51 protein-coding genes and 7 pseudogenes (1 of these 58 only partly in view) are annotated in these 56,144 nt (G+C 60.9%); 22 read left to right on the forward strand and 36 right to left on the reverse strand.

Annotated features, from left to right (window positions below; all coding sequences use genetic code 11):
- A protein-coding gene (locus tag BB934_RS33490) for a recombinase family protein (protein WP_099514117.1) crosses the window boundary here: on the reverse strand, positions 1-1,340 show its 5' portion. It extends 400 nt beyond the left edge of the window; 1,340 of the gene's 1,740 nt are visible here — the first part of the coding sequence; its start codon is at positions 1,338-1,340; its stop codon lies off the left edge, out of view.
- Positions 1,341-1,651: 311 nt separating this feature from the next.
- On the opposite strand from BB934_RS33490, the pseudogene BB934_RS33495 reads away from it, so the two are divergent.
- Together BB934_RS33495 and BB934_RS33500 are read left to right on the forward strand one after the other, a co-directional pair.
- Positions 1,652-2,038: pseudogene (locus BB934_RS33495) on the forward strand (citrate synthase family protein); the annotation flags it as partial.
- A gap of 35 nt (positions 2,039-2,073) precedes the next feature.
- The gene (locus BB934_RS33500) at positions 2,074-2,871 is read left to right on the forward strand and encodes a TerC family protein (RefSeq protein WP_099514118.1); all 798 of its coding nucleotides are present in this window, start codon (positions 2,074-2,076) and stop codon (positions 2,869-2,871) included.
- On the opposite strand, the gene BB934_RS33505 is transcribed toward BB934_RS33500, so the two are convergent.
- The 4 genes from BB934_RS33505 to BB934_RS47700 form a co-directional block, all read right to left on the reverse strand.
- A complete protein-coding gene (locus BB934_RS33505; RefSeq protein ID WP_099514119.1) occupies positions 2,849-3,823 on the reverse strand; it encodes a magnesium transporter CorA family protein in 975 nt (324 codons plus the stop codon). The genes BB934_RS33500 and BB934_RS33505 overlap by 23 nt on opposite strands.
- 83 nt (positions 3,824-3,906) lie before the next feature.
- Positions 3,907-4,479, reverse strand: coding sequence for a PRC-barrel domain-containing protein (locus tag BB934_RS33510; RefSeq protein WP_099514120.1), 573 nt, complete (start codon positions 4,477-4,479; stop codon positions 3,907-3,909).
- Positions 4,480-4,810: 331 nt separating this feature from the next.
- The gene (gene corA, locus BB934_RS33515) at positions 4,811-5,824 is read right to left on the reverse strand and encodes a magnesium/cobalt transporter CorA (RefSeq protein WP_099514121.1); all 1,014 of its coding nucleotides are present in this window, start codon (positions 5,822-5,824) and stop codon (positions 4,811-4,813) included.
- 231 nt (positions 5,825-6,055) lie between these two features.
- The gene (locus BB934_RS47700; protein ID WP_157934473.1) at positions 6,056-7,171 is read right to left on the reverse strand and encodes a thermonuclease family protein; all 1,116 of its coding nucleotides are present in this window, start codon (positions 7,169-7,171) and stop codon (positions 6,056-6,058) included.
- A gap of 1,936 nt (positions 7,172-9,107) precedes the next feature.
- Between BB934_RS47700 and BB934_RS33520 the strand changes: the two genes are divergently transcribed.
- On the forward strand, positions 9,108-9,410 hold the full coding sequence (locus tag BB934_RS33520; protein ID WP_157934474.1) for a hypothetical protein: 303 nt from the start codon (positions 9,108-9,110) through the stop codon (positions 9,408-9,410).
- 3 nt (positions 9,411-9,413) lie between these two features.
- Here the strand turns inward: BB934_RS33520 and BB934_RS33525 are convergent, their stop codons facing one another.
- Positions 9,414-10,097: a PRC-barrel domain-containing protein gene (locus tag BB934_RS33525; RefSeq protein ID WP_099514123.1), complete on the reverse strand. Its 684-nt coding sequence runs from the start codon at positions 10,095-10,097 to the stop codon at positions 9,414-9,416.
- A 158-nt stretch (positions 10,098-10,255) separates the two neighbouring features.
- Here BB934_RS33525 and BB934_RS33530 point away from each other — a divergent pair, with 158 nt between their 5' ends.
- The 5 genes from BB934_RS33530 to BB934_RS33550 all read left to right on the forward strand — a co-directional run bounded on the left by BB934_RS33530 (position 10,256) and on the right by BB934_RS33550 (position 13,216).
- Positions 10,256-10,531 carry a plasmid stabilization protein gene (locus BB934_RS33530; RefSeq protein WP_099514324.1) on the forward strand — a complete coding sequence of 92 codons (276 nt, stop codon included), beginning with the start codon at positions 10,256-10,258 and terminating at the stop codon, positions 10,529-10,531.
- 205 nt (positions 10,532-10,736) lie between these two features.
- On the forward strand, positions 10,737-11,159 hold the full coding sequence (locus BB934_RS33535; RefSeq protein ID WP_099510510.1) for a helix-turn-helix domain-containing protein: 423 nt from the start codon (positions 10,737-10,739) through the stop codon (positions 11,157-11,159).
- On the forward strand, positions 11,123-11,698 hold the full coding sequence (locus BB934_RS33540) for an IS630 family transposase (RefSeq protein ID WP_237050334.1): 576 nt from the start codon (positions 11,123-11,125) through the stop codon (positions 11,696-11,698). Before BB934_RS33535 ends, BB934_RS33540 begins: the two co-directional genes overlap by 37 nt.
- Positions 11,699-11,975: 277 nt before the next feature.
- On the forward strand, positions 11,976-12,467 hold the full coding sequence (locus tag BB934_RS33545) for a sigma-70 family RNA polymerase sigma factor (protein WP_157934475.1): 492 nt from the start codon (positions 11,976-11,978) through the stop codon (positions 12,465-12,467).
- A 383-nt stretch (positions 12,468-12,850) separates the two neighbouring features.
- Entirely contained in the window at positions 12,851-13,216 is a 366-nt protein-coding gene (locus BB934_RS33550; protein ID WP_099514125.1) for a hypothetical protein, read from the forward strand.
- Here BB934_RS33550 and BB934_RS33555 read toward each other — a convergent pair.
- Both BB934_RS33555 and BB934_RS33560 read right to left on the reverse strand, forming a co-directional pair.
- Complete coding sequence (locus tag BB934_RS33555; RefSeq protein WP_099514126.1) at positions 13,185-13,715, reverse strand: hypothetical protein; 531 nt, start codon at positions 13,713-13,715, stop codon at positions 13,185-13,187. The genes BB934_RS33550 and BB934_RS33555 overlap by 32 nt on opposite strands.
- Before the next feature lie 273 nt (positions 13,716-13,988).
- Positions 13,989-14,351: a hypothetical protein gene (locus BB934_RS33560; protein ID WP_099514127.1), complete on the reverse strand. Its 363-nt coding sequence runs from the start codon at positions 14,349-14,351 to the stop codon at positions 13,989-13,991.
- On the opposite strand from BB934_RS33560, the gene BB934_RS47705 reads away from it, so the two are divergent.
- Positions 14,350-14,511, forward strand: a complete 162-nt coding sequence (locus tag BB934_RS47705; protein WP_157934477.1) for a hypothetical protein — start codon at positions 14,350-14,352, stop codon at positions 14,509-14,511. The two genes, BB934_RS33560 and BB934_RS47705, sit on opposite strands and share 2 nt — an antisense overlap.
- 242 nt (positions 14,512-14,753) lie before the next feature.
- Here BB934_RS47705 and BB934_RS33570 read toward each other — a convergent pair whose 3' ends face one another.
- Together BB934_RS33570 and BB934_RS33575 are read right to left on the reverse strand one after the other, a co-directional pair.
- Positions 14,754-15,122, reverse strand: coding sequence for a hypothetical protein (locus BB934_RS33570; RefSeq protein ID WP_099514129.1), 369 nt, complete (start codon positions 15,120-15,122; stop codon positions 14,754-14,756).
- A 132-nt stretch (positions 15,123-15,254) separates the two neighbouring features.
- Positions 15,255-16,283 (reverse strand): methyltransferase, encoded by a 1,029-nt coding sequence (locus BB934_RS33575; RefSeq protein ID WP_335645644.1) that lies wholly within the window; start codon positions 16,281-16,283, stop codon positions 15,255-15,257.
- Between the two features lie 1,190 nt (positions 16,284-17,473).
- On the opposite strand from BB934_RS33575, the gene BB934_RS33585 reads away from it, so the two are divergent.
- From BB934_RS33585 to BB934_RS33600, 3 genes are all read left to right on the forward strand, one after another.
- Positions 17,474-17,842 (forward strand): hypothetical protein, encoded by a 369-nt coding sequence (locus tag BB934_RS33585; RefSeq protein WP_237050433.1) that lies wholly within the window; start codon positions 17,474-17,476, stop codon positions 17,840-17,842.
- A 536-nt stretch (positions 17,843-18,378) separates the two neighbouring features.
- A complete protein-coding gene (locus BB934_RS33595; protein ID WP_237050434.1) occupies positions 18,379-18,615 on the forward strand; it encodes a hypothetical protein in 237 nt (78 codons plus the stop codon).
- A gap of 46 nt (positions 18,616-18,661) precedes the next feature.
- Entirely contained in the window at positions 18,662-19,480 is an 819-nt protein-coding gene (locus BB934_RS33600; protein ID WP_099514133.1) for a transglutaminase-like domain-containing protein, read from the forward strand.
- A 184-nt stretch (positions 19,481-19,664) separates the two neighbouring features.
- Here the strand turns inward: BB934_RS33600 and BB934_RS33605 are convergent, their stop codons facing one another.
- Together BB934_RS33605 and recA are read right to left on the reverse strand one after the other, a co-directional pair.
- A complete protein-coding gene (locus BB934_RS33605; RefSeq protein WP_099514134.1) occupies positions 19,665-19,859 on the reverse strand; it encodes a hypothetical protein in 195 nt (64 codons plus the stop codon).
- Positions 19,860-20,260: 401 nt separating this feature from the next.
- Positions 20,261-21,298 carry a recombinase RecA gene (recA, locus tag BB934_RS33610; protein ID WP_173909551.1) on the reverse strand — a complete coding sequence of 346 codons (1,038 nt, stop codon included), beginning with the start codon at positions 21,296-21,298 and terminating at the stop codon, positions 20,261-20,263.
- 478 nt (positions 21,299-21,776) lie between these two features.
- Here recA and BB934_RS33615 point away from each other — a divergent pair, with 478 nt between their 5' ends.
- On the forward strand, positions 21,777-22,007 hold the full coding sequence (locus tag BB934_RS33615; RefSeq protein ID WP_099514136.1) for a helix-turn-helix domain-containing protein: 231 nt from the start codon (positions 21,777-21,779) through the stop codon (positions 22,005-22,007).
- 128 nt (positions 22,008-22,135) lie between these two features.
- Here BB934_RS33615 and BB934_RS33620 read toward each other — a convergent pair.
- The 3 genes and pseudogenes from BB934_RS33620 to BB934_RS33635 all read right to left on the reverse strand — a co-directional run bounded on the left by BB934_RS33620 (position 22,136) and on the right by BB934_RS33635 (position 25,962).
- Positions 22,136-23,093: pseudogene (locus BB934_RS33620) on the reverse strand (IS630 family transposase).
- A 215-nt stretch (positions 23,094-23,308) separates the two neighbouring features.
- A complete protein-coding gene (locus tag BB934_RS33625) occupies positions 23,309-24,091 on the reverse strand; it encodes an Ig-like domain-containing protein (RefSeq protein WP_099514137.1) in 783 nt (260 codons plus the stop codon).
- Positions 24,092-24,609: 518 nt separating this feature from the next.
- Complete coding sequence (locus BB934_RS33635; RefSeq protein ID WP_099514139.1) at positions 24,610-25,962, reverse strand: IS1380 family transposase; 1,353 nt, start codon at positions 25,960-25,962, stop codon at positions 24,610-24,612.
- Positions 25,963-26,278: 316 nt separating this feature from the next.
- Between BB934_RS33635 and BB934_RS33640 the strand changes: the two genes are divergently transcribed.
- On the forward strand, positions 26,279-26,518 hold the full coding sequence (locus BB934_RS33640) for a hypothetical protein (protein WP_099514140.1): 240 nt from the start codon (positions 26,279-26,281) through the stop codon (positions 26,516-26,518).
- 209 nt (positions 26,519-26,727) lie between these two features.
- Here the strand turns inward: BB934_RS33640 and BB934_RS33645 are convergent.
- Positions 26,728-27,690 (reverse strand): annotated as a pseudogene (locus BB934_RS33645) (IS5 family transposase).
- A 150-nt stretch (positions 27,691-27,840) separates the two neighbouring features.
- Between BB934_RS33645 and BB934_RS47710 the strand changes: the two are divergent.
- Positions 27,841-28,167, forward strand: coding sequence for a hypothetical protein (locus tag BB934_RS47710; protein WP_157934478.1), 327 nt, complete (start codon positions 27,841-27,843; stop codon positions 28,165-28,167).
- A gap of 34 nt (positions 28,168-28,201) precedes the next feature.
- On the forward strand, positions 28,202-28,444 hold the full coding sequence (locus tag BB934_RS47715) for a hypothetical protein (protein ID WP_157934479.1): 243 nt from the start codon (positions 28,202-28,204) through the stop codon (positions 28,442-28,444).
- A gap of 51 nt (positions 28,445-28,495) precedes the next feature.
- Here the strand turns inward: BB934_RS47715 and BB934_RS33655 are convergent, their stop codons facing one another.
- The 5 genes from BB934_RS33655 to BB934_RS33675 all read right to left on the reverse strand — a co-directional run bounded on the left by BB934_RS33655 (position 28,496) and on the right by BB934_RS33675 (position 33,513).
- Positions 28,496-29,242, reverse strand: coding sequence for a sigma-70 family RNA polymerase sigma factor (locus BB934_RS33655; protein ID WP_099514141.1), 747 nt, complete (start codon positions 29,240-29,242; stop codon positions 28,496-28,498).
- Positions 29,243-29,458: 216 nt separating this feature from the next.
- Positions 29,459-29,644 (reverse strand): CsbD family protein, encoded by a 186-nt coding sequence (locus BB934_RS33660; protein ID WP_099514142.1) that lies wholly within the window; start codon positions 29,642-29,644, stop codon positions 29,459-29,461.
- A gap of 101 nt (positions 29,645-29,745) precedes the next feature.
- Entirely contained in the window at positions 29,746-31,368 is a 1,623-nt protein-coding gene (locus BB934_RS33665; protein ID WP_099514143.1) for a PAS domain S-box protein, read from the reverse strand.
- A gap of 186 nt (positions 31,369-31,554) precedes the next feature.
- Positions 31,555-32,100, reverse strand: a complete 546-nt coding sequence (locus BB934_RS33670; RefSeq protein WP_099514144.1) for a PRC-barrel domain-containing protein — start codon at positions 32,098-32,100, stop codon at positions 31,555-31,557.
- A gap of 270 nt (positions 32,101-32,370) precedes the next feature.
- Positions 32,371-33,513: a sensor histidine kinase gene (locus BB934_RS33675; RefSeq protein WP_099514145.1), complete on the reverse strand. Its 1,143-nt coding sequence runs from the start codon at positions 33,511-33,513 to the stop codon at positions 32,371-32,373.
- A 101-nt stretch (positions 33,514-33,614) separates the two neighbouring features.
- Between BB934_RS33675 and BB934_RS51175 the strand changes: the two genes are divergently transcribed.
- Positions 33,615-34,121, forward strand: coding sequence for a GNAT family N-acetyltransferase (locus BB934_RS51175; RefSeq protein ID WP_162299251.1), 507 nt, complete (start codon positions 33,615-33,617; stop codon positions 34,119-34,121).
- Between the two features lie 1,111 nt (positions 34,122-35,232).
- Here BB934_RS51175 and BB934_RS33685 read toward each other — a convergent pair.
- Entirely contained in the window at positions 35,233-35,418 is a 186-nt protein-coding gene (locus BB934_RS33685) for a hypothetical protein (protein ID WP_099514146.1), read from the reverse strand.
- A gap of 279 nt (positions 35,419-35,697) precedes the next feature.
- Between BB934_RS33685 and BB934_RS33695 the strand changes: the two are divergent.
- Positions 35,698-35,913 (forward strand): annotated as a pseudogene (locus BB934_RS33695) (RNase H family protein); the annotation flags it as partial.
- Between the two features lie 144 nt (positions 35,914-36,057).
- Here BB934_RS33695 and BB934_RS48460 read toward each other — a convergent pair.
- Positions 36,058-36,573, reverse strand: coding sequence for a hypothetical protein (locus BB934_RS48460; protein ID WP_162299235.1), 516 nt, complete (start codon positions 36,571-36,573; stop codon positions 36,058-36,060).
- Positions 36,574-37,294: 721 nt separating this feature from the next.
- Here BB934_RS48460 and BB934_RS33700 point away from each other — a divergent pair.
- Together BB934_RS33700 and BB934_RS33705 are read left to right on the forward strand one after the other, a co-directional pair.
- Positions 37,295-37,970: pseudogene (locus tag BB934_RS33700) on the forward strand (IS6 family transposase).
- Positions 37,971-38,098: 128 nt separating this feature from the next.
- Positions 38,099-39,148, forward strand: coding sequence for an IS110 family RNA-guided transposase (locus BB934_RS33705; RefSeq protein WP_099514147.1), 1,050 nt, complete (start codon positions 38,099-38,101; stop codon positions 39,146-39,148).
- 294 nt (positions 39,149-39,442) lie between these two features.
- Here the strand turns inward: BB934_RS33705 and BB934_RS33710 are convergent.
- The 4 genes and pseudogenes from BB934_RS33710 to BB934_RS33730 all read right to left on the reverse strand — a co-directional run.
- Positions 39,443-40,123: pseudogene (locus tag BB934_RS33710) on the reverse strand (chromate transporter); the annotation flags it as partial.
- Position 40,124: 1 nt separating this feature from the next.
- Positions 40,125-40,949: pseudogene (locus tag BB934_RS33715) on the reverse strand (chromate resistance protein ChrB domain-containing protein).
- Positions 40,950-41,293: 344 nt separating this feature from the next.
- A complete protein-coding gene (locus BB934_RS33720; RefSeq protein WP_099508213.1) occupies positions 41,294-42,631 on the reverse strand; it encodes an ISNCY family transposase in 1,338 nt (445 codons plus the stop codon).
- A 1,405-nt stretch (positions 42,632-44,036) separates the two neighbouring features.
- Positions 44,037-44,297, reverse strand: a complete 261-nt coding sequence (locus BB934_RS33730; RefSeq protein WP_099514150.1) for a hypothetical protein — start codon at positions 44,295-44,297, stop codon at positions 44,037-44,039.
- A 426-nt stretch (positions 44,298-44,723) separates the two neighbouring features.
- On the opposite strand from BB934_RS33730, the gene BB934_RS33735 reads away from it, so the two are divergent.
- Positions 44,724-47,123, forward strand: a complete 2,400-nt coding sequence (locus BB934_RS33735; RefSeq protein ID WP_237050435.1) for a type IA DNA topoisomerase — start codon at positions 44,724-44,726, stop codon at positions 47,121-47,123.
- 86 nt (positions 47,124-47,209) lie between these two features.
- Here BB934_RS33735 and BB934_RS33740 read toward each other — a convergent pair whose 3' ends face one another.
- From BB934_RS33740 to BB934_RS33770, 7 genes are all read right to left on the reverse strand, one after another.
- A complete protein-coding gene (locus BB934_RS33740) occupies positions 47,210-47,557 on the reverse strand; it encodes a cupin domain-containing protein (RefSeq protein WP_099514152.1) in 348 nt (115 codons plus the stop codon).
- Between the two features lie 190 nt (positions 47,558-47,747).
- Positions 47,748-48,134 carry a hypothetical protein gene (locus BB934_RS33745; RefSeq protein ID WP_157934480.1) on the reverse strand — a complete coding sequence of 129 codons (387 nt, stop codon included), beginning with the start codon at positions 48,132-48,134 and terminating at the stop codon, positions 47,748-47,750.
- An 84-nt stretch (positions 48,135-48,218) separates the two neighbouring features.
- Positions 48,219-49,586, reverse strand: coding sequence for a cytochrome P450 (locus tag BB934_RS33750; RefSeq protein ID WP_237050436.1), 1,368 nt, complete (start codon positions 49,584-49,586; stop codon positions 48,219-48,221).
- A 1,037-nt stretch (positions 49,587-50,623) separates the two neighbouring features.
- Positions 50,624-51,049, reverse strand: coding sequence for a cupin domain-containing protein (locus BB934_RS33760; protein ID WP_099514155.1), 426 nt, complete (start codon positions 51,047-51,049; stop codon positions 50,624-50,626).
- Between the two features lie 299 nt (positions 51,050-51,348).
- Entirely contained in the window at positions 51,349-52,107 is a 759-nt protein-coding gene (locus tag BB934_RS33765) for a sensor histidine kinase (RefSeq protein WP_418294773.1), read from the reverse strand.
- Positions 52,085-52,504, reverse strand: a complete 420-nt coding sequence (locus tag BB934_RS51180) for a hypothetical protein (protein ID WP_418294774.1) — start codon at positions 52,502-52,504, stop codon at positions 52,085-52,087. Before BB934_RS51180 ends, BB934_RS33765 begins: the two co-directional genes overlap by 23 nt.
- Before the next feature lie 81 nt (positions 52,505-52,585).
- On the reverse strand, positions 52,586-52,963 hold the full coding sequence (locus tag BB934_RS33770) for a response regulator (RefSeq protein ID WP_099509086.1): 378 nt from the start codon (positions 52,961-52,963) through the stop codon (positions 52,586-52,588).
- Between the two features lie 363 nt (positions 52,964-53,326).
- Between BB934_RS33770 and BB934_RS33775 the strand changes: the two genes are divergently transcribed.
- Positions 53,327-53,617: a hypothetical protein gene (locus tag BB934_RS33775; RefSeq protein WP_237050214.1), complete on the forward strand. Its 291-nt coding sequence runs from the start codon at positions 53,327-53,329 to the stop codon at positions 53,615-53,617.
- A 707-nt stretch (positions 53,618-54,324) separates the two neighbouring features.
- On the opposite strand, the gene BB934_RS33780 is transcribed toward BB934_RS33775, so the two are convergent.
- Both BB934_RS33780 and BB934_RS33785 read right to left on the reverse strand, forming a co-directional pair.
- Entirely contained in the window at positions 54,325-54,798 is a 474-nt protein-coding gene (locus tag BB934_RS33780; RefSeq protein ID WP_472436439.1) for a GFA family protein, read from the reverse strand.
- 235 nt (positions 54,799-55,033) lie between these two features.
- Complete coding sequence (locus BB934_RS33785; protein ID WP_335645645.1) at positions 55,034-55,975, reverse strand: NAD(P)H-dependent flavin oxidoreductase; 942 nt, start codon at positions 55,973-55,975, stop codon at positions 55,034-55,036.
- Positions 55,976-56,144 lie beyond the last annotated feature (169 nt).

Below are 56,144 nucleotides of genomic sequence, written 5' to 3' on the forward strand. Positions count from 1 at the left end.
GGCTTCTCGATCAGCCCCTCGGTGTAGCTGTCGATCAGTCGCTCGATCGCGCGGCGGGCCTTGGCCCGTTGACGGCCAAGGGCATCAAGTTCGAGCCGATGCGGCGTGGCCTGCACCGCGTCCAGGCGCCGCTGATACTCCGCGATGACCCGGGCCGGATCGTCGAGCAGCCGGCAGACCTCGGTCCACACCGCCTCATCGAGCAACTCCGTGGCGACCAGCCGGGCATCGCACCGGAACGCACCGTGGAAACGGCTGCGGTCGGTGCCGCAACAGCGATAGTAGCGCCACTGCCCGCGATGGTGATGGCCGGTGAACCCATAGCCACACTTCTGGCAGACCAGCAGGCCGCGCAGCAGATACTGGACGCCCGCAAGCCGCTCGCGACTGCGTCTGCGGTTCTCCTCCAACTGCTCGGCGACACTCGCAAAGAGTTCTTCGCCGACAATCGCTGGCACCGCGATGCTGATATGTCGTTCGGGCGTGGCGAGCACTTGCCGCCAGGGCCGTCGCGGCAGGCCATCGTGGCCGCGCGGCGGATGAAGCGGCGGCCGCCACGGCACGCTCTGGCGGCGACCATAAAGCGCCTGTCCCGCATAGGCGGGGTTGAGCAGCATGCTATGGATCATCGCCCGGCTCCAGTGTCGCCGCCCAGTCGGACTCGGAAGTCCGCTGTCGTGCAGGCGTCGGCAGACCCCCGCCAGCGTCAAGCGTTCGTGCCCGACCCAGGTGAAGATCTGGCGCACGATCCGGGCGGCCTCCTCATCAATCTCGTAGCGTGCGTCTCCCCCACCAGCCTCACGCGTGATGTAGCGGTAGCCGAAGGGCGCACGGGACAGGACGCTGACGGCACCGGTCTGGGCGCGATGGCGCTTGCCACGCCGGCTGCGCTCCAGCACCTTGGCTCTCTCATACTCGGCGAACATACCCTGCAGTTGCAGCAGCAGGCTGTCTTCGGGCGTGGTCCCGATCGGGTGATTGAGGAAAACGACTTGGGTGCCGGCATGGGCGAACTCCTCGATCAGCAGAACCTGATGCGCATAGCTGCGAGCCAGGCGATCCGGGGCATGGACGTAGATCAGGTCGATCGCCGACAGTGCCACGAGGTCGCGTAGATGCTCCAGCGCGGGACGGATCAGGCTGGCGCCGCTGTGGCCGTTGTCGATGAACCGCAGATCATCCCGCAAGTCGTGGCCATCCTGCTCTGCTCGCGCGGTCAGTTCCGCCAATTGGCTGTCGATGGTGTGATGCTCAGCCTGCTGGTCGGTAGAGACCCGGGCGTAAAGGGCGACCTGCAGGGTCTGCGGTGCCGAAACGGCTCTCAGGTGCGGAGTTCTCATCGTACGCTCCCTTGGACATGGCGGCCTGCGCCCGTGATGGCAGGGAACAGGTGCGCAGGGGCAGGAGGCGCTCGTAGGCGCGTCCCAGGACTTCTTGACTGCCCCGTCTGACCTCGAAGCCGACCTCAAGGCGCAGAGGATGGCGCCTTTTGCAAAGCTTGGCCATTGCGGTCCTCGTCCTTCATCGGCCTGGTTCGTTCAGAGCCGGTTGAAGGCTTTAACTTAGGACCTGTCGTGTGACGCCGAAGCGCCTCGCGAGCGACTGTATGAACAAAGCTGATCGCAAACTTTGCACCATTGTCTAGCACGTCGGCGTGAACCACCCGGTGTTCAAGGACAAGCCCGTGAACCATGACCCGCGCGAGGTCTTCGTGCGCGAGTTGTTCGGGCGCCGCGAGGAATACAACGTCTTCCATGAGTACTACCAGGAACTCGTGAGGGCGCTGTACGAGACCGGCGTCTCGCGCACCGTGTACTGCGTCAACATCGATGCCGTGATCGCAGCCCTGCTCCTCAAGATGCTGTGGCAACCCTATCGGGACGGTGCCTTGACCCAGGAGGCTCTCGAGACGAGCGCGTTCACGATCTTCCTCTACGCCCGCATGCTCGGATGCGCTGCCGAGGTCGACGACCACCTCAACCGCGGCCGAAACATGGACACGCGGACGGCGGCATCTAAATGCCAGTTTGTGTCTTAAGACTGCGGGCCTTCTAGATTGAGGAGATCACGACAATGAACACGCTGTTCGACCCTCAGGTGTGGCTCAGCCTTCTCACCCTGACCGCCCTGGAGGTGGTGCTCAGCGTCGACAACTTGGTCGTCATCGCGCTCCTGGTCGGCAAGCTGCCTGCCCCGCAGCAGCCATTCGCACGCAAGCTCGGAATGACCCTGGCCCTGGTGCCTCGGTTGGTTCTGCTCTTTGCCATTGGTTGGGTTCTCAGCCTCACCGAACCGCTGTTTTCGGCCTTTGGCCAGAGCTTCACGGGCAAGGATCTGATCCTGATCGCCGGTGGGCTCTTCCTGGTCTACAAGGCCGTGCAGGAGATCCATGCCAATCTCGAGGGCGTCGAAGGGGAAGCTACGGCCAAGATGTATGGCAAGGTAGCCACTGTGGTTATTCAAATCGCAGTGATCAATCTCGTGTTCTCGATCGACTCGATTGTCACCGCGGTGGGCCTTGCGACCGAGATCTGGGTGATGGCCGTTGCTGTTGTTCTGTCCATGATTGTGCTCATGGCGGCGGCGCGGCCGGTTGGCGAGTTCGTTGAACGCCATCCGACCACCAAGATGCTGGCGCTCTCATTCCTGGTGATGATCGGCACCACGCTCGTTGCCGACGGCTTCGGCGTCCACTTCAATCATGCCTTCATCTATGTCTCGATGGTCTTCTCGGTTGCGGTCGAGGCGCTCAACACGGTTGCGCGGCGCCGGGCCGCCAAGGTGGTTCATCTTCATAACCCGTACGGCAACCCTGAGGCTGCGGTCGAGAACGGTGATGAACCGCAGGCTAGAACCAGCCCCGCCACTTGAACCAGATCAGGGGAATGAGAGCGCTGGCCAGGATCAGGGCCAACCCGAACGGATAGCCCCATGTCCAGTCGAGTTCGGGCATGAACTTGAAGTTCATGCCGTAAAGACCGGCTATCAGCGTCGGTGGGATCCCCACCACCGAGGCGATGGTCAGCACCTTGAACAGGTCGTTTTGCTCGATCGTGATGTAGCCCAGCACCGCATCGAGCAGGAATTGCACCTTGCCCGAGAGATGCGCCTCGTATTCGTTCAGCGAAGCCACATCCTTCAACACGGCCCTGAGCCGCACCCGGAATTCCGGGGTGATCCACTCCTCGCCGATATCGCCGGCAAACGACGCAATCCGGCCGACCCCGAGCAGCACATCCCGTGCCTGCGAGACACGCTCGCCGATCGCTCCTACGGCGCCCAAGGTCATCCGCAGGGCATCGGTGGAACGGACCGTATGGCTCCGGTGAGTGGGGTTGCCGCGGAATACTTTGTGGGAGATCTGGTCGAGTTCGCCGCGCAGACCTTCCAGCACGTCCGCTCCACGGTCGACGATCGCCTCGAGTAAGGCGGTATACACCCCGACGTGTGTGGCCAGGGATGGGTCATGGTGGATCTGCTCCGCCACCTGGTCGAACGTGGAGAGCTTGGCGAACCGGACCGTCACCAGCACAGTCGGCGACAGAATGAACCCGACCGGCGACAGGAAAGCCTCGGGGGTGTCGCTGCGGGCGAGAATGGGCATGCTGAGATAGATCACGCCACGGTCCACCTGCAAACGGCTTGAGGCCTCGATCTCGCTCAGGGCGTCTATCGAGGGCACTTGGATATGGGTCCGGCTCTCGACGAAGGTCTTCTCCTCGTCTGACGGATCGAGGAGGTCGATCCAGATCACCTCGCTGGGTAGCTCCAGGGAGGCGCTCTCGCGCACCGATCCGGCCTCATCACGGTAGATCGTCAGCATGTCACCAGCCCAAGCGGCCTCTCAGCTCGCTGGGCCATCGTGTGCCGAGCGACGCCAGCCTGGGAAAGGGTCGTGACCAAGGCTCAGCGTCTGGGCAAGTCGCGCCAATAGTCCCACATCTCCTGCTCACGTTTCCTGTCGGGCCAGACCTGATCATCGCCGTAGAAGGCGGGGGCGCCTCGGACCTGCTCCTCGGTGATGTCGGTGCGATAGCCCTCAAGCGGCTTGTCATAGGCGAGCTTCTCCCACGGGATGGTGTGATGGTGGATGCCGACGCCCAGGAAGCCCCCAAAGGTCACATCGACGTAGACCACCCGGCCGCTCACCTTCTCGATCAACAGCCGCTTGATCGTGCCGATCCGATGCCCTTGAGAGTCGAACACCGCCGTGCCTTCGACACGATCGCTTTCGATGACGGGTTTGGGAGAGGTGTGCTGGAGGATCGGACCCGACAGGTAAAAACCATTTTCCTCGATCCCGAATTCGACGACGGTTTGATTGATATCCAAGGCCCAGGGCTCATCCGGGGCGATCTGCCGTTTGAGGATCCAAGCTCCATCCGTCGCAGGTAGCGTCGCACCGTCCGGATCGCTGGTGATGCCGCGCAGGTTAGGGACACTTTCCGATTGGAACACGTAATATGCTGTCCGTCTCATCAGCACCTCCCTTTCAGCAGGATCGCTGGTCCAGGGGCATTGGGCCATGATCAGTAAGAAAACGCAGGCTAGCACCCGTCAGGTCCGATCTGGCGGCCACGACGGCAAATCTAGCAAGACACAATCCAACCTTTGCGAAGCATCCCCAGGCCCCTCGCCGACAAGGATTTTGTTCTAGGCTCAGTGCCCTGTCACCGCGTGGGGAGCCGCGACCGGCTTCGACTCGGGTGAGCCGCGTTCCATGGTCTCCAAAGTCGTGGGATCCCTCCGTGTGGCCAACCCTTCGCTGCTGCCCTGTGCAAGCGGCTCAGGGTAGCCTTGACATCGCTGCCTAGAGCCACTGCTTCTGGCGGAAGCGCCAGTACTGCCATCCACAAACCACGGCGATGACCACGAGCACAAAGGGATAGCCGTATTTCCAGTGCAGCTCGGGCAGCACGTCGAAGTTCATGCCGTAGAGCCCGGCCACTGCCGTCGGCACCGCCAGGATGGCGGCCCAGGCGGCCAGCTTGCGGGTGATCTCGTTCTGCTGCGCCTGACCCGTCATCAGACTGGTCTCGAACGTGAACGACAGCACCTCGCGCAGGGACTCGATCTCCTCTTGCACCTGGCGGATGTGGTCCGAAACGTCGCGGAAGAGCGGAGACATCGCGGCATCGATCCCTGGCAGCCCGGGCTTTTCGAGGCGCCGGCACACCTCCACCAGCGGGATCGCGGCATTGCGCAGGCGCAACAGATCCCGCCGGAGCTGATAGATCCGGCTGATCTGGTCTTTGGACGGGTTTGCTCCCAGAACGCTGTCCTCGATCTCCTCGACCTCCGCCTGGATCGTCTCGATGACCGGCATGTAGTTGTCGACGATGAAGTCGAGAATGGCATAGAGGATGAAGTCCTCGCCCTCGGAGAACGCAGTTGGGGCCGCCTCGCAGCGTTCGCGCACCGGCGTGTAAGAGGTCGAAGCGCCGTGTCGGACGGAGACCAGGTAGCCGCGCCCCACGAACAGGTGGGTCTCGCCGAAGGCGATGCGCCCGTCCACCATCTGAGCGGTGCGGGCGACGATGAACAGCGCCTCGCCATACTGTTCGAGCTTGGGCCGCTGATGGGCCTTGAGGGCGTCCTCGATGGCAAGCTCATGCAAACCAAACTGCCCCTGGACTTTCCTCAGAAGTTCCAGGCTGGGCTCGTGCAGGCCGATCCAGACCACATGCCCGGGCTTGCGCGACCATTCCCCGGCTTCGTCGATGGGCACCTCGGCCACGCGCCGCCCACCCGCGTAAGCTGCCGAGGCGACGACACCTGGGGTATCCTTGGGCTGATTAGATACGAGTTTGAGAGGGTTCGCCATGAACAATCAACGCAGGGCAGCCCCGCCCGGTGCCAGGCCCAGGGAGCAACCTGCCCTTGGAGCCATATCTCAGCCGCTCTCCTGGGGACAATGCCCGGCGGCACTGAGCCAGCTGTGCTGGGAAGAAGCGACGACGGCACAGGCTGTCTGGCTATCGGAGGATGAGCCATGACGCCTCAACCAATCTCCACCTTACTCCAGACATGACAACACCAGCATGAGGCAACCAGGCTACTTGCTCCACACTCCGACGCGAGCCGATCGTGCTCTGCCCGCGGCAAGCACAAGTTCCGGTGTTGCATCCGGGGCAGCCCACCCGCCACCATTGAACAACACGACTGTGGATAGATCCTTTTGCTCGACTTGGCATCGGTAAACGTCTGCTGGACCAGCAGGCTCACAAACCACTTCACGACCATCTAAATACTGGGCCAATTCATCTGTGCTGCTTGCTTTACCATCGGTTTCAACTCCGAACAGGTGAATGGTGCGCCCCTGCAGTGAAAGCGTTGAGGTATCAAGGACGCTTGGAGTGCCGCGAAGCCCACCCGAGTTAGCCGGAACAGCCACCGCCACTTGGACTGGTATTGACGTCGGCGCGTCAGGGCTAGAAGCTGGAGTGCGGCCTGTGAGGGCTAGCGGCTCACGCGGCAGCGGAGCACTCATCTTGCTGCTCGATGATTGTTCTCCCTTCTGACCCAAGGTGGCTGTGGCATGGTTCCTTTGGCGTTCTCGCTCAAGCTCCTGTTTCGCTTCTTGTAGTTCTCGGCGGTTCGATGCCATTAGGATCGCATCCTTCCCCCGCAGCTTCTGGAGCGCCTGACGTTCCTCCGCCATGACTGCAAGGTCGCGCGTCACAGCATCTGCGCGCTCCCGCTCCTTCTCAAAGGACGCTTTCAGCTCTGCCCATTGTTCAGCGTTTGATGCCGCAGAAGCGGCATCTTGCGCACGAAGGGCTCGGAGCGTCCGCAGTTCCTCCGTAGTAGTTGCAAGGTCACGAGAAATCGCATCAGCTCGTTGCTGCTCTCGCTCTGTCGCACCTTTCAGTTCCGCGAGCTCATCACGGGGTGGCACATGAACAGATTTGTCTGAGTCGGCTACGGGTAGTGACACTGATCCTGGTGCGACAGCTAAAGACGCCGTGGACTGATTGTCATCTTCGCCGTCAATTGTTTGCAGCTCAGCTAAAATGTCTGGTGCTCGAATCTGATCGAGAAGCAGAAGGGCAAGCGTGCCGACCTCGATTGCCGTATTGAGGCGGCTTTCGGCTTCTCCCAGTTTACCCTGGCGCAGGAGCCTCTCAAGGTCCCTTGCGAGTTGCCGCCGCTCCGGTGACGTAACAATCAAAGGCAGGATCCCAGAGAGAGTGTTGGTAGGACTATTCTCTGTCTGACTTACCGGCTTAGCGGCTAAGTCCGTTGTCTGTAAATCTTGGGTGTCCGAGCGCCTTTCCTGTGTGAAAGTGCGAACGAACTCCGGCCTAGGGTCGCCCTCTCCTGTTAGGGGCCGTTGCTCGGCCATCACTGGGCCACTCAGCAGCCCCCCTAGCAGGGCCACTGCACACGTCTTTGCAACGTTCCTATGAGCTTCGCCGAGCGGCACGTCGAACGGCAAGATTGGCCGCCTTGCAGATCTTCGTCTGAGTCCTGCAAAGTTTCGTCCGCCCATGTCAGACCTCCCGCGGTAGCGCTCTTATAAGCAGTAGGCGAGAACTTCTGCTGCTGTTTGATTGGTATCACAAAACTTTCTTTGGCTGCCGCTGCAGCGCCCATTCTCGAACTTCTTACAATGCGATGCTCAGTTATTCATTTCGGCAAAGGACGCTTTAGCAACAAGCCGCCCTGAAGCAAGGCGATGCGAATTTTATGCCAACTATTGTTGTGGTCAATATAGCCACTTTTGGTAGAGACCTCGCAAGAATTTCGCCTCATCATTAGGTATTTGGTCGGGTTGACCCGCAGTCCCACTTGGAATACGTGATACCGCACGTGCGGTACCGTTCTCGCAAGCTTTTGTACACGTTCCTGATCACTGCCGCCCTCTCCGGCTCAGCACACGGCTATTTTCGGAGATGATTATCGGCCGCTCCCCTGCGAAGCTAACAAGCAGCTCGTGTGTCGCAACACCGCGTGAGCGTCGATTTAGCTTGGGGTTGGCAGCTTCAAAATCAAACGCTGATCGCACGGTGCACGTGTCGCCATCGGGACTGCATCGCACGTTCATTGTGTTTGGGCGATAGCGGTAGTTTCGGTCAGGCCACCGCTGAGCGAAGCGACGCTTCTTCGCAAGTAACGCACCAAAGCTGTTGCTCTGCCCATGGAACAGCACTCTGGAACCGTAAAACTCTGGTGTCGCCTGAAGAGCCTGACGATTTGAGGAGGACCAGGCGTTAAGGTAATCGACGGCGAAGCTCTGCGCCTCTTGCTGCCGAGGGATTGGCCGGGCTCGAACGAAGCCTGGCCGAACTGCCACGCTGGAGCCGCTTGCTGGCGCCACCACGGGTTCTGCGGCAAGCTCAGGATTCTGCTCTCGGGGCCCAGGCTGAAATGGAACAGCTGGACCCTGCTGCCCCCAATGTCCAGAAGAGGCGCGCTCTGTTCGACTGACAGGTTTCGACCGAACCTCACTGAGTGATGATGCTGGCGGGGCCCCCGATGCAGGAGCTGCAGTCACAAGAGCAGATGGGGATTCTGTCTGCGCGGGCTTGGCCTGAACTGCTGAGCTCGACTCAAAGGCTTGGGCTGGACGCGCAAGCAGATCGGCTGGCGGATCGACCCACCCTCCCTTCGTCTGTCCGAAAGCTGCCGAGCCTAAGAGCACCGCCGGAATGACAGTCCCTATCCAGCCTCGATTCCATTGAGTTCGCATGATGCTCTCCAACAGGCCAGCGTGACTGATAAGCCCGACTAACGACGTGACTACGCCGCTTCTATTCTGGCATAAAGAAATAATTGAACGGGTAATTTGGTTCAAAGAAGGCCCACCAGCCAACATCTAGGCGGCCGGATCTCTGCAGCCCTTAATAGACCGCTTGGTGTGCGATGCGCCCGCACGCCTGTCATCCCGCCCGTAGCCATATCGGGCTAGGCTATGAAGATTTGCGGTTCTTAAGGAGCGTCCGACGTTGCATTCTCCAGCCTGACATTCAGACAACTCCCGGGGAGTGCCAGGAGTGGACCATTCCCATTTCAAATCCAAAGTTACTTCCTTAAGGCTGTGCTGGAGAGGATAGTATCTGCTCATACACCTTCAAAGGCCAAGTTTGTCCTCGGACCCGCATCAGATGCCATTCGACAGCCCGCCTGCGGTCCATCAATTGATTCATCTCGGCCAGGAGCGTCTGCGCGTCGTGAGTGGCCAAGGCGATCGCCTGGGCGTCAATGCTGAAGCGCTGCCTTTGGGCGGCGCGCGCGAACTCTCGATTGAGCCTTTCGCACGCGTCTGCAAGACGGTGGAGCTCCGCAATCAGCTCGTGCTCGCTCATCTGATTCAAGGCCGGCATCGCTTAACGGACCTCACGAACACTGGAAGCCTTACGGCCTTTGCGAGCAGCAGGGCTTCCAACGATCTGACGCTTCACGGTTAAGGATCACGTTGGGACCGAAGACCAGAAGTCCTGCACCTGCTGCCCGTACTCGGGCTCGGAGAACGGCTCTTCACCGGCAGCATAGCTTGGCGCGCCCATCAGCCGCTTCCGATCGGCATCGATCACATAGCCCTTCTTACTGGTGTCATAGGTCAGGGCATTCCAAGGCATCGGATGATACTTCTGGCCGATCCCGGGAAAGCCCCCAAAGCTCATGATGGCATAGGCCACTTCGCCCGATCGCTTGCCCACCATGAAGTTGTAGACTTCGCCGAGCTTTTCTCCCTGACGGTTGTATACCGTCGTGCCCTCGACCTTGTTGGAGGCGATCAGGTCCGTTGTCTCATCCTTTTCGACCGAGCTGGACCTGGGAGCCCGGGCCGGCTGGCCGAAGGAGCGATCGGGAGCCGCTCTCTGAGACGATCTATGGGTCGGGGCGCTGCTCCGGGTTGTACGACGCACCGTCGTTGCAGTGGCGTACCCGACAGCCCCTCCAAGGAGGATTCCGAGCAGGACAATGCTGTCTTCGAAAAACAGATCCGCCCGCCGGCGTCTGCGGTACTCGTCAGTGCGGGCTTCCAAATCACGGGTTGGGTAGGCTGGCTGGCTCGAAGCTCCTGAGCGATAAGACCGAGGTCCGGCTCCCAAGCCTTCCTGAGACCTGCCGGCCTGATAGGTGTCGACCATGAACGTTTCCTCCTGAGAATCGATCAGCCGTTGCCCAACCCTGCTGATTAACCCACCTCGTAGGCGATAGTTCGCAAGGCTTTTGCTCTGCATGGTCTTATTCGCGGATACGGAGGCAATCGTCCGGAACATCCGGCCCGGTCGCTGATTTAACGTGGATCAAAAAGCAAAAACGCAAAGCCGAGCACATCGAGGAAGGCTACGAGAAACAGGGCGTCCCGGAGAAGGAAGCTGAGCGGCGTGCTTGGGCAACCGTCAACAAGGAAAGCGGGGGCGGCAACAAGAGCGGCTCTGGCCGTGGCAAGAAGGATACGAATACGTCGGCCAAAAAGGGCGGCGCCGTCGGTGGAGCGGCCTCGGCCAAGCGCCCCGCCGCAGCGCGCTCGGCATCGGCAAAGAAGGCCGCCGCCACCCGAAAGCGGAATGCAAGCTGACCCGCGTCAGCCCCCAACGGTCGAACGGAAGCTCCTCCGTGAAGGGGGCTTCCTGTTGGACCTTCACGGGATGCAACAATCGCCCTTGCATCCGTCTCGCCTCCTGATCTCGGCGTTTCGCTGACTGCTAAAGCGCTTTTGATCTGGACTTGAATCGCTTCGGGTGGTCTGTGCGTTGACTGGGATATGGCCCGGGAGGCAAACCATGCCCCAGCCCTATTCTCCTGATCTGCGTGAGCGTGTTCTTGTCGCCTGTGCGCGTGGCGACCTTCCTCAGGTTGAGATTGCCCGCCGCTTCCAGGTCTGCCCCGCCACCGTCTCGAACTGGCGCCGCCAAGAGCGCGAGGAGGGCCGACGCTGTCCCAAGCCGCACAGCGGCGGCGTGCCCTCGCGCCTGGATGCAGCAGCTCTGGAGGTGCTGCGTCAGCTCGTGGCCGAAGACAATGACGCGCTGCTGCGCGAGTACCGCGAGCGCCTGGCCGAGCGAACGGGCGTGACGGTGTGTCTGGCGGTGATCTGCGAGGCGCTCAAGCGGCTCAAGCTGCGTCCGAAAAAAAGACCCTTCGGGCGGCCGAGCAGGAGCGGCCCGAGATTGCCGCCGAGCGCGAGGCCTATCGCCAGCAGATGAGCGAGCTTCCCGTGGAACGCCTGGTGTTCCTCGATGAGAGCGGAGTGACGACCAAGATGGCCCGCACTCATGCGCGAGCGCCACGTGGGCAACGCGCCTATGGCTCCATCCCGCTCGGCTCGTGGCAGCGGCTGACGGTCTTGGGCGCACTCGCCTGTGAGGGCCTGGTCGCTACGATGAGCATCGAGGCCTCGACCTCGACCTCCGTGCTTTTGGCCTATCTCGAGCAAATCCTGGTACCGGCCCTCAAACGCACCAAGCCGGATGCCATTCTGGTGTTGGACAACCTGCGCCCGCATCGGGCCACAGAAGTGCGAGACCTGCTCGCGCAGGCCGGGATCGGGCTTTTGTACCTGCCGCGCTATTCCCCGGAGTTCAACCCGATCGAGCCCGCCTGGGCCAAGATGAAAGAGCGGCTCAAGGCGAAAGCGCCTCGCACTCTTGAAGCTTTGGAAGCGGAACTCAAACCCGCCCTCGACACCATCACCGCAAAGGATGCCCGAGGCTGGATCAGGCATGCCGGCTATGCCCTACACTGATCCCAAAAGCGCTTTAGGATCTGCCAGCGTCACTTTGTCGGGAATACCACGCGATACAGGTTCCCAGTATGCCAGACAGCCAGTCGAAGGCTCCTCGTGGCAGTCTTGACGCTTCCGTCCAAGAACACCTCGGCGTGCAGCTGCGTGCTCTCTACGGCGATCCCTCTGAGAGCAAGCTTCCCTATGAGTTGCGCCTGCTCGCCCGACGGTGGCACAGACCATCCGTGCGCACACTGCGCACACCGAGCCGGTCGACCAAGCCTTCCTCGATGGGGTCATGGGCAATCTTGTCCCGCTCCGCGCCTATGCCATCTCGCTGACCAAGGCCTTCGATCGCGCTGAGGATCTGGTTCAGGACACAGTTCTGCGCGCGCTCCGCCGGCGAGAGAGCTTCGAGAAGGGTACGAACCAGAAGGCCTGGCTCTTCACGATCCTGCGCAACACCTGCTTCTCGGAACGTCGTAGGGCCAGGCGCGAGATTGAGGATGCTGACGGTCGCCTTGCCAGTGAGATGGCAACGGGTGCAGACCAGGAGAGCAGACTTGTTCTCCAGGAACTGGAAGCCGCGCTAGCCAGGTTGCCCCAGGAGCAACGAGAGGCTCTTCTGCTCGTCGGAATGGAGGGTCTCTCATATGAAGAAACGGCAGCAGCGTTGGGCTGTGCTGTCGGCACGGTGAAGTGCCGGGTCAACCGTGCCAGGAACAGGCTGGCCGAAATACTCCGACTGGATGCAGACGACCTTGGCGGCAAGCGGACAGGACAGCGCTAGGGTACTTGTGGCGGTCGCGTCTGGCGTGATCAGAACGCGTGACAGATTGGACTGCCTCGTTCTTCTGATCCCATCCTGGGAGAGCCACAGAGCTGATCCCGAAAAGAAGCAGGGACCCGCGAGTGACCTCAAACGTCGGGAATGTGGAAGGCCTGAAAACGCTTGACCTCAACCCGCCGAATAGAAAAGAGCCGCTGTTTCTATTGCTTCGTGCTTGCCCGGTCGGCTCGGCAATCCCCCGTGAGAGGCACCCCACCCGTGCAGCGATGGTGTCGCTCTGAGCCTCAAGGATGACAGAACCAGCAGCCAAGATCAGGCCTTGTGAATACAGTCGTTATGAACGCCTGATCTTTCTGCTGATCGGGTCGTCTTGGTGGACAGATATGCTGTGGGTTATTCTTCTCCTTGGCGCCGCTGGGATGGCCGGAGGCTACGCGGCCGAACGGGCCATCATCCCGAAACTCCAGTATCGTCCCGGGACACCCAATGAGGTCGTCGAAACCTGTCGGCAGGCCGCCATTGCGGCAGCCAGCACCCACGCAAGCGAGATGGGCGCGCAGGTGACGCGCGTGGATGCGACCAGCGCCGGCGAAATACGCCGCACCCGAAGCGGTCTGCGGGCACCGGTGGAGGTTGGGATTGTCTACTCACGCCTGGGCGGGCGCGAAGCCCGCCAGGGCATCATCGAATGCCGGGTCGACCGGCGCGGGCAGGCGACTATCGCGGATCTTGCAGCCGCAGCACGCTAGGCAGCTCTTGCACACGTGCGACCGGGGCAGCTGACTGGCGCGAAGCCTGATTGGTCGGCACGACGCGTCGCTGTGCAGCCGCTGTCGCTGTTCTCCGCACTGAGCCGGTCGCCGCTGGTGCCGCAGGGCGCACGCTCTCGCGACGAGCCGCGGGTGATGCTGTGGTCGCGGGGTGTTGCTGCGGCGGGGCTTTCGTCGCGGCGCTTGGCACAGGGTTCGCGGGGTTGGCGCTGGCTGCCTCCTGCTTCAGGCGCATGACTTCGGCCTCGGCCGCATCGCGCGCCTTGCGGGCGGCGTCCAGCTCGGAACGGGCCGTAGCCGCCTCCGCACGCGTCCTCACGAGTTCCTCGAACAGGTTGCCGCGCACGCGGTTGAGCCGGGCGATCTCGTCTTCGGGAGACCCAACAGCGCCGGTGATCGAGACGATGCTAAGGCCGACGGCCGTCACAACGGCATAGCCGGCAGAGAGCAGGATCTGTTTGGGTTGGGAACGTGACATCGGAGGCCCTCCCGCTGGTATCCTCACGGCCCGATGCTGACCGGGCGGCGATCCTGCTCTTCTGGCCCACGGTCAGGTAGACCCGCAGAAGGACTAACCCTTGTGGACAGGTTCTCCTTGGCGGTGCGGCATACGGCAAACTAAGCCGAGCTTACCTTGCTTGTGGGCGTGCAGGACATCCGCGTGAAGCCAATCAGCTTGGACATGAGACGACGCCGGCCGGACGGGCTAGGCTTGGAGGACCGGCTTGCCGTCCGACCGATATCTGGCCGGCTAGTCGCTGCCCGCCGCTGATTTCTTCCGCGAGGAGGTCCGCCTGCTACCCTTCCGGCGGTCGCCGTTGCCGCGATCCTCGCCCCGCGAACCGCCGAGTGCGCTCGTCACGACCTCTCCTGCGGCTCCGATCGCAGCCGCCGCGACCTCCAGCGGAGCAGCGATGATCTCGGCGCCAAGACTTCCTGCAGCCGACACGGCATCCCGCCCTTCCTGCGTTCGGCTGCCCTGTCCCTGCTCGCCGCCCTGCGGCTTCTCCAGCACGGTGGCGACGGCCCTGAGGGCCTCCGCCATCACCGCGCGCGCCTGTGGGGAGGTGAGCGTTGTCTCGAGGCTCGAGAGCCACGCCATCGGGTTCAGCATGCTGCCTTGGGACCGTGAGCGGGCCTGCGTCGTGGAACGCGATCGCGATGGGCCGGAGGACGAGCGTGCTGCCGCACGCGATCCTGCGGAGGACCGAGACTTCGCGGGAACAGCCTGGGACTTCGTTGCAGACCGGGAGCCCGCCAACGCTTTGGACTGAGCACGCTTGGAAGCGCCAGTCTGCTTCTTCGTGGCAGCCCGGGAGGCGGATTTCAACGCCGACTTCGCTGGCGCCTTTCGGCTCCTGCTGGGTTGGGAAGTGTCGTCCTTCTTGGTTCTAGCCATTGTCATTCTTTCATCTGCTGGGGCCGCAAGCCGGCCATGCCGAGGAACAGCGTTCCTCCGCGGTGACAATGACGGCGTCGCCGTTCGGTTCGATCGCACAAATGAGCCGAAGACAAATTAGCTCCGCCGCAAGAACGCCAGGCCAGCCGGAAGATCGTGCTCCTGCCGTGCCGGTCGCATGGCCTTGATGGACGATCTAGCTCTTGGTGGCGCCTCGTCAGCGATCCAGGCGGCTTTTCCATCGCGTGTCTCCAGCGGACATGCCGCTTCGACGTGGAGCATCGCTTCCTGCAGCCATTCGGCCAGTTGCGTCGCAGAAAACTGCGAAAGAAAGCGTCGGTCTCTCTCATCAAAAGCGATCTCGAGGTTCCCGTCGCCCTTGTCCATAACCTGGATCATGATGTGATCGAGGAGCCGCTCCTCGATGAGATACCCGTCCATCTGGGCGGCGGCTACAGGACCGGTGACTGTGACCAACCTCTTCATGCCATATCCCCTCTGAAAGGCTCAGGCGAGTGTAGGCAGCGCCTTTGACGAAACTGTACGCAATTCTGTGAACGTCCTTAATTGCACTGCTAGCTGAACCTGTGTATGCCAAGCGGTGCAGCACACCGTTGATCAAGCGGGCACCGCTTCCACAATGCTAACTGGCGATGCCGTCGGGATGACCCTCCCGAGCGCGAACCCGGCCGACGCGAGCAGGTCGCGATACTCCGCCTGCGTCCGCTCCCGTCCCCCAGGCGAGACCAGCATATGAAGGTCAAGCAGCTTGCCGAACGAGGGTTCGTTGCCTGGCGGGATCACAAGTTCAATCAGCAAGAGGAGGCCCCCATCGGGAAGCGCTGCCCGGCACCTCGAGAGAATCGAACGGGCCTCCTCATCGTCCCAGTCGTGAATGACCTTCTTGAGAAGGTAAACATCCGCGCCCGCTGGCACAGAGGCGAAGAAATCGCCTGCTACCAACTCACAGCGCTCGTTCAACCCGGCTCCTTCAAAGATGGGCTGAGCCATGGCGATCACGTGGGGCTTCTCGAAGAGGATGCCCCTTGTCTTTGGATTCGCTGTGAGGATCGAAGCCAGGAGCGTGCCCTGCCCCCCGCCGACATCCACCACCGTTCCGACACGGGAGAAGTCGTAGGCAGAGACGACATGGGCATTCTCAGGCTCGCTGCGACTGGTCAATCCTTCCGCCCCGACGCGGCCAGCCTCCGGGTTGGCCGCATAGTAGTCGAACAACGGCATCCCAAAGACGTGCTCGAAGGCGGGCTTCTCCGTGCGCACGCTATGCATGATCTCGCCCCAGGAACGCCACGCCCATTCCGAGCCTTGCATGATGGAAAAGGCGCGAACCGATCCCGGCACGTCACTGCGGAGCGGCTCGGCCAAAGGTGTGAGGCTGAACCGCCCCTGCTCGTCCTCCGAGAAGATGCCGACGCTCGCGAGCGCGCGCAGCACCCGGTAGAGTGCCCGCGGATGGGCGCCTGTCGTCGCAGCGAGCGCTGTCGGCGCTTGAGGGCCATCTCGGAGAAGATCAGCAATCTGAAGCTTCGCAGCAACATAGATGGCCTGGGCCACCCAGGAGCCGGTGATCATGCGCAGCAGCGCCTGATGCGGGGAGACCTCTGCGGCACTTCCGTGGTCCGGCATATCCATCGTCTCACCCAGAGGGCGTTGGGTTATCGCGAATTGCTCAAGCTTACGCCTCATCCCCCTCGGCACCAATCACTTTGCGCTAGATGTTTGATCCCAGATCCGGTTGCGCCGTCTCGTCCAGTGTAGCCTGTGACCTTTCTCAACGGTCCCTCTAGTAAGACTTCGCTTCTTGTCGGTCGTGAGGAACAGTCGCTCCTGAGAGGCACCTGGCTGATATCCTGAGGGTCGCCTCGGGTCACCTCCCGAAGATCCAGCGTCATTCAGGAACGTCAGGTCTCCCCTGCTTGAGCAGACGCTTGGCCTTCTTGCCGTTGAGAGCACGCGCCGAATTGCCGAGGTCGCCACGCGGGTGGCCAACGAGGCAAACCAAGCCCTCACGGCTCAGACGATAAAGGCCCAGCGCGTCGCCTAGGGCTTTTGAGGTCCAGAGGCAGATTAAGCGGAATGAGGGCTGAGGTACCGCCTCGGCTCTCTTCTGTTGGCGACCGTGTCGGGGCGGCGGAAGGAGCAGAAAAGGTCCTTTCCGGAATTGCACTGGTAATGCGCTCGATCGAGGCCCATGTGTGATTGATCGCTGACTTGTGCTTCACGGGCGTCAGCGGCTGAGGGCTCTGTGCTCCCGCCTGTCGTGCGGAGCGCATAGATGCCTGATAGCCCTCTCCCCAATCCTCCGATCGACATCGCAATCTTGATCAAGGACGCGCAAGCCGCACGGATTGCCGTGCATATCCGGGTCGTCCTCTCCCGATTCAAATCTCACATGAACCCATCGTCAAACCGGAACGCAAAACAGATGCTTAAGGGGCTGATTGACGACTGCGAGGGACCTATTCGAGGCCTCCGTCTGCGACGCTCCCCCATCTAGGCGCCATCGCGCACTGGCACGAGCGGCTCCCAGGCATTGGTAAAGACAGCCCTGGCGATCACAGTCGAACTTGGCCGCATTGCCAGCCTTGACGGCCAGTCACCCTGATCCTTGTCAGCCTCAAGGGCTGCTCACTCGCAGCCGGAGGATGCCGGAAATCATGGAGTTGAGCATTGTTCACTGAAATCGGCGCTAAAAGCTGATTCTTTGCCCTCTCAGAGCCGAATGAAGAAGCTTCCTGCGATTAATAGCTAAAATAAAACCAACACTTAGAGTAATATTACGTGCTACCGTTTGTTTCTGGTGAGAAGATAATTTCTTGCCTGATCCGAAAGACAATCTCATGAAAACCCCGGAATGGTTGAAGCCAGGCCTCTACGGCGCGGCCTGCGGTGCAATTGCTGTGACGGTGATCGGCTTCAACTGGGGCGGTTGGGTGACCGGCGGCACAGCGCGGCAGATGGCCACTGAGCAATCGCGAACCGACGTGGTCGCGGCGCTGACCACGATCTGCCTCGATCAGTCTAAGCGAGATCCGCAGCTCACAGAGCGGGTTGCGCTCCTGAAAGCGGCCTCGTCCTATCAGCGTGGCGACCTCGTGTTGCAGAATGGCTGGGCGACCATGCCGGGAACAACCGAGGGCAATCGCCTCGTCGCCGTCGCGTGCGCCGACAAGGTCGGGATCTAGGCTACTCCCACGTGCACCGCGGAGAATAGCCGTGAGTCTGCGCACCACATCCAGGACGATCACATTCGCGCGGCCCTTCTCGCTGGATGGACTGGATGAAGCCCAACCAGCCGGGAGCTACACGGTCCAGACTGACGAGGAACCTATCGAGGGTTTATCCTTCATAGCCTACCGCCGTGTTGCAACCGTGATCTTTCTCCCCCTATCCCACCGTGGGATAGGGTCCTTCCAAGCGATCCCTGTCACGCCGGAATCTCTCGACGCCGCACTGGCGCGGGATGCTTCGGGATCTCACGATGTCTGATCGGACGACCAGCCTGCTGGGGTGATTTTCGCAAAACCGAGCGCTGGATAAAGGACACTCGGCAAGCGCCGTTTCCATAGCAGAAAGCGGCTGGGGTGCGGCGGCTCCCTGCTTTACCGGCGAAGCTGGGAGTTCTCTGGAACACCCCGCGTTTGCAAGCCCTGTAGTGAGTCCGACGGCTCAGACAATTCGACCCGCGGCGCTGGGACGCGAGGTAAGCTTGGATGTCATCGTGACACCGATAGTTGATGGCAAGGCGTGGAATCTGACCGACCTGCTCGGCCGTCCCATGGGTCGGATCACCGAAGCATCGGCCAAGCAGTTCACAATCCTCCCGGATGGCCATGCTCTGGAGACCATGGCCGGCATCGACCATAGACCGTTCACTTCCCTTGACGCCGCCTTGGCGGCCATCGAGAGGCATACCCGGGGCGTCTGCCGGCATCGTCCGGGCGAGGATCACCCATGATTGGAAGTAGTCCAAATCTCGCCCTGCTCGTGGATGAGGAGACACCATGCGGATCCGTGTCGGCTGCGAGATGACGTACGAGCTCGGGCAAGTCACGCCCATGATCGCAATGCTCAATGTGCACTCGTCGCGAGTGTCCGACTTGGAGCGGCCAGACTACCTTGTCACCATGCCATCAGTGCCCGTGGAGGGATACCGGGACAGCTTCGGGAACTGGTGCAACCGTCTCGTTGCCCCGGCCGGTGCGATCACCCTCAAAACCGAAACCGTGGTCCGCGACAGCGGTCGTTGGGATTCAACAGATCCAGGTGCTGAGCAGACCCAAATCCAGAACCTTCCCGCAGAGACTCTGCTCTACCTGTTGGGCAGCCGCTACTGCGAGACCGACCGTCTCTCCAACGTCGCCTGGAGCCTCTTTGGAGCAACGCTGTTGGGTTGGCCCCGCGTGCAGTCGATCTGCGACTACGTGCACGATCATATCACCTTCGGCTACGAGCACTCGCGCGCGACACGTACGGCATTCGAGGCGTTTGAGGAGAAGCAAGGTGTGTGCCGTGATTATGCTCATCTGGCGCTCACGTTCTGCCGATGCCTCAACATCCCAGCGCGCTATTGTACTGGTTACATCAGCGACATCGGCCTGCCGCCGCCGCATGCGCCGCAGGACTTTGCCGCCTGGATCGAGGTCTTTCTGGGTGGGCGCTGGCACACATTCGACCCCCGCAACAATGATCCGCGGATCGGCCGGATCCTGATCGCCCGCGGCCGCGATGCTGCCGACGTGCCGCTGACCCTCACTTTTGGTCCTAGCACCCTGATCGACTTTCGCGTGACCACCGAGGAAGTGATGGGATCGGATTTCTGATCCCCTGAGCTCATACCATGTGCTTTGCGGTCGCTGCCCTGCCAGTCCGATTGAAACTGGCAGGGAAAAGGCAAGCGCTCTTTCCGAAGGGGCATCGTTGGGTGCCTTGGCTCAGTGGGTCCGAAGCTCAAACAAGGTCCCGGATCGTTCAAGACGCTCCTGGCACGGATCGTTTCAGCAAACCTTAGCCAGCCGTCTCCTTCTCGCTTTCGTCAGGAAGGAGGTCGTCGAGCATGTCCGCGAGTTCCACGACTTGATCGGGCACCGCGCGATAAACCGCAGTGTCGCCGGTCTCATCCTCGATCCGAATGCGATATTCTCCATCAACCTGGGTGACGGCGATGTTGGCGAGGGTCTTCATGATAGGAAACTGAGCCATCTGTACCTCCATAGGACAACGAGAACGCCTGAGCGCCCGCGAGTGATCCGTTTTGATCAAGCGGATTAAACGATCGCTGCCTTCAATTCGCCAAATGGCAGTCCCGCCAGGACTGTTAGCAGCCACGCATTGCGATCTACACGGTGTTCGGCATCGCACCGTCCTTCCGCACATTGCCGAAGGCGATGATCTGCGTCTCGTTGCTCGTAGCCATCTCACAAAGCGCCTGTTGAACGCCACCGTCCGAGGGAGCGTTCGAGTCCAGGGCAATGACGGGAAGACGACAGGCATCTTCGCCTACCGCTACCTATCACGGTGCCAACTCGATCTCATCACGATGGCCTATGTGAGCTAGCAATGCAAACCGCCGGTCTATCGGCACCGGCGTTCCTGATTCAAGCTTATGCCACATCATCCACCGGAGCATCGACTGTATCGTTGGCCTGCAACGCATCCATCAGCAGACCAGCGTTCTGGCGGATCTTGCCTTCGATCTCGGCCGCAATCTCGGGATTGTCCTTCAGGAAGGTCTTGGCGTTTTCTCGGCCTTGGCCGAGGCGCTGGCTGTCATAGGAGAACCAAGCGCCAGACTTCTCCACCACGTCGGCCTTCACGCCAAGATCGATCAATTCACCCATCTTCGAGATGCCCTCGCCAAACATGATGTCGAATTCCACCTGTTTGAAGGGAGGAGCGACCTTGTTCTTGACCACCTTCACCCGCACTTGGTTGCCAATCGGCTCATCTCTGTCCTTCAGGGTCGAGATGCGGCGAATGTCGAGCCGCACGGAGGCGTAGAACTTCAGCGCGTTGCCGCCCGTCGTCGTCTCCGGCGAACCATACATGACGCCGATCTTCATGCGGATCTGGTTGATGAAGATCACCATCGTCTTGGTGCGGCTGATCGAGCCGGTGAGCTTGCGCAGGGCCTGGCTCATCAGGCGGGCCTGAAGACCGGGACGGCTCTCGCCCATCTCGCCTTCAAGCTCGGCCTTAGGCGTTAGCGCGGCCACCGAGTCGATGACCAACACATCGACAGAGCCCGAGCGGATCAAGGTATCGGCAATCTCAAGCGCCTGTTCGCCGTTGTCCGGCTGCGAGATCAGGAGATCATCGAGGTTGACGCCCAACTTTCGCGCATAGGCTGGATCGAGCGCATGCTCCGCATCGATAAAGCCGCAGACGCCACCCGCCTTCTGAGCCTCTGCAACGGTCTGGAGTGCCAGCGTCGTCTTGCCTGATGACTCCGGTCCATAAACCTCGACGACGCGGCCCCTCGGGAGGCCACCGACACCCAAAGCAATATCGAGCCCCAGAGAGCCGGTCGAAATCGTCTCCACCTCAACGACCTGACTGCCACCAAGGCGCATGATCGAGCCCTTGCCGAAGGCACGCTCGATCTGGGCCACCGCTGTTTCGATAGCCTTGTTCTTGTCCATGCTCATCACGGCTCCGCTTGTGTGATTTTCTGAGTATTGACTCTATCTGATATGAATTCCGAATGCCAGAACAAAGCAAGAACTCAGATAAGTTACGAGTCCTCTTCGCGGTTAAGCTTTCAACTACATCAGGAAATCAATGGGTCGACCTTCTGTCTCCGGCAATGCCAGAGCCTCTCGGTTCGAAATCATCTGAAATGAAGGGCTTGTGTTGTAATCCTCGTCAAGGAAGGAATGATCCCGTATCCGAGGACAAGCATCGACGCCGATCCCTTTGTGAACTGAGTGGTGCGGGATACATCAGCCGTTCTGCTTCAGCCACGTGTTGGACACATACCGCCACCCGCTTGGGCTCACGCTGCAAAGTTCCCTGAAAAGGCAGGAGCGCGCATCACTGCGAGCACCCTCAGTTACTGTGACAGCTGCACCACATGGGCAGCTCGTTCTGTGTTAAGTTGGGAGTCTGGAGGAGGCGACGATGGTTGATGTCTTCCGAGTCCCGATGGATGTTACCTATGCGCTTGCAGGCGGTGAGCCCGCCCTGATGGCTTATCGCCGATGGAGGAACATCTCGCGCGATGACCTCGCTGAAAAGAGCGGCATTTCCAAGGACGAACTCAAAGCAATTGAGGAAGGCAACAAGGATGTCGAGGAGGAGATGCTCGAAATCCTCTCAAAAGCCTTACGCCATAAGGATTTGAGCTTCTAGCCCGACTATGCGGTGCCGCTAAGGACGTGATTAAGGTTCAGCTGATGCCAGCGGCCGCCTGAGAGAGCATTCTCGACCCCGGTCCTATCATGAAGGGGACCACGACTTGGGCCTAGAGCATCGGACGGTTAAACGGACGCATATCCGGCAGCCTTAAGGTAGTTCCAGCACTCTTGTGGTTCGAACAGGTTGCAGATCTCACCGAGCGCTCGCCAGAGCGCGTCGAACGTTCGGGCCTCGGCCTTGCGCAAGTGCGCTTTGATCTTGGCAAAGGCCTGTTCAATTGGATTAAGATCAGGCGAATAAGCAGGTAAAAACAGGAACCAGGCTCCGCGTTGCTTCAGACACTGAGCGGCCTTCTCGCTCTTGTGGACAGCCAGGTTGTCGAGGATCACCACATCGCCTTTGCGCAGCGTCGGCGCGAGCTGCGTCTCAATGTAAGCCTCGAACGCCAACCGGGTGATCGGGCCATCGATGATCCACGGCGCGCACAACTCGTTGCACCGTAGCCCAGCCAGAAAGGTATGGGTTTTCCAGTGTCCAAAGGGAGCGCTCATGCGCAGCCGCTGGCCCCTGCGGCTCCGCCCGCGCAGGCGCGTCATCTTGGTGTTGACATACGTCTCGTCCAGGAACACCAGCCGGTGCGTCTCCTGGCGCATGCGCGGCTGGCGCTGGGCATGCCAGACCCGGCGCTCATCCCGCACATCGGCGCGTGCGCACTCCGCCGCCATCAGGCATTTTTTTATATGAGAAGCCGTGCCGGCACAGGAAGCGCGAGAGCATCGCGGGAGCCGCAACGATCCCATGCTCAGTCAGCAGCCTTGCGGCCAGCTCGGGCATGGTGATGGCCGGCTCGGCCTCGACCGTCTGGATCAAGAAGCTCTCATAGGGCACCAGCTTGCCGCGTCCGGGCGGACGGCCTTGCCGGGCCGGTGCCGGCGAGCCGAACCGCCGCTTCCGCTGCACCAGCTTGATGGCGAAACTCTCGCTGACGTCAAAGTGCTGGGCTGCCGCCCGGCAGGAATGACCTGCATCGACAAAGTCGGCGACGCGCACCCGCAGATCCAGGGAATAGCAATGACCCATAATCCACCTCCCAGTCCAGGCAGTGAATCACAGCTCGGCCTCGCACAGAAGCCAGGAGTCTCATTTCCGGTCCGAGGCTCTAGAGGTTCCACCTGCCCCTCTAGGCCCTTTTCGTCATAAACGCCCAGAAAAAGATCTCCGACGTTAAGGAGCGGTGTGCTGAGAAACAGGAACCCGCTCGAACTGCACGCACCGAGCGGGCCTACTGGGGAGCGTCACACGAGCAGGAAATCCTGGGTGGTGGCCACGAAGACGTCGGTGGTGTTGTTGGTGTCGTCCTCGACCAGATTGGAGGCAAGGCTCCGGTAGGCCACATAGCGCCCATCGGCCGAGAGCGAAGGCTCGACGCTACCAGGCTCCCCGGCTTCAGGGGCTTCAGGATTCCCAGCATTCGCCTGTTCGCCGGTGGAGCTGACCGAGACACGCTCGGTGGTGCCGGTCTCGCGGTCAAAGACGAAGATGTCGACGACGTTGTTGGTATCGCCCTCGACCAGATTGGAGGCAAGGCTCCAGTAGGCCACATAGCGTCCGTCGGCTGAGATCGACGGATCGAAGCTGAGGTCATTCCCCTGTTCGCCCGTGGAGCTGACCGAGACGCGCTCGACGCTGAGGCCCGTCTGATCGTCAGCGCCCTCGATCGTCACCGTCACGGTTGCGGTGCTGATCGTGCCCTTGCCGAGCCGGATCGCGTAGGTGAACGTGTCGGTTGCGGTCTCACCGGCATCAAGGAACTGGAACGCGCTGCCCGGGTCATAGAGGATTTGCCCATCGACAATCGAGGCTGTGGCACCGCTGGCGAGCGTCGTGGACGTCAGGGCGTGGCTTGGATTGTCCTGATCGACTGAGTAGAGCGACCTGGCGCGGCCACCCCGGTCATTGGCCAGCACATCGATGCTGAAGGCCGCATCCTCGCCGCCGGTGGCGGTATCGTCCTGTGCCTGCGGCCTCTTGGCGAAGTGATCCGCAGAGCAGGCTGATTGGTGTTTCCATCGAGACATCTCGGAAGCTCCATCCTGGAGTGGTTGGGCTCACCGCTCATCCCCAACGCCTTGAGCGTTCACCAGCATGTTCGGCCGTATGCTCAAGGTGAGCTTGAGCGACTTACTGCTTGATCGACGTCGCTCATCTTACGTCTTTTACAACATAGAAGATCAGCCGTCACCCGCGGCGACGCTCCAGGCGTGCCTGGACGCCCTCGCGGGCCAGCTGTCGACGGACGAGGCCCACGTCGCGGAGGTCGCCGCTGGAAGGCCGCGCCGAGGCGCTGGCGGAGATCGAGGACGGCACCTGGATCCGTTACCCGACATTCCCCAGATCGGAGGCGCGCCAGCAGGGCTCCGAGGGAAGAATAGCCCCGTGGGCCACCTCTGAACAGCATCAAAAGGCCGGTTTCCTGCCTGTACCGACCCCGACCGCCGTTCACACCTGCCCGGCAGGACCATTTCCGCTGCATGAAGCGAGGCGTTAGGCGCACCTCTCCCGTCGGGCTCCACAGTGACCGCTTCCGCTCCCAGGCTCAACATCGTGCGATCCGCCTTGGTCGGAGACCATCAATCAGGTCCAGGATGCGCCGGAACAGCTCGCGTGGGACCGCCACTTCGGCCATTTGGAACACCGTGTAGCGGGCGTGAGTAATGACCTTCGCGCCGATCTTCACCACCTTGTCGCGCAGAGAGGTCAGCGACCACCGCTCAATCTCCTCTGGAAGCACCAGAGTGCGAAAGATGTTGGCCAGGTTGTAGGCCAGAGCATGAAGCTGGAGCCGGACCGCGTTGGCCGTCATCGAACGGCATGACAGGCGCGTCCACCGGACTGCGTTCTTACCTTCTTTGATCCACTGCTCGGCCGTGCCGCGTTGATTGTAGAAGGCCACAACGCGCTCAGGCGGGCGGCTCAAGTTTGTGACCAAAAAGCCGACACGCGGATAGAGTTCGCCTGGGTGCCACTCGACCTTGGCCACGACCCGGCGTAATTGGCTCCAGGTCTGGGCTTGGTAGCGGAAGCTGGCGTAAAAGCGCCGGACTTCGTGCGGTGGACGCCCCACCGGGCGCGTGAGCAGGTGAGCAATCCTGCGCTGGAGAACAGCGTTGGCAGGCAGCCGGATGGCATAGCCATAGCCCTCCGCTTCCAGGAACTCGTAGACCTCAGGCGAGGCGAACGCTGCATCAGCTCGGAAGTAGCGCCGCTTCATCATGCTGCGGTAGCGGGCGACCACTGGCTCTAGCACTTCGCGCCAGCCCTCGGCGGAGTGGACGTTGCCGGGCCGCAGGGCACATCGCTCCAGGTCACCGAACTGGTTGAACACGAACAGCAGATGGTAGCAGGTGCAGCCGAAGTGGCCGTTGTAGGCGCTCCCTTCCTGCTCGCCATAAGTGGGGCTGACGCTGGAGTCCATGTCGAGCACGATCCCGTTCACAGGGCGGCGCGCGTGCACAGCATCGATCCAGCGCCCGGACAAGTCGGTCAGCGCGGACAGGTTCGCCACTTGCACCAGCACCTCGGTCTCGAACCGACCCATCTGGCTGGCGGAAGCTGCATTCTGCGTAACGGCCCGGCCACCTACCACCCAGCGCATGGCAGGATCACGGCCAAGGCGCTCGGCATCGTTCACGTCCTCGTATCCGGCCAGCCGCCCGAATACGGACTGGCGAAGCTGTGCGATCAGGGTGTGGCGGCTGTTCTGGCCCGTCCTGGGGTCGGCGAGAACCTCTCCAGCGAGGTCCGTCAGGCCGAGGGCATCATCGAGGTCTCGAAAGGGGAGCAGCCCAGCGTCGGATGTCACCTTCGAACCGTGGAACTCCAGCTTCAGACGGGGATCAAAGGCGACCCGGAGAGCGGCACCGTCTGCTTCACCCGCTGTATCGTCCATCTCCAGCCTCGTTGATGCGTACTACTCCCCTGAAGGATAACCAAAATTCAGCCTTTCAAATCACCTCATCGTGTGCGCATTTGGGAAATGCGGGCTCAACGGTCCTCAAAGTGCCTCAGGATCAGCTGATCTAAGGCCCAGCCATTCTGACTGGCGAGCCCTATGCAAGGTGCAGGGAAAGCCGTTGCTGAATTCTCATAGGCGGATGTCGGTGTGCTTTGAGAACAGCAGAGTGGAGCCTTCCGGAACATCACTTGACAGCTGCTTTCTCAGCGTAAGACAAGTTGTATTATGCTGTATTGACGGAGAGGCTGCCGTGGATGTAGTCGTGACACCTGCAAAGTTCAAACCAGGCACCTGGACGTTGAGCGACAGGCTCGGGCGACCTCTCGGAACAATCACCGAAACTTCTCCATCGCTATTCGTCATCAATGCAAATCGCAACTCCGGGCTGTTCAAAATGGCCACTGCCAGCTTCCCCTCGCTCGACAGCGTGATGTCAGGCATCGCCAGCCACATGAAGGGCGAGTGTCAGCTTTCCAGCGATGACGGATGACTTGGCGCGATAGGGCTGATGTTGAAGCCGGCTTTGTCACATCAACGCATTTGACTTGCTTAGACTCTCCGTCGCGTGGGAGTGAGGTTGTGTGACCCGAACCGCTTAGGCCTGCCGGGCTCTGACACAACAGCTGACCTGCCACATCTCCAGCTCGAGTTTGGTGCATAATTCAGATGTGGACCGCGTTGACGCTCTGACGTCGGGGCTCAGGTGATGCGCCGGGATACCGGCATGCCAAGGCGGGTCATGACGTTGAGGATCTTGCAGGCGACGGCAGCTTCAGTCTTCCGTGCCGGCAGAGTCCGGGCGTGGAGGCGACGACCAATCAGGGACTTGTAGCGCATCATCGCCACCTCGCCCAAGAACCGCCGGCCGTAGTTGACCGCCTTCTGCCAGCCGCGCCGACCACGCTCCTGGATCATCTGGAAGTGCCGGTCGCGCTGCGCGCCGTCTCGGCATTGTTGCTCGGCACTGCCGTTGACCGCGGTGGGATGATCCCGGCTGTGGCAGGATCCCGTTCGGCAAGGATGCGCTACACAGAATCACCATCGTACGCCCCGTCGGCTGTGACCGAAGCGATCGGGCCTGAGATCTGATCGAGCAAAGGTCCGACCTGCGAGGCATCGCCGTCTTCCGTGCTGGTCAGTTCCGAGGCGACGATCTCACCAGTGTCGGGATCAACAGCGAGGTGTAACTTGCGCCAGGTCCGGCGCCCTTTGCCTCGATGCTTCTGGCGCCGCCATTCGCCGGCACCGAACACCTTCAGGCCAGTGGAGTCGATCACCACGTTCACTGGATCAGTTGCTGTTCTTACTGCCTTGGCGACGGCAGGTCGACGCTGCGGCGCGAAAAGGTGGTGTGATCGGGGACCGGGAGATTAACATCAAGCAGACGCAGGATCGAGGCCAGCATGCCTTCGGGCCGGCGCCAGGGCCGACCAAATGCCAGCCGCAGCATCAGGCCAGTTTCGACGACCATCTCGGAGTATCGCCGTGGTCGACCACGCCGGCCCGTGTTTGCCGGGGTCCACGCGTCAGCGCCTCAGCCGTCACCCACACCGTCAGGTCGCCGCGCCGACACAGTGCCGCATCATAGTCGCGCCAATTCTTTGCACGGTAGCGAGCCTTTGGAATCCTGTGGCGGCGCTCTTGATTGACCTTGTAGGGCATGCAGCTCTCGGCTTCAGACAAGCGCCTCTATACCTCACCCCTGCCTTAGCGCGACACCTCAGGCCGAATTACGCACCAACGTCAGTATAGATCAGTAAAGCCCATTGATGTGATAACGCCATCTGACCGGCCTCCATCGGTCGGCGAATTATGCGCGCCATCGCCTCCGGCCTCCGGCTCTCCTGGTTCCGTTTTGGGATGGGGCTGCTTGGGGAAGATCAGCCGGACCCGGACGGTTCTTCGGGCAGCCAGGCGATCAAGTCTGTCGTTGATCACCTGGGCGGCCTCCGGGTCCATGCCCCGGATTTGTCTGAGTTGGGGAGCCACAGCCTTGAGCTGTCCGAGGCTGGTAATCTTCGCAGCCTCCAGCGCTTTCCAGGCGCTTATGGGCAGGAGCAGTCCGTCGAAGGGATCATCCAGGTTCTGAGACAGGGTTCGGGGCATTGGCACGCCTCTTGGCTGTTGAACAGAAAGTGAAGGATGCGGTGGGGCCATTGGCCCAGGACGTTTCATGGCACGCTTTATTCCCGGTACTTCGAGGGATTTTCAGTCTGACCGCTTCACAGATCCCGATCGCCTCGCCGCCTCTTGGTCTGCGACCCGTTCCATGAAGGCGCTTCTTCGAAATCTCGTTGCTGCTACTGATCTGACAGAAGAACTGCGGCATGACGATTACCCTTTGCTCCGCGTCAGTTCGGCCGACCACAAGCCGTTCAGTCCCCGCAGGAAAAGGAGGGACGACGAAGTGGTGTAGTTTAGAAGTGGTGTAGTTTATTCCGCCCGCCAACGTCCGCCGTTCCTGCGCTTACGTCTCCGCAGAATGGAACCTGATGATGCCGTCCTCATCAGCGAGCCTCATCAGTTCAGCCAGACAGTTCCGGGCCCGGTTGACCCGGCTCTTGACGGTGCCGACCGCACATCCGAGAGCTTGGGCCGCTTCCTCATAGGACAGCCCGTCCGCACCCACGAGCAGGATCGCCTCACGCTGTCCCTCAGGCAGCTTGCCGAGGGCTGCCTCAAGTTTATGCATCATGATTCTGTCCTCTTGGTCCGGCTGGGCGATCATCGTGGCGGCATAGGATCCATCCCCATCCTCGACTTCGCGCCGTGACTTGCGGTGTTCCGAACAGAATTGGTTGCGCAGGATGGTGAAGAGCCAGGCCTGGAGGTTCGTGCCGGCCTCAAACTGTGGCTGCTTGCTGATGGCCCTCAGTACTGTCTCCTGCACGAGGTCTTCAGCCTGATCGGCATCCCGCGTGAGTGAGATTGCGAACGCCCTGAGCGAGGTCACGCTCGCTAGAATTCCATCGGCGAACGCTTGGTCGATCGGCTCCGTGTGCGCACGGATCACTTCAGTCAATCGGTTGAGGAGCCGGGTCAGGCGGTACGGAAGCTTGCCCTCGGCCGGGTTGCCATACCAAGCCCGAAGTTGCTGGCCGAGATGGGCTTGAATGCTGCTGTCCAGGCCAACAGAGCTCGACCGGCTCACGGGATGCTGGAGAGAGGTCCCGTCATGTCGTATATCAGCCGTATGGTTCGACAGTGTCACCATGGTTGGTCTCCTGTAAAACCGACCTCTCGGACCATGTGGTGGCCCGTCCTGAATCTGAGTCAGAGGCCGCCGCGGGCGCGCCGTGAAAGATCTGCACGCAATAGTGCCCGTGCTCGCCGGGGCAGCCTGTGAGCTGTGGTCTTCACGAACTTGATGTCGCCAAGTCTGCGCGGTGTCAGCCAAGCTGCATCGGTTCTGCCGACGACAACAGGTACGTCAGCGAGGCTTGGTGGCGTCGCGCACCGTGTCCTTAATGCCGCCGACAGCATTCTGCGCCCGGCCTGCCGTCTTCTCGGCAGCCCCTTCGGCCTGGGTCTTGCTGTCGCCTGTGATCTTGCCAATGGCTTCCTTGACAGAGCCCTTGGTCTGCTTAGCACTACCCGCAATCCGATCCTTGTCCATGATCGCCTCTGGCTTAGGATGATATGCACGTGACAACCAGTACGATGACCCTGTTATCACGACTGCTAACCCACTCAAATCATTAAAGTTCATCTATTTTTTTAGTGGTTATTCCGCACTACCCGGACTGGTTTTCCTGCACCTCTTTTTGGGACCTTCGGACGCTTGTCTGCGACACCCTCAGCTCCAATGCCGCGCTCCCTGGCCCAAACAACCACGGCGCTGCGCCGGTTGACCCCGAGCTTCTGGTACAAGGAGGCGATGTGGTTGCGCACCGTATTGCGGGCGAGCTTGAGCTCTGTCGCAATCTCGGGATCGCTCTTGCCCTGGCAGATGAGGGTGAGCACCTCACGCTCGCGTGCCGTCAGATCAGCCACACTGGCCGCGGCCTGTGCCGGCCGGGCGGGGTGGCGCATGGCAGCAAGCTTCTCGACCACGCCCCGGCTGAACCAGGACGCGTCCGCCATCACTGCTTCGATCGCCTTGACGAGCTCCTCCTCCGAGCGCCGGCGGGCGGTAATGTCCTGGAACGAGCACAGGATGCACGCACGATCGCTCAAGGTGATAATTTCGGCTGACACCAGGCAGTCGATGTATCCGCCGCCTTTCACCCGCAGGCACGCCTCGAAGTCCCTGACGGTGCCGGCCTTGGTGAGCTCGGTTTCAAAGCGGCGGCGTTCCTCATCCTCAACCCAGAAGCCGATGTCATCTGCGGGGTAGCCAACCGCGTCCTGGGCCTGATAGCCGAGTACCCTCGTGAAGGCTTCGTTGACCTCGACAAGCCGATGATCGTCGGCGGTGCTGATCGTGGTCGGCACCGGGGCGAGACGGAAGGCCTTGGCAAACCGCTCCTCGGAATGGCGCAAGGCCGTCTCAGCCTTGCGGCGCGGCTCCAGGTCAGCGAATGTGAAGAGCATGCAACGGACGTCGCCGACCTCGATCGGTTGGCCTGCCACCACCACTTGGCGCCCGCCAGGATCGCTCGGCACAGTGAGACAGGCTTCCATTTGAGGAATGGCTTCGCCTGCGCGCAGCCGCTCGAGAGCAAGGTCCCTACGGTCGGCCCGTTCAAGGACATCAATCTCATAGACGGTTCGGCCCAGCACGTCCTCGCGTTTGTACCCGGTGAGTTCCAGGAAACCCTCGTTCACCTTGATCAGGCGCAGGTCCGTGAGGCGACAGATGGCGGCGGGCGCCGGGTTGGCCGCAAAGGCCCGCTCGAAGCGCTGCTCGGCCTCGATTTGTTCGCTGACGTCGTGAACAATGAGAACCAGACAATCTGGATTGCCCGCATGATCAGTGATAACAAGGCTGCGAATGCGGTGGGTGCGATCCCAATCCTGGTTGGTTTTGTGGGCCACCACAACCACGACATCGTCGAAGGCCTCGCCGGCGACGACACGGTCGATGGGGTAGCGGCCATGTTCGAGCAGATCGCTGCTTTGATGCCGCAGGACGAAGTTGTTGCGGTATTCGTCAACAGTTCGGCCGAGTTCGTCAAGGGTCGTGACTCCGTGCATCGCCAGCGCGGCCTCGTTGGCGTAGGTAATGGTCTGGTCCGGCTCGACCAGGATCACGCCCTCGGTTAGGCCGGCAATGATCTGCTCCAGTTGCGAGCGGTCCGGGGCTTGGTCCTGTGAGACCCTCTCCGCTCTGTCCTGGATCGCATCAGCGGCACTAGCGGCGCCTATGCGCCTCGGCCGCCGGTCATTGGTACGACCCATGCCTGCATCTGTCCTTGTCATGTGACGGCTCGCTCCGCACTTTCACGCCTCCGAGTTTGCTTTCGTCCTCATGCCCAGAGCTTTTCCACTGGCATGGAAACAGCTTTTGTCTTTGCTGTGCCGCATTTTTGACGGCGAACCGAAGCGGCATTCGGTAGCAAAAGCCACCAGACTTGATCTACTTTGTCAGGGTCTATTTCTGTCGAAGGCCGGAGCCGCCTTGAGCTGATCCACGGGGATCGTCACAATGATCTTGCCGGGCGTGAGAACGCGGCTGATCTGCATCTCGCTTCTCGTCTTCTGTCCTTCGGCTGTGCTCGCAGGCAATCCCTCACTTTGGATTGTTCCGGTCGTTGCCGTCATTCCAACAGGGTCGATCTCAACCGCGTGGACCGGAACCGCAACTGCCCGGCTGCCAATGCCTGGAGTGCCGCTCACCTTGACGATATAGGCGGCAACCTTGCCGTCATGGTCCAGCACAACGTCCTCGATTTCACCGATGGTCTTGTTGCCGGTTCCAACGGCATTCAGGCCAATGACATCAGTGAGGCGCAGAACGCCCTGGCTCCCTTCCTGAGTGATGAACCGACTGTCCGCGGGTCGATCATCCTTTGAACCGGTGGGGGGCTGCGCATTGCCTGCGAGAGGAGCTGGAGGCTGCCCCTGAGCAATGGCTATGGAGGCCAGCAGAGTGGAGGAGAGCAGGCCACTGACAAGCAACTTTGTTTTCATGGACGATCTCCTTCATGGACGATCTTCCGACGAGCATGTCCGGCTAACGCAGCGGCAGTCGCTTGGTTCTGCTGGGGACTGGGCTGATCAACCGTAGGCAATCCAGGCTCGTATGAGCCTCGCCCTTACGCGCTTGATCAAGTCTGGAACCGAACATCTAGTCAGCACCGGGTCAAAGTGTAACGTAAGCGGATCGAATAAAGGCCCGCTTTGCGCGTAACTGCGGAGCTTGGGATAAGGTCAGCCCAGTGCCAAAAGCGGTCGTTCGCCTTAGCTCACCAGTGGAGCGTCGACTGAGCATACGACGCCTGTATCGGAAAACTCAATCCGCACCTCGCCCGCAAGTTCTTGAGCCAGGCTGCGCTCAATGAGCCGCGTGCCGAAGCCCCGGCGAACGGGCCGCTGGACGGGGGGCCCTTCCACCTCCTCCCACATCAGATGCAGGCGCTGTGGAGCCTCCGTGCCATCCAGTGCCCAGTGTACCCGGATCTGTCCAGTTCCGTTGGAAAGGGCCCCGTATTTCACGGCATTTGTCACCAGTTCCTGGAGCGCCATTGCAAGCGGCAGGGCCATGCGCGGCGGCACCTGTACGCTCGGGCCCTGCACATGGATCCGGTTTTCGCCGCGGCTGCGGTACGGCTCGACAGCTTGTGCGACAATGTCGTGAAGCGCCACATGCGCCCAGCTTCGGTCGGTCAGAACATTGTGAACCTGCGACAGCGCGATGAGCCGGCTCTCGATGGCATCCGAGGCATGGTCCAATGAGGGTGCGTTCCGCAGTGTCTGTGAGGCGATGGACTGCACCGTCGTCAGCGTGTTTTTCACCCGGTGATTGAGCTCGCCGATTAGAAGATCTTTTTCCCTTACGGCCGCTCGCAGCTCATCCACGACCCGCAGGCGCTCGATAGCAGCCCCGAGAAGATTAGCGTAGCTACGGAGGAACTCGATGTCCGATTGCGTGAAGATCCGGGGCCTGCGGCTGTCCACCTGAAGGACACCAAAGGGTGGACGCCCCTTGCTGCTTAGCACCAGCACATTCACGAACGCCTTGACCCCATGCTCCTTCATGAAGTCGTGGTACTCGAAGCGATCCTCCTCAGCGATGTTCGCCGAGATGACCGCCCCCTCCTTGAGGGTCAGCCCCTCCGGTGAGTTCTCGGCCGCCGTGACACTTACCTCGCCGATGATTCCTGATCTCCATCCGACGCCCGCACGGACCGTGAAGGTACGACCGTCAGGCAGGAGTTCCATAAGCTTGGCAAGGTCGGTTTCGAGCGCCCGGCCGATGAGCTCGCAGGCCCTATTCAGGATGTCATCGATGGCCTCGGTCTTGAGCGCGAAGTCCCCAAACTCTGCCAAGACCCGCTGCTGCTCTAGCAACTCCTCTTGGTCGGCGTCGTTTCGGTGGGTCATCCTGTTGAGCTTCGCAATGGCAAGAGGATATTCAATTCTCCAAAGGTTCTAGGGTTCCGGATGCCTGATGCGTTCCACGAGAGCATTACATCCCGCTGTCCGTGGGCCCTTGGACCAGGAATCCCAAGGCCAGTATCGGCTATTGGCGCCTTTTCAGAGATCCGCCGCGCTTCTGCTCTGATCATCCAGACGGGACCATTGAGGTCGGAAACTGGTTCGGCGTCGATTACCAGGGCAAGGGCTATGCGTCGGAAGCACTTCGAGCGACGTTGGATCAGATCGCGACTGACCCTGATCTCGCCCACCGCTCATCTTTGCTGAATGTCGACCCGACAATGCGGCCTCAATCAGGCTTTTGGCCAAGACCGGCTTTCACGCGACAGGCCGTCCAGGCCCTCGCCCTAACCGGATCGAATTTGCCCTCCGGCAAGGACAGGTTTCGGTGGAGCGCGTGCATTGCCAGAGCGAGCCTGCAAGACTCAGGTCGTCAGCCAGAGCTGCGGGGACACAACAACCGTCTCGATCGCGGCAAGCAGAAAGCCTCTCATGGTTCTGTCTCCGGCCCTAGGAATGAGGCCGCAGCACAGTCGTCTGCGGTTCGTTACTAAATCGAACAGGACGCCGGATTGGAGCAGTCGGTGTTGCTGCCGCTGGGTTCGAGCAAACACACCATAGAGAAGAGGCTGATCTCGGCCACCAGTTCAGCCCCGGTCTGGAACCAGAATGGCGCACTCTCCCGCGGCAGCCCGACCGCCACGAGCGAGAGGAGAAAAGCAATGGCTGCACCCCACACCAAGATCAAAACCGCCCTTGGAATGGGACGCAGATCTTTAGCCCTGTTCAGAGATTGCCGTTGTCAAAATACCAGCGGCAATCAATGAGGGATCGATCAATGGAAAAGCCCGGGCTGCGGAGCGAATGGCGGGATCCCGTCGCGTCTCCGACCGCACCGTTAAGCCAGTTTAGGGTGGGACGCAATCTGATCCAATGTGGAACGTAAGCGCCTTGGATGCAGATCACCGGAACGCTCAACATCGCTGGGCATTGCCTCAAACCACGACCCACTTGTTTAGGGATGACAACAAGTATGTTCGACAATCTGCCCTCAGCGTTGCTTGCACTCTTCCTCGCCTTCTGTGTCCTTTGGCTGATCTGGCAGGTGCTCCGGCGGCTCCGATCATCTCGCAGAAAGAGGCAAGAGCCCTACAGTGAAGTGCAGCCCGAGCCTCGCACGAGCCACATTGAGTCAGCCCCGCCACAGGCGGCAAGCACAATCTCCACCATTCCAGATGCGGCTGATGTTCTCGCCCTTAAAGCAGCCATCGACAATCTGGCACGGCAGGTTGCTGCCTTGGAGAAACGTCTGGCATCCGGACAAACCGATCCTCAGCCAGCTTCGGCTTCACCGAGCATGAGGACCATTGAGCCGAGATCTGAGCTACCTGCTGTGGCGCCAGACCATCGGATCTGAGGCAGGTTTGGCCGCTTGGCTGTAATTCTGGCCTGGAACACAGACTTGGTCACCGGCTCGGCCTCAACGTCTGAGGAGCGTTCGGTTTTTGCTCAGACCAGGAGGGTCACGACCGCCGTCGGCTGTAACCCCTCTGGTGCTGGCGGTTGGTCCGCAGCATCAACAGATTGCGCTCGTTCTGATACAGATCGCCGTTTCCAAGCTGATTCACAGGCAAAGCTTGTTCAATCCGCGGCCCTTGAGGAGCCTCAGGCTGGCAGGAGGTCAGCTTCACGCACAATGCGCTGAACCGGTCCGCTTGCGGCTTTGATGCGGTAGAGCGGCTCGCCATCCGGTCCACTCGGAAGCTGGCGCAAGATCTCGTAGATCCCGGCATTCTCGAGAAGCTTCTCGCGCGGCCGCACAAGCTGGCCGATCTGGAATCTGTGGTCCATGACACTTCCTCCTGCTCCGCGGGCGTGGTTCTGCTCAGGCAGTCCGCCCATTGATTAAACAACCGTATGGCTGTGCTCAACGTTCCCAATCCGGAGGGACAGTGCCTTGGATCGGCCGCAGGCACTGTTGCGCCCCTCCGGCTTCACGATGCCGGAGATGATCGAGTTGAACCGCAAGGTGCAATTGCTGCCTAACGGGATGGCAAAGGCATTGGCTTTGTCACGGGAACTTGAACCCAGCGCAACCAGGGCCGAACCACAACCAACAACAAGATGGAGATGACGGCAGCCATCAAGGCGCTTGAAGCTGTCCCTCAGGAACTCCCCATTGTGATCCACAGCGACAGCCAGTACGTGATCAAGGGTGCGACGGAGTGGCTCCGTGGGTGGAAGGCCATGGATTGGCGCAAGGCTGACGGTAAGTCGGTCATGAATCAGGATCTTTGGATGCAGATGGATGCCCTGATAGCTGGCCGAGAGATGAACTGGATATGGGCGAAGGATCACGCCGGTCATCCTGAGAATGAGCGGGTGGATGGACTGGCAAATGGTGAGGCGCGGAAAGTGGTTGGTTGGTCGCGGCCCCTCCCGGAAGTTCTCGTCGCCGTCCGAGAGGGGTTATCGTCACTGACCCACGCGCTACACCGACAGAAAATCCAGGTCACGGGTAGCCACTTCGAACGTGAGCCGGTACTCGCTTACGCCACTCACCGGGAATCCGGTGTCAAGTGGAGCGTCGTCTATCTCATCGAAATCAATAGCATCATTCAAGACGGTCAATGCAATGTACTCAATAAACTCCTGCCCAGTGGACGTAGTCTCAACCTCAAAGTCGAACGCAAACACGCCCGTTTCGGAAGTCGGCTCGAATAGGGTCCCGAGTGCTGCGACGAGTTCCTGCTGGGGCAGGTTCTCAAGCCCATACTGGATGTCGCCAACAGCATCCTCAACTGCGGTAATCAGCACCTTGGGTGGGAGGAAATGCAGCTTATCATTGATAGCAAGCCGTCCAATCATCGCGAAGGTTGAGCCCCCAGCATAGAGACTGGCTTCAGGATCATAACTGGCATCGAGCTTAATAAGTGATTTGACCAAGGATGCGTCCGCTTTCGCCTGTCCTCGGGTGTAGGCTTCCCCAACATCGTTGGATGCCACATCGTGCTTGTAGAAGAGGTAGTCTAGGCGGTCTAGCGGGTCCTCAGACTCAGATCCTAATTTCGTAAGACGGGTTTGACTGAGCGGCCTCCCCGAAGACGTCGTGAGAAGCTACCCTCCAAATTCGCCAGCAGAATAACCTCCACCCCCGTAGTTTCCATAGGTTGGAAGTTCCAAGGCACCCTCCGTGCCTATCGGCAAGACCTCGCCTGTCGCTGGGTCGACAGGAAACGTTCGCTCCCAGTTGATGTAAGCCATCAGGCCCTCTCATGAAAAGTATCACGTGCACTACTGGGACAGCACAACGGAGCAATATGGCTCGACCATGTCAGCTTGAGCGGAGGAACATCCCTCTCCGGACGGGTGAGCTTCTATGATCTGTGATCAGGATTCTAACCTTAGCTGTTTCACAGTAGTGCTGTCGGGTGCGTAGCGTATCACCCGGTGCGGTGTGCTCAGACACCCCAGCGCCCTGGCGGATGTTGCCGACGCAAAGAGCGGTGCCGCGGCGACGGCTGATAAACTAAGAGTTGTCGTCGATCTGCGACTCATGAGCTCTGTCATGATTTCCTTCAACAGATGGCTTATGCAACATCAGCACAGGGAGATGCTATGCGGGCAGCAAGTCGATGATGCGCATGACTGCAACCGTGCTGCCGGTATTTTTGCGGGGTTGTCACGTTAACCTGGACATGAGATCGAGCGGTGTAGATGGTCCGGCATGAGCAAACCCGTCAGCTACAGCTACAAACGCCATCGCTTTCCGCCTCAGATTATTGCCCATGCGGTCTGGTTGTATTTCCGGTTTCCTCTGAGCCTGCGGCTGGTCGAGGAGATGCTGCTCGAGCGCGGCATCGTCGTGTCCTACGAGACCGTCCGGCGATGGGCGCTGAAGTTCGGGCCGGCTTACACCCGCCGCCTCAGGCGCAAGGCACCGAGCCGCCACGACATCTGGCAAGAAACACTGGCTGTGGCGAGCCGTTGATCAGGATGGATACGTGCTCGATGAGGTCGTGCAGACGCGCCGCGATACCAAGGCCGCCAAGCGCTTGCTGAAGCGTCTCTTGCGGAAGCAGGGCTGCCCTCCACGACGGATGATCACCGACAAGCTCGGCTCATACGCTGCTGCACAGCGTCAGATCATGCCAGAAGTCGAACACCGCTCGCAGAAGAGGCTTAACAACCGAGCGGAAAATTCGCATCTGCCGTTCCGTCGACGAGAGCGGGTGATGCAAGGCTTTCGGTCGCCCAGGCACCTGCAGCGGTTCATCAGTGTCTTCTCGGCCATCCGCAATCTCTTCGTTTTACCACGCTCCCACCGCTCTGCCCTAGCCATGCGTCTGCACCGCCTCAATACCATGGCGGAATGGAAATCTGTGGCCAACATTGCTGCTTGAGCCTCTCCGGCGACCAAATCGGACCTCAGTGCGCGTGGTCGCAGTTAACGTGATGTCGTGGATGGCGCCCTCCACCAGCGTCGACGTGCCAGAATGGGCATGTTGAAGAACCGGAGAGGATCACTTCCATGTCTGAGATTGCCACGATCGGCCTTGATATCGCAAAGAACGTCTTCCAGCTGCACGCGGTGGACAGGAGTGGAAAGATCGTCCTGCGCAAGGCGCTGCGGCGCAGCCAGGTGCAGGGGTTCTTCAGCAGGCTGCCGCCTTGCCTGATCGGGATGGAGGCCTGCGCGACGGCTCATCACTGGGCTCGGACGCTCATGGCTTTCGGGCATGACGTCCGTCTGATCCCGCCCGCCTACGTCAAACCCTATCTGCGCCGGCAGAAGAATGATGCCGCGGACGCGGCGGCGATCTGTGAGGCCGTCGCGCGGCCGTCGATGCGCTTCGTCCCGGTCAAAAGTCCACAGCAGCAAAGCACTCTCATGCTACACAGAGCCCGCGATCTCCTGATCGGGCAGCGAACTGCCCTGATCAATGCCTTGCGCGGTCACTTTGCAGAGTTGGGCATCGTGGTGGCGCAAGGCGCTCGCAACACGCGCCAGCTGATCGCCTTCCTCCACGAGGAGGCCAATCCAGACTTCCCCGCGGCAGCTCGAACTGCGCTTCAGCCTTTGGCCACGATGCTGCTCGGGATCGAGACGCAGATTGCCAAGCTCGATAAGGCCATTCTGGCGGCCCATCGCAGCGATCCGGTCAGCATGAGACTGGCCGCCATCCCCGGCATTGGTCCGATTGTCGCTTCCTGTCTCGCGGCCAGCGTCCCGGACGCCAGCCTGTTCCAGGGCAGCCGGGAGTTCGCAGCCTATCTCGGCCTCGTGCCGCGGCAGCACTCAACCGGCGGTAAGGCGAGGCTGGGCTCCATCTCCAAGATGGGCAACCGGCACTTGCGCAAGCTGCTGGTCGTCGGTGCGCACGCTGCGCTCTACAGCATGAAGTCTGGCAAGACCAGGACGGCTATGGCTGACTGGGCCCGGTCTCTGCTGGCCAAGAAGCCGTTCAAGGTGGTCGCCGTCGCCTTGGCCAACAAGATGGCCCGGATCGCCTGGGCGGTGATGGCCAGGAGCACGACTTACGAGCCCGGGAGCAAGGGAGTTGCAGCGTCGGCGGCATAGGCGACCAGTTCAAACGATCTGCCCATAGGGCATCCCAGTTGGCACGGTGACGATGAGATGATGTGAAGCCAAAGCGGATATGGACCGCCGGATCTGGCAAACCCGTGACGTTGTCTTGCGTCAGTCGAGCGCGATAATGTGAGAGGGACCAGCTTCCAGCGTAAAACATCAGGGCCGGCGGTCATGAAGCACCGCGTTCAAAGGCCGGAGACATGACTGCACCCGCCCCGCTAGGCCTAAACGTCAACAACAATCACATTGCCAAACGGGCGCCATCCAGACATGACAGCGCCGCGCCGGCAATTCCTCACCGAGCAAGGTGTCCGCATCCGCGACCTGCTTGCCACCCTTGGCGGCGGCGTGCCCTCCCCCGACCTGGAAAGCCGGCATCCCGGCACGTCCGCCAAAGAAGCCGACTATGCCGGCTGTCAGGACGATGACCGGGAATGGCACGCCGCAGAAGAAGATCGCCACGAAGGCCGCAGCCGCCAGGGTGATCATGGTTCTGTTCTTGAGGGACTTCGACCCGATCCGCACCACCGCCTGAAGGACCACCGCGAGCACGGCGGCCTTGAGGCCGAAGAACAGGGCCGAGACGAGGCCGACCTTTCCGAACAGGGCGTACACGATGCTCAGCGCCATGATCGAGACGACGCCGGGCAGGACAAACAGCACGCCCGCGATGAGACCGCCGAGCGTGCGGTGCATGAGCCAGCCGATGTAGGTGGCAAGCTGCTGCGCCTCGGGTCCGGGCAGGAGCATGCAGTAGTTCAGGGCATGCAGGAAGCGGTTCTCGCCGATCCAGCGTTTCTCCTCGACGATGATGCGGTGCATGACCGCGATCTGGCCGGCGGGACCGCCGAAGCTGAGCATCGCGACGCGTGCCCAGACCCGGAAGGCCTCCCGCAAGCCGACGCCGTGCGAGGCCGCCTCACGATGCTGCCGCAGCCGTGAGACCGTTGACGCATCCGCCATGTCAGGCTCCCTGCTTCCTGACGGGCCAGTTGTGGGTCTCGTCGGTGGCATCGCGGCACCAGCGGTAGAACGCGTCGTACAGCGCCATGCCGGCCTCGAGCTGCTCGAGATCGTCGGCATACATGCGCGACAGCCCGAGCGAGGCCGCCAGCAGGCCCGGCGCCTCGGGGGCGAGATCGGGACGCGCCGTGTCGGCGCCACGCACGATCGTGGCGAGCCGCAGCAGGGGCTCCGTCGCGAGGCCGAATTCCTCGACCATGGTGTCGAAGGTGCACCGCTCGCTGCGATGGCTCCAGAACACGTCCTCGCCTTCGATGTCGAATGGGGCAGCGCCGAAGCGTTGCGCGACGCCGGGAACCTCGGACGGTATCACGAACAGGAACACGGCCCGCGGATCGACGAAGCGCCGGATGAGCCAGGGGCAGGCGATGCGGTCGACCTTCGGGCGGGCACGGGTCACCCAGACGGTCCGTCCTTCGCCGTCCCGGGGCGGCAGCACGGCCTCGGGTACCATCGGCAGGCGGGACTGCGCCCAGGCCAAAGCCCCGCCATCGAGGGAGTCCGCGGGAATGCCCTCGTGCCGGAGCCAGGCGGCCACGCCCTGGCTGAGCTTGAGACCTTTTTGACAGATGACGATCGCGGACTGCCCAGCGAAATCCCCGGTCCATTCGGAAACCCGTTACCACGGGCGGCGGATGGCGCCGGGGATCAGGCGCGGGTCGGCAGCGAAGTCCTCGTCGGTCTGGACATCGATGAGGACCGGGCACCGGGGCGTGCCGATCAGGCGGGCGAGCTTGTCGATGGAGATGGTGTTGATCGACGACATGACGATGCGTCCTTGCTGAAGGTGAGCTGGACGCGATGCTTGGGCATGTCGCCTCATGAGGGGATCGCAGCCCCCATGGCGCAAGTAGGAACCTGTCGCCGGATTTTGTCAACGCTTCGATCTGTCAGCCAGAGGGACGGCAGGGGCCTAGACTAGTTTCCGTCCATAAACGTGCGCATTTCGGAGCATTTACAATAGGTTGTGCCGAGTTTGAGCGGCTTTGACGAGGATAGGCAGGGTGAAGAGCGCTGAGTGTCGACAAAAATGGTGTCGTGGGCGCGGTTAGGCGCACGTCCCGAGGGCCGACTGTGGCCGGCGTGACGCAATCGCGATGCCTGCTCGGTTCAGGTCGCTTTGAGGCGGGTGAAGAGAACGAGGTTATAGGCCACGACCGAGGACCAGACATAAGCCTTGAAATGATCGAGGCCGCGCCAGGTACAACGCGCCAAGCCGTAGGCGCGTTTGAGGCATGAGATGCCGGCTTCGATGCCGGCGCGGAAGTTGCGCAGCTTGCGATAAACCCACTTGCTTCTGACCATGTCCTCGATCCTGAGGCCGGCTTTCTTGTGGAAGGCCATGTCGCAGACGCCCCACGCCTTCGCTGTGGCCAGGTTGTTGCGCGTGGCGAAGCCGCCATCGGCTGCCGCCTGCCGCGGCGCTTGGCCATAGAAGGCGACGTGGCGCGCCAGCATCGGCAGCAAGCGGTCGCTGTCGGCCGGGTTGCCGGCTTCGATCACCAGATCGAGGATCATGCCACTCCTGCCGGTGGTCAGGTTGAGTTTGTGACCATACTCAGTGTCGCGACTGCCTTTGACGATGATATCAGCATGCTCTTCGAACAGGCTCACCACCTTCTCGTCGGCGGGGACCGGCTCGCCGGCCAACACCCGCCGCTCGCTCTGCCTGATGATGCGTTCGACCAACGCCCGATAGTGACGAACCTGGACCTGCCACAGGGCGATGAGCGGCGTGCTTGCCACGGCCAAACGCTCGCTCGCCTGCTCCAGATCGGCCAAGGTCGCGCGCGTGATGGCGATCAGCTCGCGGTAGAGCCGGACCCGATTGGGTCGACCGCGCGTGAACTGGATCTTGTGAGCGCGCTTCTTGGCTGCGCGGCAATGATTGCGCCATGAGCCGGCGCCGCCGACCAAGGAATCGGCCCGCTTCAGAAGGCGCACCATGATCCGCACAGCATCCCACAGCAGGCTGCTGTCGCTCGGCTCGTGCATGAGCGCCGAGGTCACCGTGCTGTCCAGCCGAACCGCCGCACCGTCTTCGAGCTTCGCCTGCCGAGCGACCGACAGCAGGGCCCGATTGATCTGCTCCCAGGTCTCGGGCCGGATCGCGCTGATCGTCTTCTGCAGCACCGACTTCTGCGGGCTCCACGACCACGGCAGTCGGGCAAAGGCGCGAAATGAAGCGGAGTCCTCGAGGTGGAAGGCCAGCTCCTGGTAGCTCAGTTGCCGGTACTGCTTGAGGATCGCGCAGCGCAATACGGCTTCGGCTGGCAGACCTTGCCGTCCGGTCGCCTTGATGCCGCCCCGACACAGGTCTCGCGCCACCACGGCAAACAGATCGCAATGCTCATCCAGCCATTGCGACATCGCCTTCAACTCGCAGCCGATCTCGTGCGTGGCGAAAAGATCGAATATGCTGGCTTGGACGGTGCGTTCTTGGCGCATTGTCGGCTCCGGCGGGGGCAGGGCTTTGGACTCAGTGGCATGATCCAAGATACCTGAAACCGCCGGGCCTTGCTCGCGCAAAGATATGATTCACGTAATGAAATCAAACGTTTGCCGTTTGTGGACGGAAACTAGACTAGCTCCATGGACCGCTTCATCGACTGCTCCGAGCAGCGCAAAGGTCTGAAAAGGGTCAGGAACCGAGATTCCCTGCGTTTTCGAAACGTCCGGTTCGATAAGGATTGCGGCCTTCGAGCTTAGGTCTCAGGCGTGCCACTTCACGACGTTCATCTATACGCGGGTTACCCAGACGTTTCGCTCATGGAGTCTCTCGGACTACGGCCAACCAATTTATGATTGACACAGGCTCAAGGGCTTATCGCGCAGCGGCAAACCTGTCCGGCTGCTTGGATCTGGTAAACCCAAGTTCGCTCGAGATCGAGCGGGCGCAAGCCACGCTTGCCGAAGCAAGCGCCTGCATTCGTTCCTTTGGCATGAAACCCCAAGAGGTGACCGTCTGGGCGGTTGGCAACATTTCCCCCGGGTCGATCTTCCCAGCGCCTTGCAAGGATTCCCGCAGTGCGGTCGGAATTCCCGGAACTGGAATCAACAGGATCAAATCCAGCCGTCCTTGCACTATGGAATTCTTTCAAGAGTACGCGCGGCTGGCTTTCGATTACCGCGTTGCGTCTGGCACACAATGGCAGGCTTGGCTGTTCGATTGATGTCGATCATACGGCGCCGTGCGTCTTGCGATTTTCGCGCCTGCCTCCGAATCCTGGCATACACCGAAAACTGCTTCTCCGTGACCAAGGACGGAATGGATAGCGATATCCCATTGATGGAATGTTGGCTCACGGCCCATCGGAGAGGATCGAACTGCAAGGTCCCGAAGGCCTGGCTATGGCTCTGAGGGCACCTACGAAGGGTCCAGGTCATTATTACCAACCTTGTCAGAGAGCACGAATGCTATGAAACGATAAACCCGGGAGCCGAGTCCTACGTTGGGGTGTTCCGCCTCAGAAGTGCTCATGTAGCGGCGGGGACGTCTAGGAAGTGGTTGATCCCGGGCTTATCTCCCTCCCGGCGGGGATTGGATTCCCGGGACCTTTTGGCAACACGGGCAAGGTTCGGTCCTGCCACACATTCACTTCCGTGCAATATTATAACTATTTTCACGGGAGCCTTAGGGATTCGGGATAGTTCCCATCGGACGGGTACAGCATTCCCTTGTTGTATGAATGTTGTATCCGCCGCAGCAAATGCTCAGCCCCTATACGGCGAGAACCCACTAAGGCGCTGATTCACAAGGAAAAAGTCTGGAGCGGACGATGGGAATCGAACCCACGACATTCAGCTTGGGAAGCTGATGTTCGCGTAGACGAGTCCCATAGGCAGGGCTTACTTACCGCGGCTGTTCCTTCGCCCTTCCCGTGTTCATTTTGCCCGTCCGGTGGGCGACCTCAACGGCGACCTCTGACCAGAACCGGCAGCCCGCTTCGCTTCCTCGGTTGAGACAGTACTCTGCCTGCTCCCGCGCTCGCTCGTAAGCAGCCCTCCCCTCATACGCAATCAGAGAGATAGCCTCGTACTCGATCACTGTCAGGTCGGAAGCGGGAGGCCGCCGGCGGAACAACTGTCGGATGCGATGAAGGAGTTTGAGCATGAGACAATCCTCGTTCCCGACGGCAAGTCAAGCAAGCGAGAATCCTGTCGCGTTCACTTCAGACAACCATGCGACGGCTACAATTGTTGAATGCAGGAAGGCCCACCCCGGCCTGCGCCAGAGCGGGCCTGTTCAAGGGATGACCCGCAGTGGAGTCTAGAACACCGCGGGATCAGAGCCCCGGCAGCTGTTTTTCCCCTGGTTTCCCAAGGTACAGTGGGTCGCTAGCTCCGCCCGCGCTCTTATATGGCGGTTGCCCCCTTTGCTGAAAAGAGTGCTGGCGGGCCATTTCTCTGGAGTACCGCAGTCATTGACCGACCTCAGCCCTGAAGGTAGAGTTCTCTTTTCGTTCCGATCAAGCTGCCCCGGGTCATGACCGCTCACTCAGCATCGCGCACGCTGTTCTTCTTTGAGAAGCCCTCGGCCATGCGTCAGCTGAAGCGCTTCTTCAAATCGCCCAGCACGATCTGTGTTTCGGCCGAGGGGCACCTCCTGGCAGCGGAGGAGCCCGGCACCGTGCGGGACGAATGGAAGTCGTGGCGGTTTGACACCCTCCCGATCGTGCTCGAGCGTATTCCGGTCACCTATGGCACCAGCCGCTCCGGCCAGTCGCACAAGCCAAAGGTCGAGGCGATTAAGCAGGCGCTTCAGGGTGTGGAGCGGGTGATCATCGCCACCGATCCGGGCCGGGAAGGTTCGATGATCGCTTGGGAGGTGCTCGAGCATCTCGGGTACAGAGGTCGTGTGGACCGTCTCAAACTGGGTGCCCTCGACGAGATCTCGATCCGCCGCGCCTTTGCGGTGATGGCCAAGGAGCCGGATTCCGGCGAGCGGGACTATGCGGCTTACCTTGAGGCCCTGTGCCGCCAATATGAAGACTACCACCTAGGGCTCAACGGCACCCGCGCCATCTCCCTGCGGCTGCGCCCGCCTGCGTTCCGGGAGCCCTGGCGCTTTGGCGGGGTTCAAACCCCAACGCTTGCGATCCTGGCTGATCTCGAACAGCGCATCCGCGAGTTCGTCCCGCAGGACTATTCCAAGATTGCCCTGTTGGTCACGACAGAGACTGGCGCCGAACTCACTCTCTGGCACGCACCGAAGGACAAGATCCTCGACAAACAGGTTGCCGAGACCATTCAGCAAGCAGCCGCCGACTGGTCAGGTCCGCTGGGCGTCGAGCAGAAGGATGTGCGCCGATCGCCCCCTCGCCTGTTCTCGAAAGACACCCTCGCTCGCCGCTGCGCCAAGCGGTTCGGCTGGGATCCGCAGCACACGGCCAAACTCGCCCAGGACCTCTATGATCAGGGCTACCTGACGTATCCCCGCACCGAGTCCGAGCATCTGCCCGAGAGTCAGACAGGCGATGCCAGCACGGTCATTGAGAGCGTCGTCGGGATCCTGACGGATCTTGCAAGTCTCGTACCAGCCACGGGTGACCTCGTGTTCCGCAAGGGCAGCAAGGGCCACTACGTCAAGGATCCGGGCGAGCACCACGCCATCGTGCCACTGCGCAAGGTGCCTCAGCCGGGGAGCGCCAGCGGAGATCATCTCTGTCTCTGGGAGCTTGTGGCCAAGAGCTTCCTGGCGGCCCACCTGCCCGACGGCATCGATGCTCGCACCACGGTCGCTGTGCAGGTCCCGACACCATTTGGTCCTAAGCGCTTTTCGATCAGCGGCAGCGTGATCAAGTCGCCGGGCTGGCGCGCCGTCTATGGGGCCGAGGCCGACGAGGAGACCGAGGCTGTTCCGGGCAAAGCCAAGCCGGACGAAGAGCCCACCACCGGACGCCTGCCGCTCGTCCGTGACAATGAGCCTGGGAAAGCAGCCGATGCCCGGATTGAGACAGCCAAGACCGAGCCGCCACGCCGGATCACCCGTGGTGAACTGCCTGTCGTCATGGGCCGCCTCGTTGATCAGGTGGAAGACCCGGCACTCAAGGCAGCCTTAGAGAACCCGGCAAACCCGAATGAACCCAAAGGCCTCGGGACGGCGGCAACCCGCGACACGATCCTGCCGAAGCTCCAGAAGAGCCAGTATGTTGACCTGTTGAAGGGCAAGGATCCGCCGATCCAGGTCACGGAAGTCGGGCTTGCATTCATTGCAGCCGTTCGCCGCGTTTTTCCCAGCTATGGAGATCCTGTAGGGCGAGCGATGTTCGAGGCCGATCTCGCCGAGATTGGTCGCGCCGCTACACGGAGTGAGGCCGGTCGACGGGCCGCATCGTATCAGGAGCGGACGCGTGCCCGCGTGCAGGAATTGATCGGAGCGATCGCGCAGTCGCAGACTGTTGCTGTTGATCCTACGACAGTTGCTGTGAGTTTTGCGCCGACTGGGAAGCCACCAACCAAGGCGATGATTGCCTTTGCCGCGTCCCTTGCGGCACGCAAGGGACTAAAGCTGCCTCGAGGCTTGAAGAGCAATACCGCCATCTGCCGGGCGTTCCTGGACCAGCATGCGCCAGCACGATCATCGGAGTCGGGAGAACAGAGGCCTCAGAATGGCCCTCGCTCTCCAAGTGAAGCGATGGTGCGCTATGCACGAGCATTGGCTGAAGAATACGGTGTAGAGTGCCCACCAGAGATCGCGACAGACTTTGCAGCCTGCAGGGCTTTTCTCGACGAAGATGCCTCACGTCATGCGATGAAAGCAGAGGACGGAAGTAAAACCACAATCCGCAAGAACCGTTCACCTGCGGTTGCGAGCGATAGTCCTCGCAAGAGTCGTACTGAAACTCCCGCAAACAAGCGATTAATAGCAGCCAAGGGTGGATCGACCCGAGGCCGTGCACGAGCGCGTCCTGCGAGTCCTACCCGGCCATCACGATAAGCGTCGCCCCACACGTCTGCCCAAGAGATCGAAAGAGTGCGTGATCCTGGTGTCAATGAGGGTGTCAAGCTGCTTTACGCCTTGAGCTACTCACTGCGGGGCAACAAGCCATAGTGAACTGCAAGCCAGATCGTCGGCTTCGTCGCGTCTGTCCATTCCACCCGGTGGCGTCTCCCCGCCGGAATCAGCAGGTAATCCCCTCTGTTCAGCTCTCTGGGAGCAGGTTCGCCCTCGAACAGAAGGCCAGCGGATCCAGAGAGCAACAGCACCCACTCGGACCACTCCTGGTCGTACCAGAACCCGGGCGGACTTGCGTGTCCTGTAGAGACAATGCGCTCGATCCTGATGCCTTCCGCGGCAACAAGCTCCGTGAATTCCTCGTCCGCCGCATCGCGGCGGACGCGTTCAAGGATGTTTCCGACCGCAGTCATCATCGCCGATAAATCCGTCCTTGCCCTGGAGGCGCTTCATTCACTTGTCTCATTGGCGCGGTTGAATTCACGCCGCTCACCTTCCCATCAAATCTGACGGGGAGAGCCAAGAGGCATGGTCGGAGTGCCACGTCATCTGCCGGGTGGGGAACCGAGATTCCGTCCACGCACACCTTGATCTGACACCATGGACCTATCGATCGGATTCAAACTCCTCTCCTCCTCCTTCACGGCTCTCGAGAGGCTCACTCGTTTCCATGATGAAATTGTAGTTGGCCGCGAAGACGTACAACACGTCGTTCCCGAACAGCGAGAACGTCACCGTTCCGCTGCTGTCGATGTTCACAGCATCCGCCTCAAGTTGGAGAGCTTCCCCGGAGACAAAGTTGACGGTCCAACCCTTAACTTCGACTGCGGCCCGGGATCCCCGCTTAGTCGCGCCTTTCTTGGCGGCTCCCCGTTTCAAAGCACCTCTTTCCGCACTCCTTCCCCGAGTGGCTGCTCGTTTGCCGGTGCCTTTCTTGGAAGCTCCCCGCTCCGTCGTGCGGGCTCGGCTGACTGACTTGGTGGCTCTTGCCATGACTTCCTCCTCTCAACTGATATCTGCTCTTTGACGTAGCGAGTTATCCGACGACGGAAAGCTCATAATCCCGGCAGGCGAGGCCTATCGGCGATGCAGGTGGAACAGCGGCGCGTGATCGGGCTGGGTGGTCACCACTGCGATGGGCAAGACCGGTCGACTTGTAACCAGCTCGATCCGGAACGAGCGCATGAGTTCGGCCAGCACGAGGGTGGCCTCGGTGAGAGCGAAGTGAGCGCCAATGCACACGCGAGGCCCGACACCAAAGGGCAGGTAGGCAAAGCGCTCGATCGCCGAGGCGCCGGGTAGAAAGCGTTCCGGGACGAACGCATCCGGCTCGTGCCAGTGTGTCCGATGCCGGTGCAGCACCCAAGGCGAGATGATGGCGAGATCACCCGGCTTCATCGCAACACCCGCGACTTCGTCCGACTGGCGGGCCGCCCGGACGATCACATAGGCAGGCGGATAGAGGCGCATGACCTCATCCAGCACCGCCCGCGTGTAGGTCAGCTTGCTGAGCTGTGGCTCCGCCCCGCTGTCCGATAGCACCGCCGCGGCCTCGTGGGCGATCCGCTCCTGCACCTCCGGCAGGTGGGCCAGCAGGTACACCGACCAGCACAACGCCACTGCCGTGGTCTCGTGCCCAGCCAGGATCATGGTGGCGATCTGGTCCCGCAACTGGCTCGGCGAGAACCCCTCCCCGCTCTCCGGATCTCGCGCCGCCATCAGCAGGTCGAGCAGATCGCGGGGACCACTCGCATGGGTTTTGGCCGTCAGCCGCTCAGCCATAATCTGTTCAATCAGCCGGATCCAGCCCCGCCGGAACCAGGCCCGTGCCAGATCGTAAGGCGTGGGAATGCCGATGGGCACAACGAAATCAAGCAGGTGAGGTCGGCCGAGCCCCTGGCCATAGTGCATGATCTGGCGTCGGAGCGCTGAGCCGTACTGTCTCGTCTCGAGGGAGAACATGGTGCGGCCGGCAATCTCAAGCGCCAGGTGCTGGATCATCGGAAAGAGATCCACCTGCTGCTGCTCGCCAGCGGCAAGGCGGGTGACCATCTCGTGCGTGGCTGAGCGGATATGCGGAATGAGAAGCTCGACCGACCGCGGCGTGAAGGCTGGCGCCAGGGTCCGCCGCTGATGCCGCCAGACAGGTCCCTCGCTGGTGAACAGCCCCTCGCCGAGCAACGGCTTGAGGATCCGGAGGGTGGCGCGGGTTCGGCCATAGGCCTCCGGGTGATCCACGAGAACATGGCGGATCGCCTCCGGGGCATTGAACAGCACCGAGGAGCGGCCGAAGAAGCGGCGAACGACGACCTCCTCCTCGTAGGCTCGCTGCGACCAGACCCGGAGGTTGTTGGTGCGCATCAGCGTTGCGAGTTGCCGCGGCGAGAGATTCTCCGGGGCGGGATCCGGATGTGGCGGGATGAAGGTCCGAATGCTCTCAGGCATGACGGAGGTCTGCATCACTTATGTTTAGCACGTTCAGCCCCTGAAGCAGAGAGGCTGGGCGACCGCTAAGGACGGAGGGTGCAATCCGCACGAACGCGCGGACTTAAACCTTCGCCTCGTAGGATCGGGAGGTGCTGCAGATCGGCGGAAGCGCCAGCGGGAAGGATCAGGCGCCGAGGAACGAGTTCAGGATCAGGAAACAGCCTCGGCAACTTGGATGCGAAAGCTGATCGTGGATTTCGGGGCTGATTCTTTGTGACCTGCCAAGCTCGCTGGAAGAATCGGGTATCATCCGAAGAAGGATGGAGCGCTCGATCCTTCGAGGCGGTGTTTGGAGAGGGAATTTTCGGCCGTTCGGCGCGAGCCGGTTGGTACCGGGTCTGGTCGGAAACTCGGGGAAAGGCCCGAAAAGGCCTTGGGCCTATGGTAGCGGAGGCCCGATTCACGCGCTCCCCACACATGCCCAGACCCTTGTTTTCCTCGATTCCTGAGTCCGTCGAAGGACAGGTCTGATTGAGACGCGAGCCAAGGGACCAATCTCCCCCTGATCCAACCTTCCGCAGCCTGTGTCCGTTGACCGTGCCCGGCCTTTATTGGAACCAGTGGAACCGTCAGCCGTCGTTCTCATTTTGTTCCAAATTAACTATGGGACGGCGATGGTGAAACGACTAAGCGACTTTCCATGGGTCGTTGTCCGGATTGGTTGTCCCTTTTGCCCTAAACGGAGGGGTCAGTACCGGCTCGCTCGACTGCCCGAGGAAGTCCCTCCCGTGGGAGCGGCCTCCGAACCAGTACGATCCCAAGTGCGAGGTTCGGTTCAGTGAATTGGAGGCTACCAGCCTCCCTCCCCCGGACCTCCCTCCGATGCTGCGAAAGCTGACGGTGATCCTGGGCGGGAAGAGATAAGGCCCAGATCCAGCCTCTGCTCGACCGCTCTCCCAAAATCCTCCGTGCCACCAAGCTTGGCCTCTAAAGCAACAGATCTAAGATTGGACCGACTCTTCCGCATGATGCGCAGCAGATGCTCGAAACGCGGATCAAGCTCTTTGAGGCTCAAGCGCAATCTCGGTTGACAAAGGGAGAGGCGGATTTGCGCTGTCGGGAAACTCCACCGTCGTAAAGACGAATTCACTATCTCCGATATTTTCCAGGTCGTGGACCTTGAACTGTCCTGGTCCGTAGATGAGATGGCACGTCTGGCCCGCCGCATAGATGGCCTCGACCACCGAGCCGTCCTGTTGGTTCGAGCGAGCTTTGCCGGGCGTTGTGGCGACCCAGAAATAGTCCAGCACGTGGCGATGGAAGCCGAGGCGCTCTGAGGGCTTCAGGCGCACTTCCCAAACCCGCACCCGGCTGTCTTGTGACAGGAGGCGCGTCCCTATACAGGGATTGAACTGGTTCCTTGTGAATTCGTCCTGGAGTGCGGCTGACCACTTTGCGCTTGGTTCAAGAACCTTTGGCATTCGGGCCTCCATCGTGAGCACCGTAACCAATTCCTGGGATCAGGAGCGACCCATGACCCAACCTCCATTATAGCGAAGGAACCGCAGATCAGCCCAGCCCAGAAGCCGTGACCTCCAATTTCCAGTCCGACGTTTAAGAGGGAGGATATCACTTTGCCTGCGCATCACGCTGCATTGATAATCCTGCTCCAACCGGGAGGAGGGATTCGTACAGTCTATATTCTATATCAGCCAGCTTATCCGTCTTCAGTCGCCTCATGGCCAACGCGAGTGACAGACTTATCATGAGAGCCGGGCACCTAATAGTCTGGGACTAACCGGTGCTCGATCAGAGGGGCATCCATCTGAAATCGCAGACCGGCCCGGCCGTACCGAACCTCGACCTTGCCATTACATTGCATGGGCAGAACCCGCTGAAGCAGAGTCGAGCCAAACCCACAATGCTGCGGCTCGCTCACTGGAGGCCCGCCGTGCTCTTGCCATTCCAGATGGAGCTTTCGGACGCCCTCGACCGCAACGACATCCCACCGGATTTCGACATAGCCATCAGGAGCAGATAGAGCCCCGTACTGAATGGCGTTCGTGGTCAGTTCGTGGAGCGCCATGCCGACCGGCACGGCCAGATCCGCCGATAGCTCAACAGGCGGACCAAACAGCATGAAGCGGGGCACTCGGCTTTCAGCAAACGGCTTGAGTTCGTTGAGAACGATCTCCCTCAGCGGCGCGGTTTGCCAGTAGTCCTCGGTCAACAGGTTGTGGGTCTTCGCCAGGGACGAGATGCGTTTGGAGAACGAGCGATAGAACTCGTCGAAGCTGCCAGTAGACCGGCCTGTGGCTCCGACGAGGGCCTGAACCGTCGCCAGGGTGTTCTTCACCCGATGGTGAAGCTCGCGGACCAGCAAAGACTGGCGCTGCTCGACCTTGTGGCTCGCCTCCAATCGCTCATCCCGCTCGGCAATGGCACGGCGCAACTCGAACTGTGACATCACCTGTCGCGCGAGCATGGTGAGGGTGGATGCCTGCTCCTCTGTGAGGTCACGCGGTACATGATCGAGCACACACAGGGCTCCCAAGGGAACCCCATCGGGGGCTTCTCAGCACCGCCCCGGCATAGGAGCGCAGGCGCGGCTCCGCTGTCGCAAGAGGGTTGCTAGCAAACCGATGGTCCTCGATCAGGTCCGGAACCACGGTTAGCCCAGGCTCAAGCATGGCGCTGAGGCAAATCGAGCGGTCGAGCGGCGTCTCGCGCAGCCCAAGCCCCACTTCGGCCTTGAACCATTGCCTGCGCTCGTCGATGAGGCTGATGAGTGCAATGGGGGTCTGACAGCACTGAGCGGCAAGCTGTACCAGATCGTCGAATGCGGGCTCTGGCGGCGTGTCGAGAACCCGGTAGCTGCGCAACGTTGCGAGCCGGTCGCGCTCTGTCCAGGTGGGATGCCGTTGATCGTTCAACACGAGCCCGTCCGCTGGGATCACTCGTGAGAACGTGCTTGATTCGGGTAGGTTCAAGTGAAGTGGCTGATGTCCCCAAGCAATTTAGACGTCGCCGACCAGAAGCTGCTGGCAGGCTCGAACCAGGACGGCAAATGGGACCGGCTTTTCGATCCAAGTCACATGATGAAACTCTGACAGAAGCTGGCGGTCCTCATGATGCCCCGAATAGATCAGGAACGGCACTTCACGGCGGCTAAGCTCCAGAGCAACCTCGCGGCAGGGGCCATCCTTCAGCGCCGCGTCCAGAATGGCTGTGTCGGGCGTCTCGGTCTGGAGCCAGTCCAGGGCAGCGGCACAGGTGGTAAAGGGGCCAGCCACTTCATAGCCCGCATCCTGCAAATCATCCTGGAGAGTGAGCGCGATCAGGGCTTCGTCCTCCAAGACGAGGACAAGCGGTCTGCCGTTGGCCTGCTTGGTCATCCGATCAGCCTTCGCCCATCCAGCTTGAATCTATCCTGAACAGGCGTGCTTGACGATTCCTTGTGTTAAGTTAGCCGCCCTCCCCAAACCTCCCGCCGACGATGCGGAAGCTCACCATCCTCCAGGGAGGAAGGGCTGAGCACCAAGGTACAGTCCACTGGACCTTCCCCTCGCGCTACGATGCGGAGGCTTACAATCATCCAGAACGGAAGGCGGGACGACCGAGATCCTGAGCCGGACCACTGACCCGTAACCGTCCGCGCCCGAGTGCGCCGTTCAGGAGCATTTCATAGCGCTGGTGCGTTACCCGCTTCGGCAATCATTGGTGGAAGGAACTGCATCGTGACGACGTTTGCCACAAAGATGAGAGGATGGCTGCCGACAGGCTTGGCTGCGCTGGTCCTCGGCGGAGCCACGCTCGCGACGGTCGTTCCGGCCCAGGCGCAGTACTACGGTCCTGGCTATCGCTACGGCCCGCCTGTGGAGCGCCGAATCGTGAGACCCTACTATGGCAGGCCCTACTATAGGAGGCCGTACTATGGCCGACCCTACTACGGTCGGCGATACTACGCGCCGGGGTGCCGGGTGGTGGTCACGCGGCGCATTAATCGCTTCGGGGAACCGGTGGTCATCAGACGGCGCATCTGTGGCTAATCGGCTGCTCGGGTTACGAGCCCCGTCAACCGTGCCATCACTGAGGCCGTTCCATTATCCTGGTCAGGATGATTCTGTCGCAGCCGCTGGGACTGCCGCCTGAGACACCATGGAACCTTCCCCTGTCCTTCGGCGATGACAGCGATTCCATTGTTCTTGCGGCTGAGGGATCAGCCATGCCCTTAGCGGGCGCTCCAGTTTCGGCGAAGCTGTTTACATAGGTTCAGAAAAGTGGGAATCTGCCCGCCGCGATGGTGGTGGCCTGAATGCTGTGCGGTGAGGTTTCGAGGCGAGGTGTCCCATGACGCACAGATTTCAGGTTGGACAGACGGTCCTCCCAGCCCATCCCAGGCGAGCAAATCCTGATACCTACGTGATTGTCCAAGCACTGCCTGACACATCGCACGGACCTCAGTACCGGATCAGGGCGCTATCGAGCGCAGCCGAGTGCGTCGTTGATGAGACGCAAATTAAGAAGGTGCGAGCAGAGCCACGGCATCCCGCAAAGGTCACGCGCGAAAATAAGAGCGAGTCTATGTCTCATCTCGTCTGGTGTTAGCGGTCTTCGGTCGCGAGGTGATTGATAGCTTGCCTACTGACCGCGCGTGACACCAGCAAATCCTGCTGACGCAATGATGCCTTGACCCTGCGACCACCCAATGCCGCGTCTGATCGCACGATGTTACAGGCGAAGAGATCTGGCCCGATCACAGAGGCCGACTGCTGACGATCTGTGGCTGATCGAATACGACTGGTTCGAGAGGAGTGCCATCATTCCGCATCGCGTGCTCGCTGAAGCAAGCAACGTTGGGCGGCAAGATCGTCTCGTGTCTCGCCACATCAATGAAGATGTGCTTCGAGTTCTCCGGCTTGATGTCAAACCAGTTGGGATCATCGAAAGTACCGGCGAAGACACCGCAGACATCGGCGAATCTTTCGAACGTCAGGTAAAGCTTCGTCCCGCACACGGCGCAGAAGTGGATGTGGACGAGCTTGCCGCTACCTCCGGAACAATGATCATAGGCGGCTGAAGAACCTTTTGTAATCTGAAGGTCAGTCTCCCGGAAGATCGGCTCTACCATGTAGGCCGCACCGGTCGCACGCTGGCAGAACTTGCAGTGGTAGATCGTAACGCGAAGCGGGTCGTTCTGGGTCTTGTATCTCACTGCCCGCAGAGGCACCCGCCCTTATGCACCGCCACGGCTCTTCCTTTCAATAGACAGAGCTTTGAGCCTCAGTTGCGGCAGAGCCAGCCCGTCCGACCTGCTACAAAGGAGCGCTCAGCGGCGCTGATCGGCAAGGCTCGCGCCGCTCCGAGAGGCGAGCAGAAGCAGAACAGGGCTGAACCCGCTCGAAAGAGCTAAACAAGTGCGCCGTATAGCCCGATCAGAAGCCCGAGACAGCCAATTTACTTTGCTATGAGGCTGCTAGAGCCGCACAGGATCGGAACACCGAACGCGCCTCGTCGATGATCTCCTGCACGATCTCGGCTGCCCCCTGAACCCGCGTGACCAGTCCAACGCCCTGGCCAGCCCACAACGACAGTGCCTCGATGTCGCCCTTGGCATCCGCGCCCGGTGTCGCGGACCGGTGGCGCACGAATTCACCGCGCGATGGCGAGGTCGCCAGCACTTCTCCCTCGCCGGGCCGGTTGCCAGAGCACGGGCGACTCGCCGCTTCCCATGCCCGAACGGTCGTATTCCGGAGGACCCGGTGGGGAGCATTCGGCCAGCCCACATCAAACACTTGCGTATACACCGTGTCCGTCCCATTCGCCCGAAGCAGAAGCTCGCGGTAGTGGGAGTGGATGGCAGCTTCCTTAGCGGCGAGGTACCGGGTGCCGATCCACGCACCGGATGCGCCGAGAGCGAGCACCGCTGCCAAACCTCGCCCATCTGCGATCCCTCCCGCAGCCAGGACAGGGGTTGGAGCAACCGCATCGACCACGCTGGGGATCAGGCACAGGGAGGACATCTGTCCGCGCACGTGCCCGCCCGCCTCCCAGCCTTGCGCCACGATGATATCCACCCCTGCATCAACGGCTCGGCGAGCATCGGCAGCGTCTGGCGCAGTATGAAAGACCACCGCTCCGGCCCCATGAATGCGGCTGACCAGCGGGGTCGGATCACCCCAGAAGAGGGAGATAATCGGCACACCTTCCTCCAGACAGACCGCCAGTTGCTCCTGCTGATCAAAATCCAGGATCAGATTGACCCCAAACGGGCGCTGCGAGAGCGCCTTCGTCTCGCGGACTTGGCGGCGGATTTCATCGAGATCAACGAACGAGAGGGCCAGCATTCCAAGCCCGCCCGCATTGCTCACGGCGGCGGCAAGCTGAGGGCAACTCGCCTCGCCCATGGAGGCTTGGATGATCGGAACGTCGATGCCTAACTACTCACAGAGATTGGTTCTCATGGTGAACGCTCCTCAGCGATCTCGTCTCAGTCTGTTAAAGCATGCGCCAAAGGCTTTTTGCAGTCACCAAGCCGAACAAGCCGGTACGCACGAGAGCCGACTTTGCTTTTCC

Source organism: Microvirga ossetica (assembly GCF_002741015.1).
Lineage (GTDB): Bacteria > Pseudomonadota > Alphaproteobacteria > Rhizobiales > Beijerinckiaceae > Microvirga > Microvirga ossetica.

What these genes read in the sequence shown, in the direction of transcription:
- BB934_RS33500 (WP_099514118.1), top strand. Translation starts at nt 2,074, where the DNA reads ATGAACACGCTGTTCGACCCTCAGGTGTGGCTCAGCCTTCTCACCCTG.
- BB934_RS33505 (WP_099514119.1), bottom strand. Translation starts at nt 3,823, where the DNA reads ATGCTGACGATCTACCGTGATGAGGCCGGATCGGTGCGCGAGAGCGCC.
- BB934_RS33510 (WP_099514120.1), bottom strand. Translation starts at nt 4,479, where the DNA reads ATGAGACGGACAGCATATTACGTGTTCCAATCGGAAAGTGTCCCTAAC.
- corA (WP_099514121.1), bottom strand. Translation starts at nt 5,824, where the DNA reads ATGGCGAACCCTCTCAAACTCGTATCTAATCAGCCCAAGGATACCCCA.
- BB934_RS33520 (WP_157934474.1), top strand. Translation starts at nt 9,108, where the DNA reads ATGCCATTCGACAGCCCGCCTGCGGTCCATCAATTGATTCATCTCGGC.
- BB934_RS33525 (WP_099514123.1), bottom strand. Translation starts at nt 10,097, where the DNA reads ATGGTCGACACCTATCAGGCCGGCAGGTCTCAGGAAGGCTTGGGAGCC.
- BB934_RS33535 (WP_099510510.1), top strand. Translation starts at nt 10,737, where the DNA reads ATGCCCCAGCCCTATTCTCCTGATCTGCGTGAGCGTGTTCTTGTCGCC.
- BB934_RS33545 (WP_157934475.1), top strand. Translation starts at nt 11,976, where the DNA reads ATGGGCAATCTTGTCCCGCTCCGCGCCTATGCCATCTCGCTGACCAAG.
- BB934_RS33550 (WP_099514125.1), top strand. Translation starts at nt 12,851, where the DNA reads ATGCTGTGGGTTATTCTTCTCCTTGGCGCCGCTGGGATGGCCGGAGGC.
- BB934_RS33555 (WP_099514126.1), bottom strand. Translation starts at nt 13,715, where the DNA reads ATGTCACGTTCCCAACCCAAACAGATCCTGCTCTCTGCCGGCTATGCC.
- BB934_RS47705 (WP_157934477.1), top strand. Translation starts at nt 14,350, where the DNA reads ATGCTGCCTTGGGACCGTGAGCGGGCCTGCGTCGTGGAACGCGATCGC.
- BB934_RS33560 (WP_099514127.1), bottom strand. Translation starts at nt 14,351, where the DNA reads ATGCTGAACCCGATGGCGTGGCTCTCGAGCCTCGAGACAACGCTCACC.
- BB934_RS33570 (WP_099514129.1), bottom strand. Translation starts at nt 15,122, where the DNA reads ATGAAGAGGTTGGTCACAGTCACCGGTCCTGTAGCCGCCGCCCAGATG.
- BB934_RS33575 (WP_335645644.1), bottom strand. Translation starts at nt 16,283, where the DNA reads ATGCCGGACCACGGAAGTGCCGCAGAGGTCTCCCCGCATCAGGCGCTG.
- BB934_RS33600 (WP_099514133.1), top strand. Translation starts at nt 18,662, where the DNA reads ATGCGGATCCGTGTCGGCTGCGAGATGACGTACGAGCTCGGGCAAGTC.
- BB934_RS33605 (WP_099514134.1), bottom strand. Translation starts at nt 19,859, where the DNA reads ATGGCTCAGTTTCCTATCATGAAGACCCTCGCCAACATCGCCGTCACC.
- recA (WP_173909551.1), bottom strand. Translation starts at nt 21,298, where the DNA reads ATGGACAAGAACAAGGCTATCGAAACAGCGGTGGCCCAGATCGAGCGT.
- BB934_RS33615 (WP_099514136.1), top strand. Translation starts at nt 21,777, where the DNA reads ATGGTTGATGTCTTCCGAGTCCCGATGGATGTTACCTATGCGCTTGCA.
- BB934_RS33625 (WP_099514137.1), bottom strand. Translation starts at nt 24,091, where the DNA reads ATGTCTCGATGGAAACACCAATCAGCCTGCTCTGCGGATCACTTCGCC.
- BB934_RS33635 (WP_099514139.1), bottom strand. Translation starts at nt 25,962, where the DNA reads ATGGACGATACAGCGGGTGAAGCAGACGGTGCCGCTCTCCGGGTCGCC.
- BB934_RS47710 (WP_157934478.1), top strand. Translation starts at nt 27,841, where the DNA reads ATGCGCGCCATCGCCTCCGGCCTCCGGCTCTCCTGGTTCCGTTTTGGG.
- BB934_RS47715 (WP_157934479.1), top strand. Translation starts at nt 28,202, where the DNA reads ATGGCACGCTTTATTCCCGGTACTTCGAGGGATTTTCAGTCTGACCGC.
- BB934_RS33655 (WP_099514141.1), bottom strand. Translation starts at nt 29,242, where the DNA reads ATGGTGACACTGTCGAACCATACGGCTGATATACGACATGACGGGACC.
- BB934_RS33660 (WP_099514142.1), bottom strand. Translation starts at nt 29,644, where the DNA reads ATGGACAAGGATCGGATTGCGGGTAGTGCTAAGCAGACCAAGGGCTCT.
- BB934_RS33665 (WP_099514143.1), bottom strand. Translation starts at nt 31,368, where the DNA reads ATGGGTCGTACCAATGACCGGCGGCCGAGGCGCATAGGCGCCGCTAGT.
- BB934_RS33670 (WP_099514144.1), bottom strand. Translation starts at nt 32,100, where the DNA reads ATGAAAACAAAGTTGCTTGTCAGTGGCCTGCTCTCCTCCACTCTGCTG.
- BB934_RS33675 (WP_099514145.1), bottom strand. Translation starts at nt 33,513, where the DNA reads ATGACCCACCGAAACGACGCCGACCAAGAGGAGTTGCTAGAGCAGCAG.
- BB934_RS33685 (WP_099514146.1), bottom strand. Translation starts at nt 35,418, where the DNA reads ATGGACCACAGATTCCAGATCGGCCAGCTTGTGCGGCCGCGCGAGAAG.
- BB934_RS33705 (WP_099514147.1), top strand. Translation starts at nt 38,099, where the DNA reads ATGTCTGAGATTGCCACGATCGGCCTTGATATCGCAAAGAACGTCTTC.
- BB934_RS33720 (WP_099508213.1), bottom strand. Translation starts at nt 42,631, where the DNA reads ATGCGCCAAGAACGCACCGTCCAAGCCAGCATATTCGATCTTTTCGCC.
- BB934_RS33730 (WP_099514150.1), bottom strand. Translation starts at nt 44,297, where the DNA reads ATGCTCAAACTCCTTCATCGCATCCGACAGTTGTTCCGCCGGCGGCCT.
- BB934_RS33735 (WP_237050435.1), top strand. Translation starts at nt 44,724, where the DNA reads ATGCGTCAGCTGAAGCGCTTCTTCAAATCGCCCAGCACGATCTGTGTT.
- BB934_RS33740 (WP_099514152.1), bottom strand. Translation starts at nt 47,557, where the DNA reads ATGATGACTGCGGTCGGAAACATCCTTGAACGCGTCCGCCGCGATGCG.
- BB934_RS33745 (WP_157934480.1), bottom strand. Translation starts at nt 48,134, where the DNA reads ATGGCAAGAGCCACCAAGTCAGTCAGCCGAGCCCGCACGACGGAGCGG.
- BB934_RS33750 (WP_237050436.1), bottom strand. Translation starts at nt 49,586, where the DNA reads ATGCCTGAGAGCATTCGGACCTTCATCCCGCCACATCCGGATCCCGCC.
- BB934_RS33760 (WP_099514155.1), bottom strand. Translation starts at nt 51,049, where the DNA reads ATGCCAAAGGTTCTTGAACCAAGCGCAAAGTGGTCAGCCGCACTCCAG.
- BB934_RS33770 (WP_099509086.1), bottom strand. Translation starts at nt 52,963, where the DNA reads ATGACCAAGCAGGCCAACGGCAGACCGCTTGTCCTCGTCTTGGAGGAC.
- BB934_RS33775 (WP_237050214.1), top strand. Translation starts at nt 53,327, where the DNA reads ATGAGAGGATGGCTGCCGACAGGCTTGGCTGCGCTGGTCCTCGGCGGA.
- BB934_RS33785 (WP_335645645.1), bottom strand. Translation starts at nt 55,975, where the DNA reads ATGGGCGAGGCGAGTTGCCCTCAGCTTGCCGCCGCCGTGAGCAATGCG.